Raw genomic sequence first — 56676 nt, 5'->3', positions numbered from 1 at the left:
GCTGTCGATCTTCCGGCCGTCGGACAGGACCGCGAACGCGGACAGACCGAGATCGATACCCGAGGTCCGCCGCCCACACCCCCGTGGCTCAGCCGCCGCTTCTCATCCCACCGACCGCAGAGCCTCGGCCAGGATCTCCGCACCCTCCTCCGCCTCCGGGATGGTCAGCGAGAGCGGTGGTGCGATCCGCAGCACGCTGGTGTTGTGACCGCCGCCCTTGCCGATGAGCAGGCCGCCCTCCCGGGCCGCTTCGAGCACGGCGGCGGCCGCCTGCGGGTTCGCCTCGTCGGTGCCGGGCTTCACAAGTTCGATGCCGATCATCAGTCCCCGGCCGCGTACCTCCCGTACACACTCCGAAGCCGCGCCGATCGCACGCAGCCGCTCGATCAGCAGTCCGCCGACGCGCCGGGCGTTGCCCTGCAGATCGTGTTCGAGGAGGTACGAGAGGTTGGCGAGGCCGGCCGCCACGGTGACCGGGGAGCCACCGAAGGTCGAAATTGAGTTGGCATCGAGGCAGTTCATGACGTCGGCGCGGGCCACGACACCGCCGATCGACATGCCGTTGCCGATGCCCTTGGCGAAGGTGAGGATGTCCGGCGGCCCGTTCTCGCCGTGTGCCTGCCAGCCCCAGAAGTGTTCGCCGGAGCGGCCCCAGCCGGTCTGCACCTCGTCGGAGATCCACAGGATGCCGTGGCGGTCGAGCACCCGGCGGAAGGCCGCGTACAGACCGTCGGGCGGTGAGGTGAACCCGCCTACGCCCTGGATGGGTTCGGCGATCAGGGCGGCGGGCTCGCGGGTGTGGCCGAGCAAGTCCTCCAGGTCGGCGACACAGGCCGCGATGAACTCCGCGTCGCTGAGGTGCGCGTACGGCCCCCGGGTTCGGACACCGCCGTGGACGTACAGCGTCTGCAGCGGTGACAGATTCGTGGGCGACCAGGCGCTGTTGCCGGTGATGGAGACCGCGGAGAAGGATCTGCCGTGGTAGCTGTTGCGCATCGCGAGGATCTGGTTCGACTTGCGGTACGTGGTGGCGAGCAGCAGGGCCGTGTCGTTGGCCTCGGTACCGGAGGTGGTGAAGAAGACCCGGGCGTCCGGGATGCCGGAGAGCGTGGCGATGCGTTCGGCCAGCTCGACCATCGGCCGGTTGAGGTAGAGCGTGGAGGAGTGGATGATCCGCCCGGCCTGCTCGCTGACCGCCTTGGTCACCTCGGGCAGGGCGTGGGCGGTCATGGTGGTGAGGATGCCGCCGAAGAAGTCGAGGTAACGCCTGCCGTCGGCGTCCCAGACATGGCGGCCCTCGCCGTGGGTGATCTCCAGGGGGTTCTTGTAGTAGATCGCCAGCCAGTCGGGGCTGACGGCGAGATGGCGTTGGTGCAGGCTGCTCACGGCTCCACCAGTCCTTCGTACGCGTCGGGGCGGCGGTCTCGGTAGAACGCCCATTGCTGGCGGACCTCGTCGATGAGACCGAAATCGAGGTCGCGGACGAGGAGTTCCTCCTCCTTGTCGCTGGCGACCTCGCCGACGAACTGGCCGCGCGGGTCGACGAAGTAGCTGGTTCCGTAGAAGTCGTTGTCGCCGTACTCCTCCTGGCCGACGCGGTTGATCGCGGCGATGAAGTACTCGTTGGCGACGGCGGACGCGGGCTGTTCCAGCTGCCAGAGATAACCGGAGAGGCCGCGCGAGGTGGCGGACGGGTTGTAGACCAACTGGGCCCCGTTGAGCCCGAGTTGACGCCATCCCTCCGGGAAGTGCCGGTCGTAGCAGATGTAGACACCGACCTTGCCGACGGCGGTGTCGAAGACCGGCCAGCCGACGTTTCCGGGCTTGAAGTAGTACTTCTCCCAGAACCCCTTGACCTGCGGGATGTGATGCTTGCGGTACTTGCCGAGATAGGAACCGTCGGCGTCGATGACGGCGGCGGTGTTGAAGTAGAAGCCGGACTGCTCGACCTCGAACACCGGCACGACGATCACCATGCCGGTCTCGCGGGCGAGTTCCTGCATCCGCCGGACGGTCGGCCCGTCCGGGACTGCCTCGGCCCAGCGATAGTGCTCGGGTTCCTGCACCTGACAGAAGTAGGGGGCGTTGAACACCTCCTGGAAGCCGATGATCTTCGCGCCCCGGCGGGCGGCCTCGCGCGCATGCGCCTCATGCTTGGCAATCATGGATTCGGTGTCGCCGGTCCAGGTCGCCTGGACAAGTGCGGCGCGTACGACTTGGGACATGAGCTGCTCCTTCGACGCGGCGTCAGAGAGCCTCTACGCGTTTCTACGCCCGTAGACACGTGCGTAGAGGAGAACGTAAGCCCCGTCACACACCGGGGCAAGACCATCGCCGCGAACCGGCGGAGTCGATCATGTTTCATACCCGTGCGGTCCACACGTTCCTTCACTTTCCAGCTCGGAGAGCAGATGCCATGTTGGCAGGGAGCGGGACCGTGGAGATCTGCCACGGCCGGCTGGAAGCACCGGGGGTGCGCCACACATGAAAGTGCTCCGTCGCGGCGTGGGGCGACCTGCCCGGTCCGTCACGACTGGTGGACGTGACGCAGGCCGCCGCCGACTCCGCGGCGGAGCGGTGAGGGGCGACCCTCTGCGTCACCGAGCGGACGTCATGGACCGCGCCCATCACGTACGCCGTCAACGCCTGCCGCATTCCTTCCCGTTCGGGTGATGTATGGCGGGCCGGGAGGATCTCGGAGCAGTCTGGGCAGTCTCCACGCGACCGATCCTGAGAGGGGAAGTGGTGGGACTGTCACGCGAGTACGGGCGCGCCATCAGCGAAGGGCCGACGCCGGCCGATGCCGCGGGGGCGCCCGCCCTGCCCTATCCGAGCGGCTGGTCCGCACTGGCCTTCTCCGAAGAGCTACGGCCGGGCGCTGTGCTCACCCGGCCTTTGGCGGGGCAGGACGTGGTGCTGTACCGGCTCGGGACGGGGGCGGTCCGCGCCATCCGTCCGTACTGTCCGCACCTCGGCGCCCATCTCGGTCTGGCGAAGGTCGACGGAGACGATCTCGTATGCCCCTTCCACTTCTTCGCGTTCGGCCCCGACGGCACGTGCGTACGGACGGGATACGACACAAAGCCGCCGAGGTCGCCGTTGGCACAGCTGCCGGTGCACGAGGTCAACGGCGCTGTCTTCGTGTGGCGGCACCACGACGGCCGGGCACCGGACTGGTTCATCCCCGACTGGCATGAGATCGGCCACCGACCTGCCCGCAACGCCGCCTGGGAGCTGGCCGGCAATGTCCAGGAAGTCATCGAGAACTCGGTGGACCTCGGACACTTTGCCACCCTGCACGGCTGGGCCAAGGCCGAAATCGGCGGGCCCGTCGTCTACGACGACGCCGCGTTCCACGTGTCCATGCGTGCCCATGAGTCGGCGCCGTTCCTTGGCAGCTTCGTCGTCGAGGTGGAAGTGGACGGCTATGGACTCGGTTGCCTGCACGCGGATGTGTACACGCCTCGGCTCGGGCTTCGGATGTGCACGATGGTCATGCCGACGGCGATCGCGCCCAACCGGATGCAGTTCCGGCAGAGGAACCGCATCACCTTCGCGGAACCGGCCCGGTTACCGGCCCCTCTCGCACGAGTGGTGAGCCGAACCGCCGCCCGGCTGCTGGACCGCGCCGTCTTCCGTTCCAGTTGCGAATTCACCGCCGCCGACTTTCCGATCTGGCATCACAAGCAGTATCAGCAGCCGCCCCGGCTCGCTCCCGGTGACGGGCCGATCGGCCCGTTCCGGCGCTGGGCCCGGCGGTTCTACCCACCGCCCGGGGAGGTCGGGGGGACACGGCTCGACCACAGCGAGCGAAGCGACGGAGCTGAAGTGCCCTGAGTGTTCCGGAGCCGACCGCCGTCCGGATGTGGCAGTCATTCGGCTCTCACCTCCAGACCGCAGGCATTCGACCTCAGCCGCATTACGCCCTGGCGGGGCGCCGTGCTCGACAGCGCCGGGCGCATCTCACGCTCGGCGGCTGGGCGGGCGATTCGGCGATCAGTTTCACCGTCGGGCGCGCCCGGCCGGCGGACACCCGGCTGATCGACACGGCGTTCGCGGCGCTGGAGGCGGGGATCGCGGCGGCAGTCGTCGGCAATCGGATCGGCGACATCGCGCATGCGATCGGCACGGTGTGCCGCAGCGCCGGTTACGGCATTCCGGAGGGGTTCGGCGGCCATGGCGTGGGCCCGTCGATGCACGAGGACCCGGCCGTCCCCAACGAGGGACGACCGGGTCGCGGCATGCCGTTGCGGCACGGAATGGTGCTGGTGATCGAGCCGATGCTGATCGGCAGCGGCAACGACGCATTCCATCCGGACCGGGACGGCTGGACGCTGCGTACGCTCGACGGCAGCCGGGCGGCGCACGCCGAGCACACGGTGGCGATCACCGACGACGGTCCGCGCATCCTGACCGCGTTGTGATCAACCTCCCGTCTTTTACGTCTAGTTGTTCTGGATGAACTGCTTGGCGAGTGCCTCACCGGCGGTGACTGCAGCGCTGTGACTCTCGATCGGCGACACCTTGGAATTCTTGAACAGGATGTAGGTGACGCCGGATTCGGCGCCGCCGGTCTCCGGGTCGGGGTCGATGCCGAGTGCCTGGGCGGTGGCGTACGAGGCCTCGCCGATGATCTTGTTGGGACCGGTGTCACCGACGACGGCGTACTCGACCTTGTTGTTGTAGATGACGGCTACGACGCCACCGCCCTTGATTCCCGCGTTGCTGTAGTTCCATATGCTGCTGATGCTCGGCACGACGACGTACGGCAGCTTCTCGGCGTTCAGCGGCTTGTCGTCGGAGGTGTGGAACGCCGTGTCGTCCTGGAACCACGGATCGGTGTTCTCGTTGCAGGCGGTGGTGACCTGGCCGTCGCAGTCGATGTCCATGTCGGCCTTCCAGAACACGGCGCCGTTCTTGCCGCAGACCGGCACAGTCGCCGAAGTCTCCTCGTCCGTACGGTACTTGCCGCTGGAGATCTGCGAACACGAAGTGACCTTGGCCAGCAGATCGGCCGCACTGACGGAGCCCTCCTTGATGCCGGCCCCGGCCTGGCCGACAGCGCCGGAATCCGCCCGGGACGCGGCGGCAGTGGTGACGTCGTCCGAGGCCGGTCGGGCCTCGGCGGCGGTCGTCAGCGTGGCGGCCGCGAGCAGGGCGGCGCCGGATGCAGCAGCGAGGGCGAGCGTTCGAGTACGCACAGTGGGGGTGCCCTTCTATCGGGAAACCTTCCTTACCGACGGCGCCAAGGTTGACCCGAAGTCATGTCCCCGTCAAGTCCGCGAGGCTGGTTCCTCGCGGGACAACCACGACGAACCAGCCCTTCACGTAGGCTTATTGATGCAATGTCATGGCCGCCCGCTCGGCTTCACGACCATGGCCGACCCTCCGCCCCGGCGCACCTTCTCCGCAGCCGCCAGCCACCGTCCGTCCGGCAACCGCTGCACACCTGTCGCCGCCCCGATCTCGGGATTCAGCTTGAAGGCATGCCCCAGCGACTCCAGTTCCGTCCGCACGGGACTGTCCCACAGCCCTGGTTCGAGCTCCGTCGTCGCCGAGTTGCGCTGGCTGGCGCGCGGCGCCGCGATGGCGTCGACCAGCGGCAGCCCCCGGTCGACCTTGCCGATGAGCGACTGCAGCACGGTCGTGATGATCGTGGCGCCACCCGGCGAGCCCAGGGCCAGCACCGGCTCACCGTGCTTCAGCACGATCGTCGGCGAGATGGACGAGCGCGGACGCTTGCCCGGACCCGGCAGATTCGGGTCGTGGACCGCCGGATTGGCGGGCGCGAACGAGAAGTCCGTCAACTCGTTGTTGAGCAGATAGCCGCGCCCCGGCACGGTGATGCCACTGCCGCCCGTCTGCTCGATCGTCAGGGTGTACGCGACGACATTGCCCCACTTGTCGGCCGTCGTCAGATGTGTGGTGTTCTCCCCCTCGTACGTCGTCGGGGCAGCCGTGCCACCGGCCTTGCAGTCGGCCGGGTGGCCGGGGTCTCCCGGCGCCAGCGGACTGGTCAGCACCGCGTCGTCCCTGATCAGGCACTCCCGCGAGTCGGCGAACCGCTGGCTGAGCAGCCCCTGCGTCGGTACGTCCTCGAACGCGGGGTCGCCGACCCATCGCCCGCGGTCCGCGAACGCGATCCGGCTCGCCTCGATGTAGCGGTGCAGATACTGTGCCTCGCTCGCCTTCGAAAGGTCGGTGGACTCAAGGATGTTGAGTGCCTCGCCGACGCTCGTACCGCCTGACGAGGATGGTGCCATGCCGTACACATCGAGGCCGCGGTAGCCGACCTTCGTCGGAGCCTGCCGCAGCGCCCGGTAGGACCGCAGGTCCTTGGCCGTGAGGTCGCCCGGACGCACGGCCCGGGCGGCCTTCGGGTCCACGGGCGGGTTGCGTACGGTCCGTACGACGTCGTCGGCCAGCTCACCCCGGTACAGCTCGTCGATGCCCTTGCGGCCCACCTGTTCGTACGTACGCGCCAGATCCGGGTTCTTGAAGACGGATCCGACCACGGGCAGTTGACCGCCCGGCAGGAAGAGCTTCCTCGTCGCCGGGAAGTCGGCGAATCTGGCCTGGTTTGACTCGGTCTGCGAACGGAACGTGCTGTCGACGACGAAGCCGTCCCTGGCGAGCCGCTCGGCCGGTTTCAGCACCTGCCGCAGCGACTTGCTGCCCCAGGTCTCCAGCGCGGTGTCCCAGGTGGCCGGGGTGCCGGGGGTGCCCACGCTCAGTCCGCTGGTGACAGCGTCGGCGAAGGCGAGCGGTTTGCCGTTCTCCAGGAACAGCGAGGAGTCCGCACTGAGGGGTGCGGTCTCCCGGCCGTCGATCGTCTCCACGGTGTGCTTCCTGGCGTCGTAGTAGACGAAGTAGCCGCCACCGCCGAGACCTGCCGAGTAGGGCTCGGTCACACCGAGCGCCGCCGCGGTCGCCACCGCGGCGTCCACCGCGTTGCCGCCCTTGCGGAGCACCTCGATACCGGCGGCCGAGGCATCCGCGTCGACGCTGGCGACCGCCCCCGCGTAACCCACCGCGACAGGCGACTTGGGGGGTGGCTCGGTCCGCGGTGCGGACGAGGACGACGGGGCGGCTGCCCCAACCATGACGACAGCGGCGAGAACAACCGGCAACGACACATTCCGTACGACGGAACGTCGCATGCGCACCTCCAGTGAAGGATTGTCCGCCGCAGGGTAGCGCCGCCCCGCCCACCTCGTCAGGACCGCCGTGAACCGGAGGCCGATCGCCCGCTAACATGCCCGCCCATGACTGACGACGTACGCAACATCGTGCTGGGCGTGATAGCCGCCGGTATCAGCGGCACGCTGGGCTGGATCGCCCGCATCTGTCTCTGGCGCCGCAAGCTCCGCCGCAAGCAGGCCTTCTTCGGGCTGCCGGGCAACTCCGAGTGCCTGCTCGTCGTCAACCGCGACGCGGGCGGCGACGGTGCCGTCCACCGCCACGACGTCTTCGCCCTGCTCGAACTCTCCGCGCTGATCAAGGACTGTTCGGCACACGCGCAGATCCTGTCCCATGACCTCGCGCAGCAGGGCTTCGGCGAGCGCACCGAATTCTGTGTCGGCGGACCGGGGTCCAACCGCCGGATGGCTGCCCATCTGCATTCGCTGCTGCCCGGTGTGAAGGTGAACACCGATCCGGAGCCCGGCCCCGACCGGGCCGCCTTCCAGATCGGCGCGGAGCGCTACCGGGCGGAGAAGGGCGTCGCCGAATACGTGCTGCTCGCTCGCTTGACGCTCAGTCAGGACGCCCGTCCCGTATTTCTGTTCTGCGGCCAGCGGGCGATCACCAACCAGGCGGCCTCCCGCTATCTGGCCCGCAACTACGAGAAGCTGGCCCGCAAGCACGGCACCAACACCTTCTGCCTGCTACTGAAGGTGATCAACTCGCAGGCGTACGGCCCCGATGTGGTGGAGCTCGTCGCCGATGTGACACGGGCCGCGCAGACTCCCGTACCGATACCGCGCAACTCGCACCGGGCGACGGGCTGACCCTCTGCCCTCACGGCGCAGGGGACGAGCCCGGTGGGCCGGCGCCCCTCGCCCCGGTCGAAGACTGCGGGCATTGCGATGGTCAGCCAGGGCTTGCCGTCCTTGACAACCCGTTGGAAGGAGCCGTGCGCGTTGCCGCATGGATCCGAACCGGTGCCCGGACTGGGCCCGGGGGGTTCACGCCCGCCGCAGCCGCCCCCGGCCCGCCGTGATCAGGGCGCTGATCTCCCGCAGCCGGAACGGCCGCGCCAGCAGCGCCACCGTGAGCAGGAGGACGACGGTCCCCGCCCCCACCGCGGCGAAGTCCCCCGATCCCTCGCAGGAGCGAGCGGTCACGTACCCCAGCAGCCCGGCGGGCACACACGCCACCACCAGCCGGAACTGCGCCCACAGCCCGGGCGAACGCACCAGCGAGGGCCGGGCGGCACCGCTGCCGGAGACCCTGCGGTGCAACACATACGCGGTGACACCGAAGCCCGCGAACAGCGCCACCGAGTACGCCCCGGCCATCCCCGTCACGGCCCAGCGGACCGGCAGCAGCAGATACGCGGCAACGGAGAGCCCGGCGTTGAGCGCCGCGATCACCAGATTGAGGAAGAACGGCGTGCGAGTGTCGCTCATCGCGTAGAACGCGCGGGAGAGCACGTACTGCCCGGAGTAGGCGATCAGCCCCGGCGCGAACGCCATCATCATGCCCGCCATCACGGCAATGTCCGCGTCGCCGGTGCGCCCGTACCCGTAGACGGCCCCCATCACCCAGGGTGCCAGCGCGAACAGCACGGCCACCGCGGGCACCACGACCGCGGCCGATGTGCGCAGCGCGTACGAGACATCGCGCCGCACCCCCGTCAGGTCGTTGTCGGCCGCCGCCCGGCTCATCCTGGGCATCAGCGCGGTGACGAGCGAGACGGTCACGATGCCGTGCGGCACCACCCACAGCTGAAAGGCGTAGGTGTACGCGGTGTAGCCCACGCCGCCCGACACATGCTGGTCGACGGCGTTCTGACCCGTGGCGGTGGAGAGCCGGGTCACCACCCAGTAGGCGATCTGGTTGGTCAGCACCAGCATGACGAGCCAGCCGGCCGCGCGCATCGGCCGGGTCAGACCGCTCCCCCGCCAGTCGAACCGCGGCCGCCAGCGGAACTTCGCGGCGCGCAGTGCGGGCACCAGGGCGAGTGTCTGCACCGCGATGCCGGCGGTCGTTCCCCAGCCGAGCCACTGGGCCTGCGCCGAGGTCAACGTACCGTCGGACCCTGCGGCGACGGCCAGGTAGATCCCGAACACCGCAATGATCACCACGTTGTTGAGGACCGGAGTCCACATCATCGCGCCGAACCGGTCGCGGGCGTTGAGTACTTGGCCCAGGAGCGTGAACAGTCCGTAGAAGAGAATCTGCGGCAGACAGTAGCGGGCCAGGGCGACGGTGAGTTCCGCCTGTGCGCCGTGGTAGTCGGAGTAGACCGCGACGATCCACGGGGCGCCGACGACCGTGAGCACGGTGAGGGCGAGGAGGCCGACGGTGCAGAGGGTCAGCAGCCGGTCGGTGTACGCGGCTCCGCCGTCGGCATGGTTCTTGGCGGCCCGCACCAGCTCCGGGACGAAGACGGCGTTGAGCGCGCCGCCGATGAGCAGGATGTAGAGGATGTTGGGCACGGTGTTCGCGACCGTGTACCCGTCGGCCTGGAGCCCGGTGCCGAGCGCGGCGACGACGACTGCCGAGCGTACGAAGCCGGTCGCCCGGGAGACGATGGAGCCGGACGCCATGACGGCGCCGCTGCGCAGCACCGAACCGGACTTGCGCTCTGCGGCCTTCGCGGGGGCCGCTTCGGCGGCCGTCATCGGCGCGCCAGGTACGCCTGAAGCGCCCGGTACAAGGTGTTGTTGGCAGCTCCGCCCACCGATGTCTCCCACTCTCCGAGGTCTCGACGGCCTGACCTCCGGTGCCGAGCTTCCAACGGCGCAGCCCGAAGGGGCGGTCGTCGGGGTCAAGAGTGGAGGGTACCCCGCGCATGTCGTGCACATCGGCACCGAGTTTGTGGGCGTCGAGCATCATCTTCCACTGCAGCGCGTTGCTGGGGCGGACCTCGCGGCGGTGGTCGGCCAAGGCGCCGGTCTGGTACCAGACCCGCCGACCGTCCGGCGAGCGGCACCTGGAAGACGTAGCGCGGCTGCGCGTCGGCGTCCCCTCCCCCGTCGCCGCCGCAGCGGCGCCGGCCGCGGGCCCGGAGCCGTTCGGCGACAGCCGTGCCGAGCGGGGCCACCTCGGCCGCCAGTACGTCGCTGACCTTGCGGCCGGGGCCGGTGGCCGCTTTGAGGCGGATGGTGTCCCAGCGGTGGTCGCCGGCGAGGGGCCGATCCGTACGGCGAAGGCGCCGGACTTCCGCAGGTGCGCCATGAGCGGCCGCAGCCAGCGGTCGATGCCGGGGCCGGCCCAGTCGGCCACCGGCCCCTCGGGGCAAACAGGCGAAGTATTTGCGGGGTCCGGGAAATTGCCGGTAGAGCACCAGCGCGGCCCCGGTCAATTCACCCAAGTCACTGTGCCGGCCGACCATTTCGGAGGTTCATTGGTCCTTCACCGAGGCCCAGGACGGGATACTGCAGAATGCTTGCCTCCGTGTGGGTGGACACGAAGGCCCGGTGCTCGGCGGCGGTCAGGCTGCATATCCGTAGCTCGTGGTCATGGCTGCGGTCTCCGGTCGCGAGCAGCGCTGACGTATTCGTAGCCCTCCCTGGTCCGCCCCGTTGTCGGCTCTGCGGAGCTGCACAGGATGCTCACAGCGGTCCGTGACGGAGCCGAGCGGCGAATGTGACCGGACGACGACCGTTGCGCTGCGACCCATGTCACACAAACGATTTCCCGGTTTTCAGTCTTTTCATGGAACCTATCGCGGGGTGAAACGCCTCTCCATCGACGAGAAGCAATGCCTTGGAGGTATTTCCGTTGTTCTCCGCACGTCGGCGCATACACCGTACTGCCCCGCTCGCCCGCCCGGTCCGGCTCACCTTGATCGCCGGTGCCGCGGTGCTCGGCGCCACGCTCACCGCCTGTTCCGGCGCCTCCGCGTCGGACTCGGGCAAGGGGGCTGCCGGGGGCTCACCGGCACACGACGCCAAGATCTCGGTGAACCTCCAGGGCGCCAAGGCCACCCCCGGGAAGCCGGTGAAGGTGACCCTCGACAGCGGAAAGCTGAAGACGGTCACGGTGAGCGCGGCCGAGGGGGACGCGCTCACCGGCCGGATGTCCGCCGACGGCAGGACCTGGACGTCCAACCGGGTGGCCGCGCCCGGCACCACGTACAGCGTCGAGGCGAAGGACACCGAGGGCGGCAGCGACAAGGCCGGATTCACCACCGCCGGGGCCGACAGGGTCAACAAGCTGACGCTGGCCCCTGGCAAGAACACCACGATCGGCATCGCCCAGCCCCTGTCGATCGTCTTCGACAACCCGGTGAAGGACAGAGCGGCGGTCGAGAAGGCCCTGAAGGTGTCCACCTCGAACAACACCGAGGGCTCCTGGGGCTGGCTGCAGGACTACTCCGGCAAGGACCGTGCCGACTGGCGGCCCAAGGAGTACTGGAAGTCCGGTACGAAGGTCACACTCGACGCCGACCTCAACGGAATCGACTCGGGCCCGTCCGGCGGCTGGTTCGTCCGCGACTACCGGACCACCTTCACGGTCGGCGCCGAGCAGGTGGTCAAGGTCGACCTCGACCGTCACCGGCTGGCGCTGATGCGGGACGGAAAGACCGTCATGGACGTGCCCATGTCGGCCGGCACCCCGGGCGGCGAGAAGGCGTCCTGGCGCGGCACGGCCGTGCTGATGGCCAAGGAGGGCACGATCAACATGCGCTCCGAGACGGTCGGCCTGGGCGACGCCTACGACAAGATGGTCGACTCGTCGATGCGGCTGACCTGGTCGGGGATGTACGCCCACGCGGCGCCGTGGAACGCCGGCTACTTCGGGGTGGCCAACCACAGTTCGGGCTGTGTCGGGATGAGCGACGCCAATGCCGCTGCGCTGTACCAGCAGGTGCGGGTCGGCGACCCGTTCGAGATCACCGGCGCGGATGCCAAGGGCACGGTCGCGGAGGGCAACGGGTACGGGGCATGGAATGTGACGTGGTCCGACTGGCAGGCGAAGAGCGCGCTGAAGTGAGCCGCACGGCCGCGCCGCGCTCTTGACCTGTTCCCAGGGAAGCCCATCGCGACCCACGCCATGACGCAGAAGCTCAACCGACACGGGATTCTCGGCGCTCAGCCACGTACGGGTGAATGTGATCAGTTCTTGAGGTGCTGAGGGGCTACGCCCGACAGTCTGGTGCTTGCCGGTTCGTGAACAGAGTGCAGCTGAGACGGACTTGGACCCGCATCGTTGGCTGGAACTCCGTCGCTTCCGAGCACCGCGGCGCCGAGGGCACCCCCGCGTAATTGACGACGGCGGTCGTCGAGCTGCTTGTTCAGCACGACGCCACCCACGGTGGTTGCGAAGTGAGCTCCCGATTCGACATTCGACTCAAGGAGAACTTGTGATCTCAAAAACGAAGAAGGTCGCGCGTTCCGCGGCCGTGGCGTTCGCCGCAGCCGCCGCGTTCACCATGATCGTGCCGACCGGCAACGCTTTCGCCATCGACCATGTCGAGTGCCGCGGCGGGGAAGACTTCTTGAAGATCTGGTCGCACAACGGCAACAAGCAGAGCGTGGACTGCTACGCGAACGGCGGGAGGACCTCCTTCGGCAGCTGGTGGGTCGACAGGATCTCCACGGGGAACAACGACTTGATCTACTACGACGACAACGGTGATTCGGTGAAGATCGCGCGGTGGACCGATATCTCCTTCCCGAACCGTCCGCCGAAGGTCAAGGACATCGAAATCGTGTGACGGACCGGTTGCCGGGATGGCCATTCTTCACTGATTGTCCATTCCTGGATGCCACCGCTTCCCGGGCGAGCATCGGATTTCCCGTAGCGTGAATCCGCTCGCACCCGGCTCACTGGTGCCGGCCACGCCTTTCCGGGCGTGGCCGGCATCGGCTGCACTGCGCGAGCGGTTGCAACTGCCGACACTCCCGGCAAGCTGTCGGTTTGCCGGGACTGCAACGATCTGCGCCTGGACTGCGCTCTGATGATCAGGGGTGGGGCAGCAGGTGGCCGGCCGGGCGGGCCGCCCGTTGTGGGAGACCGCCCGGCCGGACCATGTGGTTACCGAACGTCGTAGGCGCGGGTGATGGTCTGGGTGACCGCGTTGCCGTTGGCGTCGGTGAGGGCGACCTTCATCGTGACTTGCTTGCCGGCGGCGCCGGTGTTGTCGAGGATGGCCGTCCACTTGCCGTCCCGCTGCTCGGTCGGCGCCTGGGTCCAGGTGGTGCCGCCGTCGTAGGAGTAGGACAGCGAGGCCGTCTTGATCGCGCCCGGGGTGTACCCGGCGTGGCCCTCGACCGACAGACCGACCGTGATGCCGCTCTGCGCGGGCAGGGTGTTCAGGCCGTCCACGGGGGCGTCGTACGCCGGGAAGAGCATCGGCAGGCCGCGCGAGTAGACATCCGGCTCCCGGTGGGAGCGGAAGCTCCAGGTGGTTTTGACAGCGGTGGAGCGGAGCCAGTTCCGGTCCGCGGTGTAGATCTTCTCGAGGTTCTGGGTGAGCTCGTACGCGGAGTCCTCGTCCGGCACCTCGAACGCGGCGTACGGCCAGGCGCTGCTGGCGATCTGCTCACCGTTGCGCTTCAGCACCAGGTTACCGAGGTCGCCGAACGACCCTTCGTAGGCCCAGTGGTCGCCGGAGCTGTCGGCCCAGAGCGCGTTCTGGAATCCGATCAGGTCGCCCTGCCGCTCGGCGGTCAGCATCAGCTTGCCGTCGGCGTCGCGCGGCGCGGCCGGCCGCAGGGGGCCGCCGTACCACTCCTCGGCGCGCCGCTCTCCAGCCTGGTAGGTGCGCTCTTGGTCGTTCATGAACGCGGCAAACGGGAAGCTGGTCATCGCGCCGTGGTACCAGGCGTCGTCGCCGGTCGTGTAGTAGGCGGTGCGGGTAGTGGGCACGTGGACGGAGCCGAACGGGCTCACGGGGACGTAGTCGCCGCTGCTCCCGGAGGGGCGGAGGAACATCGCGTCGAGGTAGTCGGCCTCCTTGCCCATGGCGTTCCACGTTTCGGTGACCTGGGCCAGCTTGGAGTCCTTGGGCTGGTAGACCTGGTCGGACTGCAGGGGACCCTCGGTCGGGAACGACAGGTTGTAGACGTAGGGCGAGCCGTCCTCGGAGCCGGTCGCACGCCAGGTGGGCCGGAACTCGAAGGTGCCGTTCTTGGCACGTCGGTCGACGTCTGCGTAGAACTTCTGGACGGTGTCGCCGGACATGAGCGATCCGGATATCTGCCAAGTGTCGTCCCACGTGCGGGCGTAGCTGAACGTGGTGTTGTTCACCTTCGAGGGGCGGTCGGTGTGCAGGCTCAGCTGGTGGGCCTTGCGGGCGTCGAGGACGACAGTGGTGTCATGGGTGATCCGCAGCTGTGGCTTCGCGAGGTAGCTGACCGATTCGGGCTTTTTGTTCGCGTCGTACGTCGCCACGAAGCTGCTGAGGGCATAGTCGCCCGGGCGCACGCTGTACGTCTGTTCGGTCGCACCCGCATTGCTGCGGCGCTCGCCCTTGTCGGTGTCGAGGCTGACGAGGTCCAGGGAGGAGGGGCCGGTCGCGAGCTTGCCATTACGGTCGATGGCCTTGACCCGGAGCGTGACCGTCTCCGGCTGGACGTAGAGCGTGACGGGCACGGAGACGTGCACATCGCCGCCGGTGGCCAGGATCCGGCCGGTGACAGCGCCGTACTGGGCGTCCTTCAGACGGGCGGTGGGGTCGATCCGCAGCGGCACCTGGGCGGTGGCCCCCGCGGGGACGGTCACCTTGCCCTGTTCGAGCTTGACGATGCCGGAGTTGACGTCGCTGCCGTCGTTGCCGTGCACACCGCTGACCTTCAGGCTCAGGGTCAGGTCGCTGCCGCTGGTGTTGGTGAAGGGCACCTGCACGGTGCTGCGGTCCGAGGCGTCCTGCGGCCAGTTGTAGCTGCCGGCCTGGACAGCCGGTGCGGAGAGCACTTGCTGGTCCACCGCGGTGGCCACGTCGAGGACGCCGCCCCCGGTCTCGTCAGCGCCGGGGACCTTGCCATCAGTGCGGGCGGAGGAGACCAGGGAGGCCTTGACCTGCTGCGCGGTCCAGTCCGGGTGGGCCTGGCGGACGATGGCCGCAGCACCGGCGACATGCGGGGTCGCCATGGAGGTGCCCGACATCGTCTGGTACGCGTAGGTGCCGCGGCCGCCCGCGGCCGCCGCCGAGATGCCGACACCGGGGGCGGCGATCTCGGGCTTGAGGGTGTGGGTGACAGCCACGGGACCGCGGCTGGAGAACCACGCGGTGGTGTCATCGCGGTCGACGGCACCCACGGTCAGCACACCGGGCACACAGCCCGGCGAGGAGACGGTCTCGATGCCCGAACCCAGGTTGCCGGCGGCGACGACGAACAGGGTGTGCGTGTTCTGCGACAGCTCCTTCGTCGCCGCGGCCAGCGGGTCGCCGCAGTCACCGACCGCGGAGTTGCCCAGGCTCATGGAGACGACGTCGGCCTTCTGGTCGACGGCCCACTGCATCCCCTCGATGATCCAGGAGGTCTGCCCGTAGCCGTAGTCGTTGAGGACCTTGCCGATGAGCAAGTCGGTCCCGGGGGCTACGCCCTTCTTGCGGCCGTCGCCGGCCGCTCCGGAGCCGCCGACCGTGGAGGCGGTGTGGGTGCCGTGCCCCTGCCGGTCCTTGACGCTCTGGGAGTCGGTGAAGTTCTTGGACGCGCCGATCCGGCCCGCCAGGTCCGGATGCTCGGCGTCCGCGCCCGTGTCCAGCACGGCGACCTTGGTGCCCTTGCCGTCGTAGCCGGCCGCCCAGGCCTCCGGCGCGTGCACCTGCGCGGTGGACCGGTCCAGGGTGGCCTCGACCTTGCCGTCCAGCCACAGCTTCTTCAGCGTGGAGGCAGAACGTGAGCGGGGGTTGGTGACGTCCTGCCAGAAGGTGGCGGCAGTGTCCTTGCCGGCCTTGAGCGCGACGCCGTCCACAGCCGGGAGGCTCAGGCCCCGCTCGGCCCCGCGAGGGGCCGCCGGCGCGCTGTCGGCAACGTTCACACTGTTCTGGTAAGTGGCGATGAGTGGCAGCGTGTCGGTGTGTGTGTCGTCGTATCCCTGGCGGATGAGCCCAGTGACGTTGAACAGCTGCTCGTCGACCTTGCCCTCGGCGATCGCCTGGGAGGCGTCCTCCGGGTAGACGTAGAGGTCCTTGCCCATCTGATAGGTCTGGACCATCTGCTGCGTGCCGTCCTCGCGGGGCAGCACGGTCGCCGAGCTGTGGCCCGACGTGTCCGTGGTCACCAGCACCTTGTCGCCGGTGACGAGCGTGACCGTCACCTGCTTGCCGCCCGGTGCCGTGGTCCCGCTGCCGATGATGGGCCTCTTCCCCGAGGCACCGTCAGGCGGCGTATCCGCCGCCCCGGATGGCGCGATCGCAGTGACGGCCAGGACGGCGGCGGTTGCCGCGCCCAAGGCTGTACGCGTTATGGGGCGCATGAGTCTCCCTACTTGATGCCGTGAACATGCCATTCCGCAGCCTGGCAGACACACGGATCGTGCAGGGATGCTGCGTGTGACGGGTTTCCCGCATGTCGGTTTTCCGTCACGCCGTCACATCACGTGGTTCGTCGGCCCGGTGAGCCTTCGGGTCTGACAGGTGGAGGTATGCCCGGGCCGACACTCGCCCGGTGATCTCGCCGAAGGGGCCGCGCGGGTCAGGTACTACCAGTCGGCGTGGGTGCGCGCGCCGCCGCTCCGGCAGACGCCTCCAGCCCGGATCACGGGCCCGCCGGCGGTGAAGCAGGAACCCGGCAGGAGTTGGCGGCCACCCTCGCAAGGTGACCACCGACAGACGCGGGACTCCTCGGCTCTCAGACCGAGAAGGAGGAAGTCACAGCCAGCCCGCACGTGCGGCGTGCCACCCGAGTTGCAGGCGCGAATCCACTCCGGCAAGGTCCATCAGACGGCGTATCCGCCGCTCCACGGTGCGTATGGAGAGACCGAGTTGGGAGGCCGCCCGCCGGTCGGAGATCCCTGCCAACAGCAGGGCGAGGACCTCCAGTTCCCCCTCGGTCGGCTGCCAATCGGCTGCCGGCTCCGCGCGCACACCCGTGGTGGTGCTGTACAGCGGCCGGGCCTGGGCCCATTCCTTCTCGAAGAGATGGACCAGCGCCGTCAGCAGGCCGCTGCGGTGCACCACGATTGCGCTCGGCTCACCGCCGGAGTCCGCCATGTCCAGTGGCACCATGGCACGTTCCCGGTCCGACACGACCATCTTCAGCGGCAGCGAGTCGACCAGGCGAAGCTCGATGCCCGCCGTAATGGCTGCCCGCACGTCCTGTGCTACGTCGTGACCGTCGAGATAGTTCCTGGCCGCCACGACCCGGAAGTCGACTCCGCGGTCCAGCGCGGAATTCTCCGACATGTCGGCATCCTCGCGCGGCACCGCGATGGGCTCGCCGACGAGGAAGACAAGCAACTCCCGCTGGGCTCCGCGCTGCAGTTGGTGGAACCGGTGTGCGACCTGCTCCACGCCGACGACCACCTCCACGACGCTGCCCGCGGGGTGGGCGGCGGTACTGCGGTACTGCTCGGTCAGCATCGAGAACGCGGTCTCGGCCCGGTGCAGCGCGTTGCGCTGCTCGACGAGTAGCGGCGCCAGGGCCACCGAGGGCGGTGTGAGCCGGTAGCGGGCGGGCTGAAGGCCGGCCTCGCGGTCGGCCGAGTCAGGTGCCTCGCTCTCTGCCTCGGTGGCGACCGCCACCAGGCCACGTGCCGCCAGGTCGAGCAGGATGCGGGCGGTCTCGGCCTTCTCGATTCCCGTCTGCCGGACGAGGTCCTGCGTGGAGGCCGTCGGGCGGGCCAGCAGTGCCGTGTAGATGGCCTCTTCGGCCGGGCCCAATCCCAGCGCCTGCAGCATCCGGCTCCTCCTCGGGCGGCACCATGTCCGGCCCTGGCGCAGCTCGCGTGGACCGAGCGGATTCTTCTCAGCCGAACCCTATCCCCCGTCAGGATGCCGCCACTGGCTGTTTGCCCGGTCTGCGCCCCACCCGGGACGACCCGGACGCGGCCTCCGCAGGCACTTCCCGCACCCGCGGGCCCGCCGCCGGCGGCCTACGCCGACTGACGCGCCGTACCGCCACACGTCACGACCCGGCGATCAGGCACCGCCTGCCGGGCGTCATCCCTCCCGCCGCGGGCCGGGGCCCATTACCTGACAAGTAATCGATCTTCGGAGTGGACGCGGGCAGGGTTGCCGCCACAGGCCAAGGAGCGCGGGAGGCGGACTCCACCAGGGCCTGAAGTCAAGCTTGTTCCCCCTACGACGGGTGAGAGGTCGAAGATGCGCGGTACGAAGATGCTGGGGCGTGCGGGAGCCGTCACGGTCGCGATGGTGTCCGGGATGGCGTTCGGCACGGCACATTCGAACCCGACCACGGACGCGGGAGCCGTGCTGCACGCGACGGCCGCCGCCGCACCAACCTCGGTCGCGTGCGCGGAGGTCCGTGACAAGGTCGGCACGCTGGAGGGACGCATCACCCCCAACGCCTGCGCGTTCATGAAGCGGCAGATCATATTCGGCGAGACCCCCACCGGGACGCCGCCGCAGACAGGTGAGGTCGGACACCCGCGGGTCGCCGCCTATCTCGACATCTTCGACCCGGAGGCCACCCTCTGGGAGGCCGGGGGCGATCCGCAGCGCGGGCACGCCGTCATCGGGAAGTCCATCGTCGACTCGCTGCGTCTCGTACCGGACCTGCGCTATCGGGGCACCGAAGTCGTCGCGGACGGTGCGGTGGTGATGTTCGGCCAGTGGAACGAGGTCACCGTCAAGGGTCACAAGGTCGGCTATCCGCAGATCGCCCGCAACGTCCTCTCCGAGGACGGCAAGACGATCCAGGCCCGGCGCTACTACGACCGGTACACCGTGTTCCGATCGGCGGCCCCGGAGCTGCGCAATCTGTTCGAGGGTGTCGCGGACGCGGGCCCGGGCCCGGCGGCGGACGCCGGCCGGGGCCCCGCGCCGCGCCCTTTCCGCGCCGGGGACATCACGGCGCGGCTCGCGGCCTGGAACACCGAGAACGTCGACGCTCTCGTCGGCGGCGCCGGACACGGCCGCCTGACCGCGCCCGGCCTCGCCTCGCCCCTCAAGACCGCCGACGGCAAGGCGGCCTATCTCCGCCGGCTCTTCGACCACGCCGACGTCCGGCTGAAGCCGGGCCAGGTCGCGTTCGGCCGCACGCACACCTTCGTGGAGTGGCACGGCACCGTCACCAGTATCAAGGGCGCGAATGTCCCCTTCGGGATCGTGGAGCGCTTCGGTCCGGCGGGCGAGTGGGAGCTGTACTTCGACACGCTGCCCCTGATCGCCGACCAGGACCAGATCACGACCATGTTCCAGCGCCTGGCCCAGCCCTGACCGCGACGCGGTCGGTCGCGGGTGTCCTCAGCCCCCGGGGCGCGCGGGCCTTCCGGCCGCCCCGGGCTCGGGGGCTCCACGGCCCCGCCGCCCGCGGTCAGTCCTTCAGATACTCCAGGATCCGGTGCATCCCGCTGTTCCAGTTCTCCTTGAGCGCCGCGACGGCCCCGTCGAGGTCGCCGCGCTGGAGGCACTCGGCGATCCGCTCGTGCTCCTCGGCCGAACGCTCCAGGATGTCCTGGTCGCCCAGGGCCACCCGCTCGTAGCGGTGCATCGTCACCTTCAGGGAGGTGAGCAGCTTCATCAGGCGGTCGTTCGTGCAGCCGGACAGGAGCAGGTCGTGCCACGCGTCGTCGTAACGCTCTATGACGTCGTGCGGCGCCTGCGGGGCCGAGAACGCGCGCGCCTCCTCGAGCAGCCGGGGAGCCGTCGCCACGAGGTGCTCGGGATCGCTGGACTCCAGGGCAAGCGCCTCCAGCGCCGCGACGATCGCGGACAGGTCACGGAACTCCTGGGCGCTGAGCGGCGTGAAACGGAAGCCCTTGCCGCGCTCACTGGTGATGACGCCCTCGCGCTCCAGCGTGATCAGTGCCTCGCGCAGCGGAGTACGGCTGACGCCGAGCTCGGTGGCGAGCTGCCCCTCGTTGATCGGCTTGCTGGTCGCGATCGTGCCGCGCCCGAGGCGCTTGATCAGTTCCTCCTTGACCTGTTCGCGCAGCGGGCGGTTTTCGATTGGCATGTGAGGCTGCCCTCCCCTTCGGTCCGGTCGATTATCCGCTACCGGCAGGTCACGCGGTACCGCCGCCGTCGACCGGGATGATCGCACCACTCAGGAACGCCGAGGCGTCCGAGGCGAGGAACGCCACCGTCTGGGCGATGTCGCGGGGCCGGCCTATCCGGCCCAGCGGCCGGTCGGCGGCGTCGGCGTAGAACGCGTCGGAGCTCTCGCCGAGCTGGCGGGCCTCCTCGGCGAGCATCCCGGTGGCCGTGTCGCCGGGGCAGACACAGTTGACGCGGATGTTGTCGGGGCCGTGGTCGATGGCCATGGCACGGGTCATGTTGACGACGGCGCCCTTCGATGCGCAGTACGAGACGGCCCGGCCGCCGCCGCGGATGCCCCATCCGGAGCCGGTGTTGACGATGGAACCGCCGCCGCGCGCTGCCATGCCCGGGATCACGAGGCGGCTCATCAGCATCACCGAGCGGATGTTCACGGCCATCACCAGGTCCCAGTCGTCCTCGGTGATCTCGCAGACCGTGGAGCGGCGGATGATTCCCGCGTTGTTGAAGAGGACGTCCACGCCGCCGAGCAGTTCCTGTGCGGCGTCCACGACGGCCTCGCAGTCCTCGCGTCGAGACACATCGCAGCGTACGAACGACCCTCCGGTGTCCTTCGCCGTCCGCTCGCCGCCGTCCGTGTCGATGTCGGCGATCACCACGCGGGCGCCGAGCTCGGCGAGGACCTGGGCGGTGGCGCGGCCGATTCCGGCTCCGCCGCCGGTCACGATGGCACGCTTGCCGTCAAGGGAGATCATCTTGGGCTCCTTCTGGGAGTAATGGGAGGTAAAGGGTCATCCGGCCAGGCGGTACAGCGACGTGCGCCGCCTGCCGGTGATGACGCGGAGGTGGCCGGACAGCTCCCCGTTGAGGGCGTCGTCGCCGGTGTCGAGGAGAAGAGGGCGGCCTCCGAGCGCGGCCAGTTTCTGTTCTGTGCACAGCACGAGCAGGCGCTCGCGGCCGCCCGCCGCGCGCAGGACGCGCGGCGAGATCTGCTGGTTGCCGCGGCCGAGGAGAAAGCCCTGGCCGCCGATCGGGGAGAGGGCGATCCAGGCCGGGCCGATGGCGAGGAGGGCGTCCTCGCCCGCGTCGCGGGCCACGATTCGCGGCCGGTGGCCGGGCCGCAGGCGGAGCACGTCGACCCCCGTGAGGGAGACGTCCGCGCCGAGCGTCGCCGCGACCGCCCGGGTGGTGCTGCCGGGGCCGAGCACGAGCAGCCCGTCCCCGACGCGCTCGGCGACGTCGGTCGCGATGCCGCCGACCTCCTCGGGCGCGGTGGCGGTGCTGCCGGTCTTGCGCTGCTGTACGCGCACCGGCACGTCGGGCACGGGCAGCCACCCGAAGAGCCGTGAGGTGACGCGGCCCTCGCTCAGGGCGTCCTCGTCCCGGTCCATCACCTCGGCGTCCCGCAGCCGGACGGTGCTCCTGCGGGCGAGCCACGCCGCCGCGACCTCACCCGCGGCGCGCGGGCTGATGGCGAAGACGGCCGAGTGCATCTTCACGCCGGTCGGCACGCCGAGGACCGGGCAGGGCACGTCGCCCAGGGCGTCGAGTACGTCCCGCGCGGTGCCGTCGCCGCCGGCGAAGAGCAGGAGGTCGACGCCCTCGGCGACGATCGCCCGCACCGCGGCGGCCGTGTCCGTGGCTGAGGTGTCCCGCCCGGCCCCGGCGGCGTACACGACCCGCCCCTCAAGCCCTGCGGCGGCGACGGAGTCAGCACCCAGGGGACCGGCGGCGGTGACGACGAGGAGTCCGGAGCCCGGCGGGTGACCGACCGGAGCGATGGCCGCCGCCCCGGCCTGCGTGCCGCTGAGCCCGTTCGGCGCAAGATCCCCGGTGGCGTCGGCCCGGCGGCCGGGCACGGGGTGTGGCGTGCGCCTCCGCGTGGTTGCGGGGGCGTGGACCGTGCCCTTCGACGCATCGGGACGCCCGTCTGGCGCGGAGGCCGTCGAAGCGGCGCTCGCTTGTGTGTGCCGGCCGGGCGTGGGGGGCGCCGTCGCTGTCGACTCGCTGTCTCGTCCGTCCCACGCAGGACACACATCTGCTGTCAACTGCCCTGAACGCACCGCCAGTTCACCCAAAGCCGCAGCGGCACGCGCCCCCGCCAAGGGGCGTGCGCCCAGCGAAAGTGCCACGCGGGGCCGGTCCGGGCCGTCGGTGCCGCCCAGGCCCACCCGGCCGCCGAGGCCGGCGACCGGGTTGACCACCAGGCCGATCCTCGTCACCGGCCGGCCTCGCCGAGGACCTTGCGGCGGTAGGCGCGCCAGGAGACCGCCCAGGTCGCCGGGTCGTCCAGGGCCTCGGGGCGCACACGGTGGATGGTAGAGCGATGCGGCGCCGTGCGCACGGTCTCCGGGTCCTCGTAGGCCTCACGGGCGATCTCCGCGAGGATCGCCGCGTATTCGTCGAGGTCGGCGCGGGTGTAGGACTCGGTCGGCTCCAGCGTCATGGGTTCCGGTACGACGTACGGGTGGTGGCTGGTCCAGTAGTGCGTGCCGAAGTCCGCGGCGCGCAGGCCGATGTCCTCGGAGTGCAGGCCGGTGTCCTCGTGGAGCTGCTCCCAGCTGTAGCGGACCTGCTCGACGCGCGGGCGCCCGGCGGCGTAGGGGACGCAGACGCCCGGGATCTGCCGGACCTTGTGGAGCAGGTAGTTGTTGTTGAGGACCGCCGTCTCGGCGGCGGCCCGCAGGCCCTCGGCGCCCAGCGACATGATCCAAGCGTAGGCGCGGACCAGGTTCGGGACGACCCCGTAGAACGGCCGCATCTTGCCGACGGACTCGGGCCTGTCGTCGTCCAGACGGTACGTCGAGCCGTCGAACTCGACCGTGGGGCGCGGAAGATACGGGGCGAGTTCCGCGGTGACCGCGCACGCCCCCGCCGCCGGGCCGCCGCATGCGTGCGGCGTCGAGAACGTCTTGTGCAGGTTGAAGTGGCACAGGTCGAAGCCCGCGTCCCGCGCGCGCGTGATGCCGAGGATGCCGTTCGCGTTGGCCTGGTCGTACGAGCACAGGCCGCCGGCCTCGTGCACGATCCGTACGAACTCCTCGATGCGCGGGTTGTAGATGCCCGTGTCCTCGGGGTTGGTGATGAGGAGCGCCGCGGTGCGCGGGCCGACCGCCGCCTTGAGTGCCTCGATGTCGGGGTAGCCGTCCGCGTCCGGGTGGAGGGTGATGACCTTGAAGCCCGCGGTCTTCGCGCAAGCCGCGTTCGACGGGTGGGAGAAGATCGTCGTGATGACCTCGTCGCGTTGCTCCGGCTCGCCGCGCGCGGCGAAGTAGGCGCGGATCATGGCGACGTTGGTGTAGATCGCGGCGGAGCCCGCACCGGGCTGGAGCGAGACCCGGTCCATGCCGGAGATCTCCTTCAGGAGCTGCTCCAGGCTGTGGATGATCCCGAGGACGCCCTGGACCGTGTCCTCGTCCTGGAGGGGATGCAGCGCCGCGATCCGCGGGTCGCGGACGAACTGGTCGTTGACCTTGGGGCTGTACTTCATGGTGCAGGTGCCCTGGCCCACGTCGATGTTGAGGTCGGCGCCCAGGTTCTCCTGTGACAGGCGCAAGTAGTGGCGCAGTACCTGCTGTTGGGACATCTCCGGCAGGGCGGGCGGTTCGGCGCGGCGCAGGGCGGCGGGTATCGCGACCTTCTCGATCGACGGGTCCGCGGTGGGAACGAGGACTCCTCGCTCGCCCGGCGAACCGAGTTCGAAGATCAGCCTCTCGTCCCAGGAGGCCTGCTGGAAACGGCGCAGGCGCGGCTTGGCGGCGATGCGCGCCTCCTCGGGGGAGACGGACACGGGCGCGTGCGGGGCGGTCACTTGACGATCTCCTCGAGGGTCGCGGCGAGCCGGTCGATGTCGGACTTGGTGTGGACTTCGGTGACGCAGTAAGCGGCCTCGTACGCGCCGGTCGGCACGCCGCCGAAGATGCCGCGCTCCTTGAGGCCGGCACGGATCTCGGCGGCGGCCGGGCCGCCCGTGTAGCGGACGGTGAAGTCGGCGAAGTGCAGGGCATCGCCGTACGGGATCTCGATGCCGGGCACCTCGGCGAGGCGCCGGCGGGCGTACGCGGTGAGCGCGAGGATCGTGTCGCCGATCTCCCGCATGCCCTGCGGTCCCATCAGCGCGAGATAGACCCCGGCGCCGATGCCGTGCAGCGCGGCGGCCGTGCCGACCCACTCCTTGCCCTCCTCACGCAGCGCGAAGGAGGTCCGCTCGTAGGCGACGTCGCCGAAGCCGTACTCACCCTCGACGGTTGTCGGCACAAGACCGAACAGGCGTGACGGGTACTCGGCGACCAGCGCCTCCTCGTCGCGCGTGGCGATGAAGCCCGCGTTGCCACCGCCGAAGCTCTGGTGGAGGCCGAGCGGCTGGATGTCGCCGCACGCGATGTCCGCGCCGTACGCGGAGGGCGGCGCGAGCACCCCGAGCGTGAGCGGATTACAGCCGACGACGTACAACGCTCCGGCGGTGTGAGCGAGTTCGGCGAGGCGGGGCAGCGCATGGTCGACGATGCCGTACGCGGAGGGTGCGTCCGCATACACCGCCGCCGTGTCGCCGGCGGCGAGCGCCGCGCGCACCGCGTCGAGGTCGGCGCAGCCGGTGTCCGGGTCGACCGGGACCACTGTCACGTCGTGGTCGGGGCGCACGTAGTCGCGCAGGCGGGAGAGCTTGTCGGCGTCGATCGCGGTGGCGACGACCACGCGGCGGCGGCCCGTGATCCGGCCGGCCATGCGCAGCGCGGTTCCCGAGGCCTGGAAGCCGTCGTACACCGGGACGTTGACGATCTCCACATCGAGCAGCTCGGCCATCATCGACTGGTACTCCCACAGCGCCTGGAAGCGCCCGTGGTCCTCGTAGGGCTCGCCCGCATACGCGGTGAGGAACTCGCTGCGGTTGACCACCTCGTCCACGACCGCCGGTACGTGGTGCTGGTAGCAGCCGGAGCCGAGGAAGCTGAGTGCCTGCCGCGTCGATGTGTTGCGCCCGAGCAGCTCCTCCATGTGGCGGACGAGTTCGGCCTCCGAACGCAGCGGGGCCGGCAGGTCGAGGGGGCGGTGCAGCCGGACGGCATCCGGGATGTCGGCGTAGAAGTCCTCGATGCTCGCCGCGCCGATCTCCTCGAGCATCGCCTGCCGCACGGCCGGTACCGCGTTCGGGATGTAGGGGTGGACGGAGTCCTGGGGTGACGTCATGCCGCGCCTTTCGCGTGAGCCGACGGAAGCCTGAACCACGGCAACAAAAGTCTTTGTGTGTACACCTCTTGACGGCGGGCTCCGTCATTCAGTGTTCTGAATACAGCATTAGGCATTGAGGCTCCAGGAGGCAAGAGTGTCAACAAGACCCACCCGACGGGTTGTTCTGACCACAGGTCTCGCAGTCGCGGCATCGTCCCTGGTCAGCGGATGTGCCATGGGCGGTGCGGGCGGCACAGGCGCTCGCGACATCAGTGGCGAGGAGGACGGCGAAGCAGACAAGGTCAGCGGAAAGATCGCGGTCTGGTCGTGGGACGTGGCCGCCAAGGCCATGAAGCGCCTCGCCCGCACCTTCGAGCAGCAGCACCCCGGCACCACTGTCGACATCGTCGACATCGGCTACGACAACGCCTACGACAAGATCACCGTCGGCCTGCGCGGCGGCTCGGGCCTCGCCGACGTCCTCACGGTCGAGGGAAGCCATATGCCGCGCTACACGGGCAACTTCCCGAGCGGCTTCTATGACATGACGAGCCTCGGCGGCCGCTACGGCGGCGAATTCGACCGCGCCGCGTGGCGCACCGTCACCGGCAAGGGTGGCGCCGTCTTCGCACTGCCCTGGGACATAGGCCCCTGCGCGCTCTACTACCGCACGGACCACTTCCGCGCCGCCGGAGTCGACCCCAAGTCGCTGCTGACCTGGGACGACTATGTGCGGGCCGGGGTCCGCATCAAGGAGGTCACCGGCCGCAAGCTGCTCATCATGGACTCCACGGACGCCGGGATCCTGCCGATGCTGCTCCAGCAGCAGGGCCAGTCCTACTTCAAAGGCGGCCGCGTCGCCGTCGACACCCCGGAGGCCGTGCGGGCCCTCACGCTGATGAAGACCCTGCACGACAAAGGGCTCGTCGACTACGAGAAGGGCTGGGACGGGCTCGTCACCGGAATCAAGGAGGGCAAGGCCACCACCACGCCCACCGCCGCCTGGTGGTCGGGCACGCTCACCGACGAGATGCCCGAGCTGAGTGGAAGGTTCCAGGTGGTGCCCCTGCCCGGATTCACCGCCGACGCGATCCGCACCTCGAACATCGGCGGCTCCACGCTCTGCGTCCCCGCGCAGAGCAAGAACCCCCGCCTGGCCTGGGCGTTCATCCAGTTCCTGCTGACCGGCAAGGCGAACCAGGTCTCCATGCTCAAGCGGGAGGGCCTGTTCCCCGCCTATCTGCCCGCGCTCGACGACCCGTATCTGAGCGTGAAACAGGAGTACTTCGGCGGCCAGGCGACCCTCGATGTGTTCGCCCGGCTGGCCCGCAATATCCTGCCGGTCGAGAACAACAAGGACGACGCGAAGGCCACCGACATCATGATCTCCGCCGTCAACGGCGTGATGCTGCGGGGCAAGGACCCGCGCGCCGTCCTGAACTCGGCCGCGCGGCAGCTTGCCACGGCCACCGGTCGCGAGAGGGCGAAGTAGTCCGATGGCCGTCCACACCACCTACGACCGGCCGGTCGCCCCCGCCCGGGCTCCCGCCAGGACGCGCCGCAGGCGCCCGGGCCGCACCGCCTGGATCTTCGCCGGGCCCGCGGCGGCCCTCTTCGTCCTCTTCTTCGCCTATCCACTCGGCGCGAGCCTCCTGCAGAGCTTCACCACCGAGGACGCGGGCGCCACCCACTGGGTGGGACTCGGCCAGTACCGGCGCTTGATCCACGACCCTGCGTTCCTGGAGTCCCTGCTCAACACCGGGATCATCCTCGCTGTGCAGGTCCCGGTGATGACCGGCCTCGCCCTCGTCCTCGCCGTACTGCTCAACCAGTCCTGGCTGCGCCTGCGCGGCACCTGGCGCGCCGTCTACTTCCTGCCCGCCGTCACCACACTCGTCGCGTACGCTGTCGTCTTCCAGGTCCTCCTCAAGACCGACGGCGGCCTGGTCAACCAGATACTCGGCGCCGTCGGCATCGGCCAGGTCGACTGGCTCAACAGCCCCACCTGGGCCCGCGTCTCACTGATCGGGTCCCTGACCTGGCGCTGGACCGGTTACAACGCCGTCATTCTGCTCGCGGGGCTCCAGGCCATCGGCAAGGAGCAGTACGAGGCCGCCGCCATCGACGGCGCCGGAAGCCTCTCCACGTACACGCGCGTGATCCTGCCGCAGCTGCGCCCGGTCGTCCTGTTCTGTGTGATCACCTCCACCATCGGCACCCTCCAGCTCTTCGACGAGAACTACGTCCTCACTCGCGGCGGCCCCGACGACGCGACCCTCACCCCGGTCGTCTACCTCTACAAAACCGGCTTCCAGCAGCTCGACTTCGGCTACGCCGCCGCCATCGCGTGGGTCGTCGTGGCCCTCATCGCCGCGATCTCCGCCCTCCAGTACATCGCCTTCGGAAGGGAGCGCCGCCGGTGACCGCCCCCCTCCCACAGGCCCCCGTACGCGTCCGCCCGGCCCGGCGCCTCGGACGCTACGCCGTACGCCTTCTGCTCACGGCCGGCGCCGTCGTCAGCCTCGTGCCGTTCCTGTGGATGGCGATCGCCGCGACGCACTCCACGTCGGACCTGTTCCGCTCGCCGCCGCCGTTCCTGCCCGGCGGCCGCCTGCTCGACAACCTCGTGCGGCTCCAGGACACCATCGGCTTCGGTCGGGTCCTGATCAACAGCGTCGGCATCGCCGTCGTACACACCACGCTCAGCTCGCTGATCTCCGCCATGTGCGGCTACGGACTCGCCAAGTACCGCTTCCGCGGCCGGGGTCTGCTGCTCGGCGCCGTGCTCGCCACGATGATGATCCCGTTCCAGGTGCTGCTCGTGCCGCTGTTCCAGATGATGGCGAGCGTCGGCTGGATCGACTCCTACCAGGCGGTCGTCCTGCCGTTCCTGGCGAACTCCTTCGGCATCCTGCTGATGCGGCAGGGCTTCGTCGACTTCCCCGACGAGCTCCTCGAATCGGCCCGTATCGACGGCTCCGGCGAGCTGCGCACCTTCTACCAGGTCGTGCTGCCATGTGTGCGCCCGCAGCTCGGCGCCCTGGTCATCTTCACGTTCATGGCGCAGTGGAACAGCTTCATCTGGCCGCTGCTCATGCTCAACTCCGAGGAAAAATACACCGTGCCCGTCGCGCTCAACACCCTCACCGGTCTCTCCCACGTCGACTACTCGGGACTCATGCTCGGCTCACTGCTCGCCACGCTTCCGCTGATGGCCCTGTTCCTTCTCTTCCAACGGCAGTTCGTGGCCGGACTTCTCGGCGGGGCGGTGAAGGGATGAGCCGCCTGACCCGCGTCCCGGGTGTCCTCTACGGTGGTGACTACAACCCCGAGCAGTGGCCCGAGGACGTCTGGGCCGAGGACGCCCCATTGATGCGCGAGGCCGGCGTCACCATGGTGACCGTCGGCGTCTTCTCCTGGGCACGGCTCCAACCAGGCCCGGACACATGGGACTTCGCCTGGTTCGACCGGCTCCTCGACCTGTTGCACGCCCACGGCATCGCCGTCGACCTGGCCACCGCGACCGCGTCACCGCCCGCATGGCTGGTCCGCGCCCACCCCGAGATCCTGCCGGTGACCGCGGACGGCGTACGTCTCGAATTCGGCTCGCGGCAACACTATTGTCCGTCCTCGCCCGAGTACCGCGCCGCCGCCCTGCGCCTGACCCTCGCCCTCGCCGAACGCTACGCACACCACCCGGCCCTCGCCCTGTGGCACATCCACAACGAGTACGGCGACCATGTAACCGAGTGCTTCTGCGCCCGCTCCGCCGACCACTTCCGGGCCTGGCTCACCGAGCGTTACGGCACGATCGACGGCCTCAACCACGCCTGGGGCACCGCCTTCTGGTCCCAGCGCTACGGCACGTACGACGAGATCGAACCGCCGCGCACCGCGCCGGGACCCGTCAACCCGACGCAGCTCCTCGACTGGCGGCGCTTCTGCTCCGACGCCCTGCTCGACTGCCACCGCGCCGAGCGCGAGGCACTCAGGGAACTGAGCCCGGACACCCCGGCCACCACCAACTTCATGTCGATGTTCAAGGCCCTCGACTACTGGAAGTGGGCAGCCCACGAGGACCTCGTCTCCGACGACGCCTACCCGGACCCCGCCGACCCGCGCGCCCACGTCAACGCGGCCCTCAACTACGACCTGATGCGCTCCCTCAAGGGCGGCAGACCCTGGCTGCTCCTCGAACAGGCACCGTCCGCGGTCAGCTGGCGGCCGGTCAACGTCCCCAAGAAGCCAGGCCTGCAACGCCTCTGGTCCCTCCAGGCCCTGGCCCGCGGCGCCGACGGCATCATGTACTTCCAATGGCGCGCCTCCCGCGCCGGCGCCGAGAAGTACCACAGCGCGCTGCTCCCGCACCGCGGCACCGCCTCCCGTGGCTGGCGTGAGACCGTGCGCTTCGGCGCCGAACTCGCCCGGCTGGGTGAGGTCACCGGCGCCACCACCCCGGCGGACGTGGCGATCGTCCTCGACTGGGACTCCTGGTGGGCCCTGGAGGCCGACGACCACCCCTCGGCCCGGATGCGCTGGCCCGACCTGCTCCGGCCCTGGTACGCCGTGCTCCACGCCCGCGCCGTCCCGGCCGACTTCGTGTCCCCGGACGCCGACCTCGACGGATACCGGGTGGTCCTCGCGCCCAACCTCCACCTCCTGCGGCCCGAGAACGCCGACCGCATCGCCGCCTACGTCCGCGGCGGCGGCCACCTCGTGTGCGGCCCCTTCAGCGGCGTCGTCGACGGCCACGACCACATCCACGACGGGGGCGCACCAGGACCGCTGAGGGACGTACTCGGCGTGTCGGTCGACGAGTTCTGGCCGATCCCCGACGCCGAGGTGGTGCGGCTCGCCTCCGGAGCCGAGGCCACCTTGTGGAGCGAGTGGATCGAACCCGACGCCCCCGACACCGAGGTCGTCGACTCGTACGCGTCCGGAGAGCTGACCTGCCGCCCCGCCGTCACCCGCCACCCCTACGGCACCGGAACCGCGTGGTACGTGAGCGCCCACCTCGGCGACTGCATCGCAGCCCTGCTCGACGACGCGCTGCGCGCCGCGGGCGTACGCCCCGTGCTCGACGTCCCCGGCGGAGTCGAGGCGACCGTCCGCTGTGGCGAGCGGGCCACGTACCTCTTCGTCCTCAACCACAACGATCACCACACGCGGACGCCACTGAGCGGCCCCTACGCGGCCGGCGGCACCGACCTGCTCACCGGAGCCCGGGTCCGCGACCACGTCGACCTCGGCCCGCTCGGCGCCGCCGTCCTGCGCATCGCCACCACCGACTCCCTGGGAGAGACCCACACGTGACCGGACACCGGCCTCTGAGCATCCTCACCGCCCTCCTCCTCGCCGGCGGCGCCCTCGCCGTGCCGCAGGCCACCGCCCACGCGCGCCCGACGCCACCGCCCTCGTACGCCGACGTCCTCGACCTGCAGGGCACCCCCGCCGCCGCCCTGCCCGGCGACGACGAGGACAACAACCCCGTCACCGTCTTCGCCGACCAGGGCGCCTGGCACGCCTACGCCCTGCCGAAGACCGGCGACAAGGACGCGTACGGAGGCTTCTCCGGGCCGCTCTACATCGCCCAGGAATACCCCTGGTGGCTCAGCAAGTCCTTCAGTCGCATCCACCTCACCGAACACGGCCGCCCCCTGGACCTGGCCGAGGGAGGCGCGCCACGCTTCACCTCGCTCCCAGGTCGGCTCCTCCAGTCGTACGACCTCGGCCGCGGCCTGCGCCTCACCCTCGAACTCCGCTTCGCCACCGACCGCAGCGCCCTGGTGCGGGCGGAGGTCCGCAACACCGGCCCGGTGCCCCGCACGCTGGGCGCCGACTGGACGGGTAGCCTGCTGCGGCCCGCCGACCGGCCGATGCGCGACGCGCCCTCACTGACCGCCACCGGCTCCGGTGTCGGCGTCGACTTCGCGAAGGTCCGCGAGACCTGGGACTACCTCACCGACGGCACGGAACGCTTCGAGGTCACGCACAAGGACGCCGTCCGCACGACGGTGGACGGCGACACGTACCGCACCGAGGCGGCACAACCGGTGACCCTCGCGCCGGGCCGCTCGCACAGCTTCGACTGGACCGAGTCCTACACCTTCACCACCGCCGAGCGCGCGAAGGAGAAGGTGAAGGTCCGTGACGTACTCGCACACCCCGATGCCGTCGTCTCCGCCTCCGACGCGCGCTGGCGGGGCTATGTCGCCGGGGTGACCCAGGGCGTGCCGGCGAACCGGCGACGCACGGCCGTGAAGTCGCTGGAGACGCTCGTCACCAACTGGCGAGGCGCGGCAGGGCAGATCAAACACGACGGGATCACACCGTCGATCTCCTACAAGTGGTTCACCGGTGGCATCTGGGCCTGGGACACCTGGAAGCAGGCCGTGGGCACGGCACGCTTCGCGCCCGACCTGGCCGAGTCGCAGATCCGCGCCATGTTCGACCGGCAGATACGCCCGGACTCCACGACCCGCCCGCAGGACGCCGGGATGATCCCCGATGTCATCTTCTACAACGACCCCTCGCGCGGCGGCGGCAACTGGAACGAACGCAACTCCAAGCCTCCACTGGCCGCCTGGGCAGTCTGGGAGGTGTACGCGAAGAACGGGGACAAGGCCTTCCTGCGGGAGATGTACCCGAAACTCGCCGCGTACCAAGCCTGGTGGTACCGCAACCGCGACCACGACCACAACGGCCTCGCCGAGTACGGCGCCACCGTGGACCCCGCCAACAACTCGCCCGAGGAGCGGCGCCTCGCCGCGGCCTGGGAGAGCGGCATGGACAACGCGCCCCGCTTCGACGCCGCCCTGGGCACCGACATCATCGCCAACCACGCGGCCGACGGAACACTCCTCGGCTACTCCCTCAACCAGGAGTCCGTCGACCTGAACTCCTATCTCGCCGCCGACCAGGGCTACTTGGCGCGCATCGCGGGCGCGCTGGGCCGCGGTGCCGACGCCAAGCGGTGGACGCAGCGGTCCGCCGCCACGTCCGCCGCCGTCCGCGCGACGATGTACGACCCGAAGGACGGCTGGTTCCATGACACCGCGCTCGACACGGGCGCGCCGCTCACGGCCCGCGGGCGCGGCATCGAGGGCGCCGTCCCGCTGTGGACCGGCACGGCGTCCGAGGCGCAGGCCCGTGCTGTGCGCGACAAGCTGACGGATCCCGGAGAGTTCGCCACCACCGTCCCGTTCCCGACCGTGGCGAAGAGCTCCCCCTACTTCTCGCCGACCGCGTACTGGCGCGGCCCCGTCTGGCTCGACCAGGCCTATTTCGCCCTCGGCGGCCTGCGCCGCTACGGCTACGGCAAGGATGCGAACGCCCTGACGGACCAGCTCCTCACCCACGCGTCGGGCCTCTCGGGCAACGGACCGATCATGGAGAACTACGACCCGACCACCGGGGCGCCGCTCAACTCGCCCAACTTCAGCTGGTCCGCGGCGCTGCTGCTGCCGATGCTGACACGAGACAAGTAGGAGGCAGACGACTGCCGTTCGCCGCACACCGGGGCGCCGCTCGGCGCGCCCCGATGTGTGAACTGTCGCCGTCCCGCCCGCCCCGGGACGCTACTGCCTCCTCTCTCACTCACAAGAGGCACAAGGCGTCCGCACCGCATGTCACCGGGGCGGCGGACGGCAGCCACTGGCCGGCGTCGTACCACGACCCACCGGGTATCGCCTGGGACGCGAGTCGGCGGCGCCCCCTGTACCTTCCACGGACAGATGCCGGGCCGGCCATGCCCCGTAGACCTGGAGCGGTTCTCCACCGCCTACGGCGTCCCGGCCGGTCACCGACTCGCCCGGTGATCGACACCGTCGACCCGCTGTGCATCGAGCAACCCGGCCGGCTCGCAGCTGACCTTCTCCTCGCCCCGGCGGACCCGTTGTACGTGTCCGTTCCCTTGCGCGAGAAGTGATCACCGGCTGCTGCCGGGCGGGCACTGCTCCTCGGGGACCGCTTCGCAGCGGATCCCGGCTACTGCACTCCCGGCAGCAGCGTTCCTGGTTCGGCCGGTGCGACTTCCACGGCCTTCGTCTTCGGATTGCGCCGCTCCCGCTTGGCCACCCAGGTCGCGAACCAGGAGAGCAGCATGCACATCCCGATATAGATCGGCGAGATCACCATCACCACAGGGATGAAGGGTAGATCGTAGTCGAGGTTGGACGCGATGAGCTTGCCCGCGTGGAGGAATTCCTCGTAGGTGATCAGATAACCGAGCGAGGTGTCCTTCAGCGCCACCACCAGCTGGCTGATGATCGTGGGCAGCATGGCACGCACCGCCTGCGGAGCCAGTACGAACGTGGTGACCTGCGTCTTGCGCATTCCCAGGGCGAACGCGGCCTCACGCTGGCCGCGCTCCACCGAGTTGATTCCGGTACGGAACACCTCGGCGAGCACCGACCCGTTGTACAGGGTCAGACCGGTGACCAGCGCGGGCAGCGGCTGCACCTTCAGCGCCACGAAGATGAAGAAGATCATCACCAGTACGGGCATGGCCCTGAAGAACTCGACCAGCAGCGTCGAGACCCAGCGCACGACCCGGTGGTCGGAGAGCCGGCCGACGGCGAGGACTGCCCCGAGCACGAGGGAGAGCACCGCGGCATACCCGAACGCCTTGAGGGTGTTGCCCAGTCCGCGCAGCAGCAACTCCTGAATGCCCTTGTACGCGAAGGGTGTCCATTTGACGCTGGTGAACTGTTCGGTGTCGAAGAGCAGATAGATGACCCAGCCGATCAGGGCGAGGATCAGGGCCGTCGAGACGATCCCGTACAAGCGATGGCGTTTACGGGTGACCGGCCCCGGGATGTCATAGAGCGCGGTGGGTGACGGCGCGGTGCGGGTGGTCATCGGGCGACTCCCCAGCGCTTCTCCAGCACATTGAAGAGCGCACTGATGGACAGGGTGATGATCAGGTAGCCGACGGCGATCCAGACGAAGGTCCAGATGATGCTGTAGCCCAGCTCGTTGAGGGTCTTGTAGGTGCCGAGCAGCTCGGTGACGCTGAACGCCCCGGCGATCGCCGAGTTCTTGGCGAGGGCGATCAACGTGGAGCCGATCGGCGGGATCACCGAACGGAACGCCTGCGGCAGCACGATGGTGTTCAGCGTCTGACCGAACGTCATGCCGAGGCTGCGGGCCGCTTCACCCTGCCCCGTCGGCACGGTGTTGATGCCGGAGCGCAGCACCTCGCAGATGAACGCCGAGGTGTAGCAGCCGAGCGCGAGGACCGCGAAGACCTTGAAGGGAAGCACCAGGCCGAAGCGCGGCAGTCCGAGCAGGACCGCGAAGAAGAGCAGCGTCAGCGGGGTGTTGCGCAGCACCGTCACCCAGACCGTGCCGAACACCCGGAGCGAACCAACGGGCGCCACCCGGCAGGAGGCCATGACGAAGCCGAGGAGCAGAGCCAGGATCGAGGAGTAGACGGTCAGCTCGACCGTGCCGAGGAAGCCCTTGCCGTACAGCGAGAAGTTCTCTGTGAGTACGTCCATGGTCGATGCCCGCCCTCTCAGGTCGCCGGGTAGCGGTCGATGGGCGGCGGCGTGGGTGCGGGCACCCCGGACAGGCCGAGTGTGGCCTCGAACGCCTTCTTCCAGTTGCCGTTCTTCTGGTTTGCCTCCAGGGCGTCGTTGAGGGCGAACCGCAACGCGTTGTCGCTGCGCGGTACGCCGATGCCGTACGGCTCCTCGGAGAACGGCTTGCCCACCACCTTCAGCTCCTTGGGCGCCTTGGCGGCGAAGCCCAGCAGGATCGCGTCGTCGGTGGTGACGGCATCGACCTGGTACGTCAACAGGTTGTCGACGCAGATCGAGTACGTGTCGTAGGCGACCAGGATCGCCTTCGGGTAGTCGGCGGCGATGCGCTGGTACGGGGTCGATCCCGCCGCCGAGCAGACCGTCCTGCCGGCCAGGTCCTGCGGGCCGTTGATGTCGTGTTCGTCGGTGCGGACGAGCAGCGACTGCCCGGCCATGAAGTAGGGCCCGGCGAAGCCGACGAGCTTCTTTCGCATGTTGTTGATGGTGTAGGTGCCGACGTAGTAGTCGATCTGGCCGTTCTGAAGCGCCGTCTCGCGGTTGGCGGAGGCGATGGTCTTGAAGCGGATCGTCTTCGGGTCGAAGCCGAGCGAGGCCGACATCATCTTGGCGATCTCGATGTCGAAGCCGGAGTAGACGCCGGTGGCCGGGTCCTTCTCGCCCAGATAGGGCTGGTCCTCCTTGGCCCCGACCCGGAGGTATCCGCGCTTCTTCGCCTTGTTCCAGGTCGGTGATTCGGGCAGCCGGAAGCTGGTGTCGACCTTGTACACGGGCAGCTGCTCGGGCTTCGGGCCCTTCACCGGCGGGCTTCCCTCCTTGCCGCAACCGGCGGCGAGCACGGCCAGCAGGAGACCGGCGCAGACGGCCAGAACTCTTCTCGTACGCAACACGGAGCTCCCGTCAGTGCTTGAGGATCTTGGACAGGAAGTCCTTGGCGCGGTCACTCTCCGGGGCGGTGAAGAACGCCTCGGGAGTGCGGTCCTCGACTACGCGGCCGTCGGCCATGAAGACCACGCGGTTGGCGGCGGAGCGGGCGAAGCCCATCTCGTGCGTGACGACGACCATGGTCATGCCGTCCCGGGCGAGCTGCTGCATGACCTCCAGCACCTCGTTGATCATCTCCGGGTCGAGTGCCGAGGTAGGCTCGTCGAAGAGCAGCGCCTTGGGATCCATCGCGAGGGCGCGCGCGATGGCCACCCGCTGTTGCTGACCGCCGGAGAGCTGGGCAGGGAGCTTGTCGGCCTGCGAGGCGAGCCCGACCCGCTCCAGCAGCTCGCGGGAGCGCCGGTCGGCCTCGTCCTTCTTCCGCTTGCGGACCTTGAGCTGGGCGAGCGAGACGTTGGCCAGCACGGTCTTGTGCGCGAACAGGTTGAACGACTGGAAGACCATGCCCACTTCGGCCCGGAGCTCGGCCAGCCCCTTCCCCTCCTCGGGAAGAGGTCTGCCATCGATCGCGATGTAACCCGATTCGATCGTCTCCAACCGGTTGATGGTCCGGCAGAGGGTTGATTTACCGGAGCCGGAGGGACCGATGATCACCACCACCTCCCCGCGACCCACGGTGAGATTGATGTCCCGCAGTACGTGCAACTGCCCATAGAACTTGTTGACGTCCCGCAGCTCGATCAACGGATCGACGGCCATACGCTGCCCCACCCACTTGTCGCTATGTCGAGGTCAGCGCAAACTATCCAGCGCGAAAACGGCTGTGCCTCCGACACGCATAAATGCGGCATAAGGCTTCTTATCTGGTTTTGGTGAAGGTTCTACCCCTCGGCCGACTCCGAGTACACCTGCGAGAGCTCGGGGCTGCCCGCCATCGCCCAGTCCAGCCCGGCCTCGACCACATCGATCTCCCGCCCCGAGGCCAGCCGCACCACGGGCTGCCCACTCGGCCAGATGCTCCAGACCGCACCGGGGACGTTGCGCACCAGAACCGTGCCCAGATACAGCCCCGCGTCGTTACCCAGCCAGGGCAGCTCCTCGGGATCGTCTCGCCAGCGCGGCGGCAGCTGGTCGAGAGCCGCCAACGAGGCCGGGCTGTCGTCGAGTTCGAGCCCCCGCCGCCCCGCCCGGACACGCAACAGCTCGCACTCGGCGAGGAGCTCGGCCACGCCGTCGGGGTCCGCCACGACGGCGGCGGCGAGCCCGGCCCCTCGCGCACCGTCGTGACGCTTACGCCAGTTGTCCAGGAAAGGGATGTTCATGATCGATTTCCCTGGGGCGCACTGCCGCTGGACAGCGTCCCGGTTCGGGGGGCACCGCCCACGGGCGATGCCGGGCAACGCGTCCCCGTCACCCTCGGTTCACTCACGTCCACCATGATCATCTCCCACTCGACTCCCACCGGGCCCCCCACTCAGTCAACATCGTGAAGCGACCATCAGCCCACCATGACACAGAACCGGCCCCGGATCGCTGCACCTGGGGATGTGGACTGCGACCCGAGACCGGCCAGGCAGCCGACGTCGGAGACCACCGAGCATCGATCAGACGCGCGAGTGAACGGACACGAATACCGCGTACGGACGGAGCCAGAACACCGGCGAGCACTGCGGCGGGGACCGAACCCGCTTCGGCGACCGCCGCTGAGGACGGCCGGCCGGGTAATTCCTCCGGCAGCGGGTGTCTGCGCGAAGGCAGGGAGAGGATCACGAGTCCCCTCGCGCGAGCGAGGCGGACCGTGGCACCGCATGCGTGGCGGCACTTCTGACCAACAGGGATTCTTTCACCGGTGTCCGAGTGGGCTTGAGCGCTCCCCCTCGGACACCGGCTCATGCAGACTGCCGGACCTCGTCCGCCGCCGGTCAGGTCCGGCGGGCAGCGTCGCACGCGCTGCGGCCGGTCGACCGCGTGGCCTCGAGGTCTGCCTCGGAACGCCGATCGTGCCGCGTGCCGGCGATGACCGCACCCTCACGCGGGCTGCACACCCGGCACCCCGTTCTCGATGACATACGTCGCCCGTGTCGAGATGGGCGCATCCGGCCGGCTGACGTACGGCATGACCTGGAAGTCGCTGCGCCACTGGTCCTTCGTGAGGCTGCACCGGACGTACCCACGCTGCGAGTTGAAGAATTTCATGTGCGGGTTCGCGGCGAGGGCTTTCTGCCCCCACTCGTTCATGTCCACGCCGTCACCGGAGCTGGTGATCGACGTGCCGACGAACTCGCTGCCGACGATCGGCGAGTGCTCGTCGTCGTAGTCGAGGAGCAGGTTGCTGGCGTTGTTCTGGTGGCGATCGCCGGTGATGACGACCAGGTTGTCGACGTCGCGTTCGAGAGCGCCGCCGAGGATGCGCCGGCGGTTGGCGGCGTACCCGTCCCAGGGGTCCATGAAGAGCAGTTTCGCCTCGGTGGGGTCCAGGTCGACCTCGGCCATCGGTACCTGGTTGGCGATCACCTGCCAGCGGGCCTTCGAGCGTGCGAAGTTGTCCAGCAGCCACGCCTCCTGCTCGAAGCCCATCATCGTCTTCGACGGGTCGGTGCTCTCCGGTCCAGGGGCGTGGGTGCCGTCACCGTACGGCTGGTCGTCGCGGAACTGCCGAGTGTCGAGGACGTTGAAGTCGACCAGGTTTCCGTAGGCCAACCGGCGGTAGATCCGCATGTCGGCGCCGCCCGGGACCGACCCGGCGCGGAGGGGCAGGTTCTCGTAGTAGGCCTGGAACGCCGCCGCACGGCGCGGCAGCCACAGCTCGCCCTTGCTCTGGCTCGACGCCTCGGGAAACTCGTCGGCCCAATTGTTCTCGACCTCGTGGTCGTCGAGGGTCGCCACAAAGGGGTGCGCGGCGTGCACGGCCATCAGGTCGGGGTCGCTCTTGTAGAGCCCGTACTGCAGCCGGTACCGCGCCAAGTCCGTTGCCTCGGGCCGGAACTCGTCGCCCATCGGCTGTTTACGGGCGCCGCCGGTAGCGTTGATGCCGTACTCGTAGATGTAGTCACCGAGGTGGACGACGAGGTCGATGTCCTCGTTCGCGAGGTGGCGGAAGCCCGTGAAGAAGCCATCGCCCCAGTTGACGCAGCTGACGAACGCGAAGGACAGCGACGAGACCCTGGCGTCGTACGACGGAGCGGTCCTGGTGCGGCCCACTTGGCTGATGTGGCCACCGACACGAAAGCGGTACCAGTACACGCGGCCGGGACGCAGGCCCCACACCTCCGGGTGAACGGAGTGACCTAGTTCGGGTGTCGCCGTGACGGTGCCACGCTTCACCACGCGACGGAACCGCTCGTCCTCGGCGACCTCCCACCGGACAGCGACCGGACGGGGCGGCATTCCGCCGGAGCCGTCGGGGGCGAGCGGGTCGGTCGCCAGACGGGTCCACAACACCACGGAGTCGGGCAGCGGGTCACCGGATCCGACACCTGTGCGAAACGGGAAGTCCCGTTCCGCGGACCGGGGTTGGGCAACTGCCGAGCTCGCGACGGCTCCAGTACCGAGGAGTACGGAGGCAGCGCCGACTGCGCCGATGAAGCCACGACGGGTGACGAACGGGGAATCGGTTCGGGGCATCTTCATCCTTTGCAGAGCGGTAAAGGGCTCTCGCGCCGCTGACCGCGCGAGAGAGGATCAGATCCACCACACATGACAGCTTGATACCCTGGCGCAACTACAACACGGGGCGACCGTGAACACCCGGCCTCGCAAGCATGCCTTGTCCGTATCGGGTGCGTGAAGCTTCTATTCCGACAGTCGGAGTCCCGTTCGCAGTCGGCCTCCTGGTCCCTGCGCGTCGTACGAGCACGGGCACCCCCGGCACCAGGCCCACGGGCTCCTGTTCTCCTCGCCCCGACCGGCGAAGGGGGCACGTGCGGTGGATCTCCGCTGCCCGGCCGGGGCTCTCGTCGCAGATCATCACCGCCCGCTGTGACCGGCCGCTGCCCGTATGACCGGGGCTGCGCCGCGTTGCGGGGGGCCGATCCGGTGCGCCGACCGAGGCATACCCGGGCTCCGGTGTCCTGGCGCAAAAAGTGCTGGAGGAGAGCGGGTCCCTGCTGGTAGCTTCGCGACCATGTCCAGCCCCGAGTCCGACAGAGACTAGCCACCGGTCCACCGGTGGCTGATCCGCTGTCGAATTGATCCCGCACGGCCGTGTCCAGGCTGTGGGGTCGCTGCGTCGGCTGCCACCGCAGGACCACAGCAGTGTGGGCTGCGCTTTCCCCGTATGCGCTCATGCGCAGATTCTCCGACCTGGACGCCTGCCGCGTTGTCGAGTCCCGTCCATGAACACCCGGGACATTCTTCCGCGTTGCCGCCCGTCATGTCGGGCGGGCGCGGCCCACACCCCCTGCCTGGTCCATCCATCAGCCGTCCATGGGGTTCCTTCATGCCATTTGCTGTCTACTCACTCGGGCTCGCCGTATTCGCCCAGGGCACATCCGAGTTCATGCTGTCCGGTCTGGTCTCGGACATCGCAGCCGATCTCCACGTATCCATTCCGGCCGCGGGGCTGCTCACCTCGGCCTTCGCGATCGGGATGGTCGTCGGGGCGCCGTTGATGGCGCTCTTCAGCCGGAACTGGCCGCGCCGCCGTGCCCTGTTGTTCTTCCTCGGCGTCTTCGGCGCCGTCCATGTCATCGGTGCAATCACCCCCAGCTACGGGGTGCTTCTCGCGACGCGGGTCGTCGGGGCGCTGGCGAATGCCGGTTTCTGGGCCGTGGCCCTGGTGACCGCGGTCTCCATGGTCGGCCCCGAGGCCCGGGCACGCGCCACGTCCGTGGTGGTCGGGGGCGTCACCATCGCCTGTGTGGCCGGGGTGCCCGCCGGCGCCGCGCTGGGCGGGCACTGGGGATGGAGGTCGGCCTTCTGGGCGGTGGCCCTCGTCTCCGTACCGGCCGTCGTCGTGATCGCGAGGACGATTCCGGGGACACGGCCGGAGTCCGCCCCCGCACCCGCACGCGACGAGTTGCGGTCTCTGACCCGTCCGCGGCTGCTGCTGACCCTGCTGACGAGCGCCCTCGTGCAAGGGGCGACGTTCTGCGCGTTCTCCTACTTCGAACCGCTCGCCACCCATGTCACCGGACTCGCTGCAGCCTGGGTGCCCATCCTGCTCGCGCTGTTCGGCCTGGGTTCGTTCGTCGGGGTCACCGTCGCCGGGCGGATCATCGACACTCGGCCGGTCGCCCTCACCACGGCCGGTCTGGTCTCGCTCGCCGTCGGCTGGACCGGGTTCGCGCTGACCGCGGGGAGCCCGTTCGCGACGGTCGCGCTCGTCTTCCTCCAGGGAATGCTCGCCTTCGGCACCGGGACCGCGCTGATCTCGTGGGTGTTCCGGCTGGCGGCCGACGCACCGACTCTGTCCGGCTCGTTCGCCACGTCCGCGTTCAATGTGGGCGGGGCGCTCGGCCCCTGGTTCGGCGGACTGGCGATCGGTGCGGGGTTCGGCTTCCGGTCGCCACTGTGGGTGAGCGCACTGCTGATGGTCCTGGCGCTGTGCGCCGCCGGGGCGTCACTGGGGATGCGCCGGGCCACCGATCGGAGTCGGGACGGAGTTCCTGCGGTCTGACGGGCAAGGGAAGAAGCCCCGCCCGGCGCTGAACGGGCGGGGCTGTCCTGGTCACAGCAAGCAGCCAGCAAGCGGTACAAGGACATCAACCACCGTATCGGCGACCACTGACAACGACGGCTCGGCCGAGGCGTCAGGTGCTGGAGGCCGTCCGCGCCGGGGCTCCGCGTCCAAAGGCGGGAGCCCGGCGGCGGAACGGACCGTCAGAGTTCGAGATCCACGACCACCGGGGCGTGGTCGGACGCGCCCTTGCCCTTGCGCTCCTCGCGGTCCACATAGCTGTCCCTGACCGCGGCGACGAAAGGTGCGTTGCCGTAGACCAGGTCGATCCGCATGCCCTTGTTCTTCGGGAAGCGCAGCTCCCGGTAGTCCCAGAAGGTGTACGGGCGGTCGTACTTGAGCGGGCGCGGCATGACGTCCGACAGCCCCTCCTCGCGCAGTGCGGCGAGGGCGGCGCGCTCGGCGGGGGTGACGTGAGTGGCGCCCTCGAACAGCGCCGGATCCCAGACGTCCTCGTCGGTCGGGGCCACATTGAAGTCGCCCAGGACCGCGAACGGCTGCGAGCCCGCGGCGCCCGCGGCGACGGCCTTCTGCAGGGCCTCGAACCAGCGCAGCTTGTACGCATAGTGCTCGTGCGCGATCTCGCGGCCGTTGGGCACGTACACCGACCAGACCCGGACCGGGCCACAGGTCGCGGAGATCGCCCGGGGCTCCTGCACGCCCGCGTACTCGGGGCCGTCAAGCAGTCCCTCGACGACGTCGGACAGGCCGACCCGGGAGAGCAGCGCGACCCCGTTCCACCGGCCGGTGGCGTTGACCGCGGACTCGTAGCCGAGCTCTCGGAGCTCGTCCGCCGGGAACTGCTCGGCTGTGCACTTGGTCTCCTGGATGCACAGCACATCCGTGCCGGTGCTCTCCAGCCAGGCCAGCAGCCGTGGGAGCCGGGCGGTGATCGAATTGACGTTCCAGGTGGCGATGCGCATGTACGTAAACCTAGCGGCTCCCACTGACAGTCGCCGGACCGGTGGCGGTCACAGGCCGGTCGAGTCCCCCGGGGTCAGCCGGCCGTGGTCGGTGCCGCCGAGGCTGCCGATCTGGGTGTCGTAGATCGGGCGGGCGAGATCGGTGAGCAGCGCGTCGTGGATGTCGATGGCGCGGCGCGGTTTGACCTCGCGTACGTAGTCGATGACCTCGGAGATCTTGTTCCAGGGGGCCATCACAGGCAGCAGCAGCGTGTCGACCGGCTGGTCGGGGACGGTGAGCGCGTCGCCCGGGTGGAAGACCGAACCGTCCACCAGGAAGCCGATGTTGGTGATCCGCGGAATGTCCGGGTGGATCACCGCGTGCAGCTCGCCGTGCACCTGTACGTCGAAGCCCGCCGCGGAGAAGGTGTCGCCGTGGCCGACGGTGTGGACACGGCCCGGGAAGGCCGCGGAGAGCTGGTCGGCGACGCTGCGCAAGGTCCAGATCTCGGCGGCCGGGTTGGCCTCCATACCGGCACGCAGCCGCTCCTCGTTGAAGTGGTCGAGATGCTCGTGCGTCACCAGCATCGCGTCGGCGCCGACGGCCGCGTCCTGCTCCGAGAAGCCGCCCGGGTCGACGACGAGTGTCCGCCCGTCCTTCTTCAGACAGATGCAGGAGTGCGTCTTCTTGGTCAGTGTCAGGTGCATGGGGTTCACAGCGTTCATGGGCCCATCCTGCTACGGGCGGGGGGTGGTTTCTTCCTGAATCACGGTCTGGGCGATCGAGAAGGCGGCGCTCGCGGCCGGCACGCCGCAGTACACGGCGGTCTGCATCAGCACCTCCTTGATCTCGGCCGGGGTGAGGCCGCCTCGCAGCGCGGCCCTGACATGCGCGGCAAGGCTCTCCAGATGGCCGGAGGTGACCAGCGCGGTGAGCGTGACGCAGCTGCGGATGCGGCGGTCCAGGCCCTCCCGGGTCCAGACCTCGCCCCAGGCGTAGCGCGTGACCAGCTCCTGGAAGTCGCCGGTGAAATCGTCCGAGGCGGCCATGGTCCGGTCCACATGGGCATCGCCCAGCACCTCGCGGCGCACCTTCATGCCGGGCTCGTACGGGTCGGCGCGTCCGGTGGTCCCGGTCTCGGGCTGCGGTGTGGCCGTGGTGATCTCCGCGACGGGCAGCACGGGGGTGGACTGCTGCGGGGCGGAGGGCGGGAGGGGGATGGCGGCGACGGTTTCCTGCCAGGCCGTGGAGAAGTGGGTGAGGAGCAGATCGGTGACGGCTCCGGGCTGCTCGACCGGGGCGAGGTGGGAGGCGCCGGGGACGAGGGCGAGCCGGGCGTCCGGTATGCCCGCGACCAGGGTGCGGGCGTCACCCGGTCCGGTGACCCGGTCCTCGGCGCCGACCAGGACGAGGGTCGGGACGGTGATGCGGCCGAGTTCGCCGCGGATGTCGAAGGTGGCGAGGGCTTCGCAGGCTGCGATGTAGCAGCCGGGGTCGGTGGTGCGGACCATCTGGACGGCCCACTCGACGATGGCCGGCTGGGCGGCGGCGAAACCAGGGGTGAACCAGTGTTCCGGTGCGGTGCGGGCCATCGGCTCCAAGCCGTTGGTGCGGACGACCACCCCGCGCTGGCGGAACTCGTCGGCGCTGGCGAACCGGGGCGAGGCGGCGACCAGGGCCAGCGAGGCGACCCTGTGTGGGTGGCGCAGCGCGAGGTCGGCACCGATCGCGCCGCCGATCGAGCAGCCCGCGTACCCGAAGCGCTGGACGCCGAGCCCGTCGAGGGTGGCGAGCAGCCGGTCGGAGAGTTCGGTGACGGCGGTCACGGGGTGGGCAGGGGCGCCGCCGTGGCCGGGGAGGTCGAAGCGGAAGACTCTCCAGTGCTGGGTGAGCTCCGGTATCTGCCGGTCCCACATGTGCCATGTGGTACCGAGGGAGGGGCCGATGACCAGGACGGGGGCGTCTTCTGGCCCGTCAAAGCGATATTGCAGGGTGTTCGGTGGTGTCTCGCTCACCCGTCTGACCCTCTCATGTATCACGAAATCTCACATCGCCGGGGCGAACCCAGCGGGTCTTGTCCCTCTCGCGACGACAGGTCCGGCACTGCCGGAACCCTCGAGAGTCCAGGTACGTGTTCTCCGGCGTGTACTCGTGACCGTGTCGACAGTGGGTCCTCCGGGCGCGCGCCCTCTCCCGGTCCCTACGAGCGAGAGCTTCCTCCTTGGTCACGGCTTCCAGGTGGTTCGGGTTGCAGCATCGATTGTGGTGGCGCGGACGAGGCTCGGCGTGACTCACACGGCGCGCACTCAGCTGGTCGGCCCGCACGAGCCGGTCACCTTGAGGTGGCCTGCGGACGGCGGGCGATACGACATCACCATCACTGATGACAGTGACCCGGGCTTCGCCCAGCGATACGCGGGGACAGTGCACGCGGCGCCGAACGCGAGCACGGCTATGTGAGTCAGCACGGTCTCGGCCCGGGTCCGCCCAGGACTCGCTGCGGAGAAGCCCGTCGGGTCGGCTGTGTCACGGGATACGGATCAGTGGCTGCGGCCATGAACCGGGCAGCTGTGGCCGGGCCGGTTTCCGGCGGATCACCAACAGGTCCCAGTGACCGGTCGTGCGGGAGGGCAGCAGGAGTTTGTGGGGGTGGGCACGGCATGAACTCCGTCCCGACGAGGGACCGATGTTCAGGTGTTGTAACTTCATGTGAACTGTTGATGAAGTTACTGCCCAGCGCTCGTGAAGCAATAGTGGAGGGATCAGCCGGAGGAGCGTGGAATCGACGCTCCGGCTGCGGCGCGCTGGCTTGAACCTGTCGCTGTGACGTGCGGGATGACGTGCTCGACGGCTTCTCACAGCGCGAAGAGTGGCCATCAAGTCTGCAATCGAGCCACCGTCACCCATCAAAGATTCACCACAAACCATGAAATAGACGACCTACGGCCGGAGCGCCGGACACTGCTACAGTCCCATCAGTCCTTCGGGACAACAGGTTTGAGAACACAGCCTGTCGTGCGTCCCGCTGCCGAAGGCCGGGTGCTCCTGACCAGAGCATCACGCCGCCGGCACAGCTCAGTAGCGGAAGGAGTCGGGGCGGGCCCGAGGGCACGGGAAATTTTAATTACAGGGGAGCGCACTTTCTTCAGTCCCGGATATCCGTGGATTAATCGAATTTGCGCAGAGTGTGCGAGGCACTTTCGCCACCCCCGGAAAGTCTTTATCGGGGGAAGGAGTTCACGCAGGTGTTGGTGGAGCGCGACGAGGACATGGCTCGGCTCACCCGGCTCTTCGCCCGGGAAGTCGGCGAAGCAGGCGGGCTCGGCGTCATCAGCGGTACCGTTGCCTCGGGCAAGACGGAACTACTCAACCAGGTCTCCGACAACGCTGTCGCGAAAGGCGTCCGATTGCTGAGCGCCATTGCGTGCGCATCGGAACAGGAATTCCCTTACGCGGTGCTGGAACAACTACTGCGCGGGGCGTCCTCACAACTGCTCGGACCGGAACTCGCGGGCGCCGGGGACGGAGAGCCGGGGCAGGTACCGCTGGGCGTGCTCCAGGGCTTTCACCGCGCGCTCACCGAACTGGCCGAATCCGGCCCACTGTTGATCGCCATCGACGACGTGCATTTCGCCGATCCGCAGTCGCTCCAGTGCCTGGCGTACGCTGTCCGCCGGTGCCGCGACGTCGCGCTGACCACGATGGTCACCCACCGCCCGCGGATCGGACACGCAACCTCCACCACGCTGTACGAGCTGTTGCAGCAGCGATGGGCCTGCCATGTGCGGCTGGGCCCGCTCACCGTCGCGGGCGTCACCCGGCTGCTGACCGAGGAGCTCGGCGCCGCGGACGCGCGGCGGCACGCCGCCGCCTTCCACGCCGCCACCAGCGGCAACCCACTGCTGCTGCGCGGCCTGCTGGAGGACCATCTCTCCCGGCTCGCCCGCGGTCAGCACCGGGGCTCGTCCGAGGACGACACGGACGACGGCCCGGCGATCGGGGAACTGTTCCGCCAGGCGGCTCTGTCGTGTGTGCACCGCTGCGGCGGCGCGGACCGGCTGCGGGTCGCCCAGGGCATCGCGCTGCTGGGCGACGCCACCTCCCCCCAACTGCTGAGCAGCCTGGTCGAGGTGGAGGAGCGTGCCGTACGGCAGTCCGTGGCCGCCCTCGGCGAGCTGGGCATCCTCCAAGGCACCGGGTTCCGGTGCGAGGAGGTCCGGACCGTACTGTTGGACGACCTGCCCGGCGAGGAGCTCGGCCGGCTGCACCGCCGGGCGGCGCAGCTGCTGCACAAGGAGGGCGCCGACCCCACCGAGGTGGCTGAGCAGCTGCTGAGCCACGAGGCGGCGGCGCCGAACGAGGAGTGGGTGCCGCAGGCGTTGCGGGAGGCGGCCCGGCTGGCGCTCGCCGGCGACCGCCCCGAGCTCGCCGTCCGCTGTCTGCAACTGGCCAAGCGGCGCTGCACGGATGAGCAGGAGTCACTCATCATCCAGGCGACGCTGGCCGATGCGCTGTGGCGGGTCAAACCGCTGATGCAGGGGCGGCGGCTCCAGTCGCTGGCCGCGCCGGCCCGCGAGGGGCTGCTGCCGCCGCCGCACACCCTGCGAGTGGCTGCCGGGCTGCTGCGCATCGGCTCGTTGGACGACGCGGCCGCCGCCATCGGGCAGGTCACCCAGGCGCTGACGGAAGCCCCAGGACCGGACCTGGACGCGGAACTGCGCGCCCTCGGGCTGAATCTGTCCTGCGCCTTCCCCGGCGCCCCCGAGCTGCGGGAGTTCCAGGAGCTGCGGAGTATCTCCGAGGGCGAGAGACAGCGCCAGGGCCTCGGCCGGGCCCCGGCCCTGGACGCCGCCGATACCCCCGAGATCACCGCTTTGACCGCCCTGCGACGGGTGATGAAGGACGCCGCTGACGACTCCGCCGTACGGGCCGCCGAGCGGGTACTGGAGAGCACCCGGCTGAGCGAGCGGACGACATACGCGCTCCGTGCCGCGCTGCACACACTGATCTACGCGGATCGCCTCACCGCCGCAGCCACCTGGTGCGACCGGGTGCTGGCGGAGGCCGGACGCTGCTCCGCCCAGGCGTGGCTGGCCGACTTCAGCGCCATCCGCGGCCAGATCGCGCTGCGCAGCGGCCGGCTCCACGACGCGGCGCGGTACGCGGAAGGCGCCCTGGAGCAGCTGCCGGCGCGCGGTTGGGGGGTGGACGTGGGCATGCCGCTGGCGGTGCTGGTCGAGGCGCGCACCGCCATGGGCCAGCACGACGCGGCCGGCAAGCTGCTGGCCCGCCCGGTGCCCGAGGCGCTGTTCCAGACCCGGTTCGGGCTGCACTATCTGTATGCCCGCGGTATGCACCAGCTGGCCACCGGCCGCCACCACGCGGCCCTCACCGACCTGTGCGCCTGCGGGGAGAAGATGACCGCCTGGGGCCTGGATTCCCCCTCCCTGGTGCCCTGGCGACTGGGCATCGCCGAGACCTGGCTGGCGCTGGGCCACAAGGAGAAGGCGGCGCGGCTGGCGCAGGAGCAGCTCGACCTGGCGCACCCCTCGCTGCCCCGCACCCGGGGTTCGGCGCTGCACGTGCTCGCCGCGACCCGCCCGGTCGCCGAGCAGCCCGCGCTGCTCCAGCAGGCGCTCGACCTGCTGCAGAGCGGCGACAGCTGGTACGGGATGGCGCGCACGATGGCGCAGCTCGCCGAGGCGCACAAGCAGCTCGAGGACACGGACAAGAGCCGGCTGATGACCCGCCGGGCCTTGTGGCTGGCGGACAGCTGCGGCGCCGAGGAGCTCTCCCGCTCGCTCCAGCGCACCCCCGGCCGGGGGGCGGCCGAGGGTGTGGCGGCGGGGCCGGTGGGCGGGTTCTCCAGCCTCTCCGACGCCGAGCGGCGGGTCGCGGCGCTGGCCGCCTCCGGGTACACGAACCGTGAGATCGCGGCCAAGCTGTTCATCACGATCAGCACGGTGGAGCAGCACCTCACCCGCGTCTACCGGAAGATCAACATCAGTCAGCGGCGCAATCTGCCGACCAGCCTGGGCTCCGATGTGGCGCATACGGCCTAACGACCTCCCCCACGATAGGGAGCGGATCAGCGAGCGGCGTCATGCGGCTTCGATTGCAAGGCGGAGGAAGGAGGCGACGCGGAGCGTCGTTGACTGACGACAACGCCGCAAGCGGAGTCGCAGGGCGTCGGGAGCCCGCTCCCTATCGTGGGGGAGGTCGTAACCGTTCAGGGCCCGTCACCAAGGGGTGCATAGGGGTTGTTTTCCCAACCACCGCACAAATAGCGTGAGATCGTCTTCGGCACGCCCCCGAGAGGTTCTCCCCATGACGTCAGCCATTTCGGCTCCGACGACAATGCTCGTGCCGGATTTTCCTTTCTCGTACGATAGTTGGCTGCGTCATCCGGCTGGTCTCGGTGCTCTTCCGCCTGCTGCGGCGGGCACCGAGGTCGCCGTGATAGGCGGTGGGATGGCCGGATTGACGGCCGCGTATGAACTGATGCGGCTGGGAATGCATCCGGTGCTCTACGAGGCCGAGCAACTGGGCGGGCGGATGCGTTCGGTTCCCTTTGCCGGGAATCCGGAATACGTGGCGGAGATGGGGGCCATGCGCTTCCCCGTCTCCGCACGCTCGCTGTTCCACTACATCGAGCTGCTGGGGCTGGGCACCCGCCCCTTCCCCAACCCGCTGTCGCCGTCCACCCCGAGCACGCTGATCAATCTGAACGGCATCCGGCACCGGGCATCCACCGCGGCCGAACTGCCGGACATCTACCAGGAGGTCGCCGACGCCTGGGAGAAGGCCCTCCAGGAGCGCGCCGAGCTCTCCACGGTGCGCGACGCCATCCAGCGGCGGGACGTGGAGATGCTCAAGGCGGTCTGGAACCGGCTGGTCCGGGACTACGACGACCAGTCCTTCTACGGTTTCCTGGCCACCTCCGGCGCCTTCCAGTCCTTTCGCCAGCGGGAGATCTTCGGTCAGGTCGGCTTCGGCACCGGCGGCTGGGACACCGACTTCCCCAACTCGGTGCTGGAGATCCTGCGCGTCGTCTTCACCGAGGCGGACGACAACCAGCTGATCATCGAAGGCGGCTCCCAGCAGGTGCCGCTCGGACTGTGGAAGCACCGGCCGCACCGGCTCGCGCACTGGCCGCAGGGCACCTCGATCGCCTCGCTCCATCCGGGCGGCCGTCCCCTGCCCGCGGTCACCCGGCTGCGGCGCACCGCCGAGGGCATACGTGTCACCGACGAAAGCGGCCGGGCCCGCAACTTCCCCGCGGTCGTCTTCAGCCCGCATGTGTGGGCGCTGCTCAACCGCGTCGACTGCGACCCCGCGCTGCTGCCCACCGGGCACTGGACGGCGGTGGAGCGCACCCACTACATGGGGGCGTCCAAGCTGTTCGTGCTGGTCGACCGGCCGTTCTGGCGGGACCGCGACCCGGCCACCGGCGCCGACGTGATGAGCATGACGCTCACCGACCGCATGCCACGCGGGGTCTATCTCTTCGACGACGGCCCGGACCGGCCGGGCGTGATGTGCCTGTCGTACACCTGGAACGACGACTCCCTGAAGGTCGCCACGCTCTCCGCCGAGGAGCGGCTGGAGGTACTGCTGTCCCGGCTGGCCGAGGTCTACCCGGCCGTCGACATCCGCTCCCATGTCATCGCCGAGCCGCTGACCGTCACCTGGGAGACCGAGCCGCGCTTCATGGGTGCGTTCAAGTCCAACCTTCCCGGTCAGTACCGCTATCAGCGGCGGCTGTTCACCCAGTTCATGCAGGAGGACATGGATGCGGCGCAGCACGGTTTCTTCCTGTGCGGCGACGACGTGTCCTGGACCGCGGGCTTCGCCGAGGGCGCGGTGACCACTGCCCTCAACGCGGTGTGGGGTGTACTGAACCACCTCGGTGGGGCCACGCATCCGGACAACCCTGGCCCCGGTGACCTGTTCCACGAGCTGGCGCCGGTGGAGCTGCCGTACGACTGAGAGCCTGTCCGGTGGCCTTCGATCGGATAGCGGACGCGGTCTGGTGCGTGCGATTCCAAGGCGCCGGGATGTCCTCGGATGGGGTCTCCCCTGCTCGAACGAAGTTGAGAGCTCAGGGAAGGAGCCACTAGGACATTTCGGCAACATGGGAAGCGCGCGTGCCAGGGCGTGGCCGCCCTATCAGAGGCCACCCGACAGACTCTGAGGCACCGGGAGCACGTACGAAGGGGAGCCGGTGGCGGAGTGATCCGCCACCGGCTCCCTTTTTCGGCTGTTCAGGGCCGCTGGCTACGGCTGCTCCTGGGCCAGCTTCTCCAGCGCCTTCTTGTCCGGCTTGCCGTTGCGGTTGAGCGGGAACGACTCCAGCACCACGACCCGGTTGGGCTGCTCGTAGGCGGGCAGCACCTCACACAGCCGGTCACGCCAGTGGGATGCCTCCCGCAGCTCCTCGTCCTCGACGAAGAAGACGAGCTGCGCGCCGCGCCGCTCGTCGGGCAGCGGCACGATGCGGGTGGATATGTGCGAGACGGCGGCCTTGCGCTCGATGAGCTCGGGGTAGAGCGTGTATCCCATACGGTGCACGGCGAACTTGCGGCCCAGGACGTAAAGGTTGTCCTCCGCGTCGAGGTATCCGAGGTCGCCGGTGGGCTGCCAGCCGGTTGGGAAGTAGTCGATGCCGCCGTCCTCGGCCAGGTGGCCCTCCAGCGCGTCCGGGGTGTCGACCTCTATCTCTCCGGCCTCCCCGGGGGCCACCGGAATCCCGTCCTCGTCCACGATCCGCAGCTTGATGCCTTCCATGGCCCGGCCGCAGGAGACCGGGTTGTCCAAGGTGGCGAAGGCGATGTTGCCGAGCTCGGTGGAACCGTAACTGTCCAGCAGCGACAGTCCGAACTCGTCGAGATAGCGGTCGGAGAGCGTCCCGTCCAGCGGTGCGCCGCCGGAACAGAACATCCGCACCGGCTCCAGGTGGGCGCGCAGCGCGGGCTTGCGGTTGACCAGGTTGAGGATGGAGCGGTAGCTGGAGGGGGTGGCGTCGATGACGGTGGCGCCGGTCCGCCCGGCAATCTGTACCGCGCGGTCGAGCCGCTTGTACGGGGCGATGACCAGCGAGCACTGCCGTATCCAGGCGATCAGCACCATGGACAGCCCGTACTGGTGGGCGAAGGGCAGCAGCGGCAGCAGTACGTCGTCCGCCCGGTGGCCCACCTGGTCCGCGTTGCGCTCCAGGTTCTTCAGGAACTTGGCGCCCGACTTGACGGCGCCCTTGGGCTGGCCGGTGGAGCCGGAGGTCCACATGATGAAGCCGTCGGGCCGGTCGCCCCATGCGGTGAAGTCCAGCCGCTGCCCGGGGTTGAGCGGGCGGCCGGCGGCGGGGGCGATCAGCTCGTAGAGGTGCACGGCATGGGTCTCTTCGTCGATCGGCGCGTCGTCGTCGACGAGCGCCAGACCGGCGCCGGTCCGCAGCGCGATGCGGCGGGTCTCGGCGACGTGCTCCTGCTGGTCGACCAGGACGATGGAGGCGCCCACGTGCATCAGCGCGAACAGTACGCTGACATAGGCGGCGGAGTTACCGGCCTTGAGAATGACGCGGTCGCCTTCGGCTACCCCGTGCTCCCGGATCACATCGGCGACACGCAGTGCGTCCTGCTCGAAATCTGCGAGGGTCTGCGCCGAGTCGACTGCAAAGATCTTCGCGGTCATCGGTCGTACTCTTCCTCTTCCTCTGTCTGGAGTACAGGCAGCCGCAGGACCCTTTCCGGCCCCTAGGCGCCCTTGTCGTCGGCGCCGAATTCCCACTCGGCATCGAGGTTTGACTGGGAGAGCAGCTGGTCGTGCACCAGATTGACGACCTCTCTCCGACTCGCGTCGAGATAGCCGCGGGACCCGGGGAACACCTCCAGGTCGAACCGTCCGCGGGTACACCGCCGCCAGGCCCGTACAGCGTGCAGCGGGGTCTTCGGGTCGTGCTCGCCGGCGAGCGCGACGATGCGGCAGGCGAGCACCGGCGGGCCCAGCGGCGTGTCCCGTCGGCCGGAGTCCCGTTGCGCAGTGCTCCCGGAGACGAACAGGGTGAGCACCGCCGACTCCGATTCCCGTTCCAGGCGTTCGGCGACGCGGTAGGCCAGGGCGGCGCCGGCCCGATGGCCGAAGAGCGCGACGGGCCGACCGGTCCACTCCCTCAGGGCGTCAAGGACTCGATCCACCAGCTCCGGGGAGTCGGTGACGTGTTCACCCTGTCCACCGTCGATGGCGGGCGGGTACTGGACCACGAGCACCTCCACGGTGGGCAGGAGCAGCTCCGAGAGGGAGAGGTAATACGCGGTGGAGCCGGCGCATTCGGGGAAACAGATCAGCCGGAAGCTACTGGGAGTCTCTGGTTGCACAATCCGAATGAGGTTGACACCCTCGGGCTCGACCTGGCTCAACAAATACATCCCTGATGCCGGTTGACCTCATCGGCGCTTGTGGCGCCGGTCGTCCCGGTGGTCGATGCCTTCATGAAGTGATCTACACCTTGCCGTCATCGCCGCGAAGCCTCGACGCGTTACCCGCCCCCCCTCCTCATTATTACTCTCGGTAGAGGGCTGCTTGATAAAGAGCTATTCGAAGTGCTCACGCCACAAGGCTACGAGCCCATATCCAGCCGCCACAACCCCTAGCAACCGCTATCCCGGTACACGGTTGCACCGGTATATCGCGGGGTAGTCCATAGCCATCGCGGGGGTGCCAGAGGTGCAAATTACTGAATTCATCACCCATACCCGACACTCCCCTAAGAACCCCTAGTCACACCAGATCCCCCTAAACATCGAAGCCACCCCTGCCGTTGGGTTCACAGTGCGTGCTAGAACTGGGTAAGTACGTTTCCGTAATCCCATAATCGGTGCGCGACAGCGCAGCAGGTCGCCTTTGGTCTGTTCTGGCACAACACCGCGCTGCCGTCTCGTGTTCCGTCCGATACACAGGCATCGATGGATACATCACACACCATGGATTTCGCTGTCATTGTCGACGGCCTCAAAAAGCAGTACTCCGGCCGCCCCGCACCCGCGGTGGACGATCTGAGTTTCACCGTCAACCACGGCGAGGTCTTCGGCTTTCTCGGGCCCAACGGGGCCGGCAAGACCACCACCATCGGCATTCTCACCACCCGGGTCGCACCGACCGGCGGGCGAGCGTTCGTGCAGGGGGTCGACGTGGTGGCAAAACCGGCCGTGGCCCGTCAGTCCTTTGCCGTCGTGCCGCAGCGCAACAACCTCGACCGATCATTGACCATCCGTCAGAATCTCACCTTTCACGCTGGTTACCACGGTCTGTCGCGTGTGGAGCGCAACAAGCTGGCCGACGAGAGCCTGGAGTGGGTGGGCCTGACCGACCATGCCCATGCACGGGCGGACCAGGTCTCCGGCGGTCAGGCGCAACGGGTGATGATCGCCCGTGCCCTGATGCACCGTCCGAGGGTGCTGTTCCTGGACGAGCCCGCCACCGGTCTGGACCCGCAGTCGCAGATCTTCGTCCACGAGCGGGTGGCCGAGCTCAGGGAGCGCGGCGTCACGGTGGTCATCACCACCCACAACATGGACGAGGCGGCCAAGCTGTGTGACCGGGTCGGGATCGTCGACCACGGCAAGCTGCTGGCGCTCGACACCCCACAGGCGCTGATCGACACCATCAGCGACACCGCACTGACCGTCACGGTGCAGCCGCCGTCCAACGGACTCAACTACGCGCTCTCGCTGATACGCAGCATCCAGGGCGTGGAGCGGGTCGAAACGTTCCAGCAGGACGACGACGCCCTGGTGGACAGCCTGTTGGAAGGCGGAGCCAGCGTCGACAACACCGTACGGCTGAAGGTCTACAGCGATGCGCCGTCCTCGGCCATCCTGCCCACGTCCATCAAGGCCCTGACCGACGCCGGTTGTGGGATCAGGGACCTGAGTGTCAGCCAGGCGACATTGGAAGACGTCTTCGTCGAGCTGACCGGAAGAGAGCTGCGATGACCACCTCCGCATCCCCTTCCACGCCCGCCGGGGGCGCCAAGCCCCCTGGCGGCGGGGCCGCCAGGGCCGCGACGTCCGCCAAGGGCGGGCCGCCGGGTCAGGGTGCCACGCCCGCCCCGGCGGCACAGTCCAACAAGGGCGGCAGACCGGCCGGGTCGGACACCCTCGTCATCCCTGCCATCCCCGTCGTCAGCAAAACCGCGTCCGCGCCCGCTCCCGGCCACGTCATCGGCACGGCGATGACCACCGATTCGGCCCGTTCCTCGGGCGCCAAGGGCGGCCGGCACCGGCGCCGGGCGGGCCGCTGGCGGACGTTCTGCTTCATCCTGTGGCGGGACGTCTTCGTCACCGGCCGGGAGATCGCGCCCTTCCTGGGCCAGGTGCTGGTCGAGCCGTTCTTCATCCTCTTCGTCTTCGGCAAGGTGCTGGGCGAGCTCGGCTACACCACGCCCGGCTTCGAACAGGTGCTGCTGCCCGGCGTCGTCGCGCTCAACAGCTTCCTCGTCTCGCTGCAGAACACCGCGCTGCCGCTGGCCATCGACTTCTCCTGGACCAAGGAGATCGAGGACCGGCTGCTGGCGCCGATCCCCACCGCGCTGGTGGCGGTGGAGAAGGCGATCTTCGGCGCGATCCGCGGCCTCATCGGCTCGCTGATCATGATCCCGATCGGTCTGCTGCTGCTGGACAACGTCTCCTGGCCGCTGCACACCCTCCCCCAGACGCTGGGCATCCTGAGCCTCGGCGGTCTGGTCGGCGGTTGTGTCGGACTGACGCTGGGCACCCTGGCGCCTCCGCGCCACATCAGCATCGTCTTCGCCATGACGCTGACCCCGATCATGTTCACCGGTGCCACCCAGTTCCCGTGGCAGAGCCTGTCGGAAATCCGGTGGTTCCAGATCCTGTGTGCCTTCAACCCGCTGACGTACGTCAGTGAGGCGATGCGCGGGCTGCTGCTGCCCCCCGAGGGTCCGGACTCGATCCCGCTGTGGATCTGTATCTCCGCCATCGGTGTCGCCTGCCTGATCTACGGCTTCATCGGCATCAGGGGATTCAACAAGCGGGCCCAGGACTGACCCCGGGCCAACTGTGTGCGACATCCGAGGGGCCTGCCCGCGCAGGCCCCTCGGACGCGTTTTCTCCAACCGTCCAGTAGTGAGGACACACCGACCATGACGGCAACCGAGCAGACCGCGGCCGGGCAGCCCAAGACCGCCATCGTCTTCCCCGGCATGGGGCCGTCCGGCTTCGCCGAGGTGGGCAGGTTCCTGATACTCGACCCCTTCGCCCGCAAACGGCTGGCCGAGGCCGACGAGGCACTGGGCCACTCCGTCTTCGACCGTCTCCGCGAATCCGAGGACGACTACTCCGAGGCCACTCAGATCGCCTTCCTCATCAACTCGATGGCCTCGGCCGACCGGGCGGTCGAGGAGCTGGGCATCACCCCGGAGATCTGCGTGGGTCCCAGCTTCGGCCAGAAGGCGGCCACCGCCTTCGTGGGATCGCTGCCCTTCCCCGAACTGGTCCGACTGACCGCCGAGATGGCCCGCTGCGAGATCGCGTACTTCTCCGAGGAGTACCAGGACGCGGTCACCCACACCTTCTTCCGGACTCCGCAGGACGAACTCACGGAAATCCTCGCCGAGTTCGACGAGCGCGGCGAGTGGTACGACTACTCCGGCCACCTCGACGAGGGCTTCTGCATGATCTCCCTGCGGGAGAAGGAGCTGGCAGGGCTCAAGCGCCGGGTCAGCGCGATCGGCGGCTACTCGATGTACACCATGGCGCCGGCGGTGCACGCGCCCGCCTTCAAGGAGCTGCGGCGCCGCGTCGAGGAGGACGTCCTCCCCAAGTACGAGCTGGCCGACCCGAAGCTGCCGGTCGTCACCGATCAGGACGGCACGGTCATCCGGACCGCCGACGAGCTGCGCACCATGCTGCTGGACACCTTCGACCTGCCTATCCACTGGCCCAAGGTGGTCGCCACCCTCAAGGCGGCCGACGTGACGAAGGTCTGCATCACCGGCCCCGACAACCTCTTCCACCGTCTGGACCGCACCAAGTCCAGTTTCGAGGTGGTCAGGGTGGGTCCGGGCAAGCGGTCACGGCCGCCGCGCAGGCGCTGAGGCGCGGCCTATCGGAATAGAACACTTATAAAAACAAGTAACCAACATTTGAATAGCGTTTTCCGTAATTTAATTTAAAAAAGTT

The 56676-nt window shown here is 69.0% G+C and carries 39 protein-coding genes and 3 pseudogenes; 18 read left to right on the top strand and 24 right to left on the bottom strand.

The window, feature by feature from the left end:
• Positions 1-102 precede the first annotated feature (102 nt).
• Both ABTZ94_RS09250 and ABTZ94_RS09245 read right to left on the bottom strand, forming a co-directional pair.
• On the bottom strand, positions 103-1386 hold the full coding sequence (locus ABTZ94_RS09250) for an aspartate aminotransferase family protein (RefSeq protein WP_351199052.1): 1284 nt from the start codon (positions 1384-1386) through the stop codon (positions 103-105).
• Complete coding sequence (locus ABTZ94_RS09245) at positions 1383-2225, bottom strand: nitrilase-related carbon-nitrogen hydrolase (RefSeq protein WP_351199050.1); 843 nt, start codon at positions 2223-2225, stop codon at positions 1383-1385. The genes ABTZ94_RS09250 and ABTZ94_RS09245 overlap by 4 nt, the downstream gene beginning before the upstream one ends.
• 520 nt (positions 2226-2745) lie before the next feature.
• Between ABTZ94_RS09245 and ABTZ94_RS09240 the strand changes: the two genes are divergently transcribed.
• Positions 2746-3837 (top strand): Rieske 2Fe-2S domain-containing protein, encoded by a 1092-nt coding sequence (locus ABTZ94_RS09240; protein ID WP_351199048.1) that lies wholly within the window; start codon positions 2746-2748, stop codon positions 3835-3837.
• A gap of 131 nt (positions 3838-3968) precedes the next feature.
• Positions 3969-4424, top strand: a pseudogene (locus tag ABTZ94_RS09235) (M24 family metallopeptidase); the annotation flags it as partial.
• 21 nt (positions 4425-4445) lie between these two features.
• Here the strand turns inward: ABTZ94_RS09235 and ABTZ94_RS09230 are convergent.
• Both ABTZ94_RS09230 and ggt read right to left on the bottom strand, forming a co-directional pair.
• A complete protein-coding gene (locus tag ABTZ94_RS09230) occupies positions 4446-5201 on the bottom strand; it encodes a glycoside hydrolase family 75 protein (RefSeq protein WP_351199046.1) in 756 nt (251 codons plus the stop codon).
• Positions 5202-5348: 147 nt separating this feature from the next.
• A complete protein-coding gene (gene ggt / locus ABTZ94_RS09225; RefSeq protein WP_351199044.1) occupies positions 5349-7160 on the bottom strand; it encodes a gamma-glutamyltransferase in 1812 nt (603 codons plus the stop codon).
• Between the two features lie 105 nt (positions 7161-7265).
• On the opposite strand from ggt, the gene ABTZ94_RS09220 reads away from it, so the two are divergent.
• Complete coding sequence (locus ABTZ94_RS09220) at positions 7266-8009, top strand: hypothetical protein (protein ID WP_351199042.1); 744 nt, start codon at positions 7266-7268, stop codon at positions 8007-8009.
• A 177-nt stretch (positions 8010-8186) separates the two neighbouring features.
• On the opposite strand, the gene murJ is transcribed toward ABTZ94_RS09220, so the two are convergent.
• Positions 8187-9848: a murein biosynthesis integral membrane protein MurJ gene (murJ, locus tag ABTZ94_RS09215; protein ID WP_351199040.1), complete on the bottom strand. Its 1662-nt coding sequence runs from the start codon at positions 9846-9848 to the stop codon at positions 8187-8189.
• A pseudogene (locus tag ABTZ94_RS09210) lies at positions 9845-10673 on the bottom strand (lipid II:glycine glycyltransferase FemX). Before ABTZ94_RS09210 ends, murJ begins: the two are co-directional and overlap by 4 nt.
• Before the next feature lie 277 nt (positions 10674-10950).
• Here ABTZ94_RS09210 and ABTZ94_RS09205 point away from each other — a divergent pair.
• Positions 10951-12165: a L,D-transpeptidase gene (locus ABTZ94_RS09205; protein WP_351199039.1), complete on the top strand. Its 1215-nt coding sequence runs from the start codon at positions 10951-10953 to the stop codon at positions 12163-12165.
• A 370-nt stretch (positions 12166-12535) separates the two neighbouring features.
• Positions 12536-12889 carry a beta/gamma crystallin domain-containing protein gene (locus tag ABTZ94_RS09200; protein WP_351199037.1) on the top strand — a complete coding sequence of 118 codons (354 nt, stop codon included), beginning with the start codon at positions 12536-12538 and terminating at the stop codon, positions 12887-12889.
• A 320-nt stretch (positions 12890-13209) separates the two neighbouring features.
• Here the strand turns inward: ABTZ94_RS09200 and ABTZ94_RS09195 are convergent, their stop codons facing one another.
• Positions 13210-16599 carry a S8 family peptidase gene (locus ABTZ94_RS09195; RefSeq protein WP_351199035.1) on the bottom strand — a complete coding sequence of 1130 codons (3390 nt, stop codon included), beginning with the start codon at positions 16597-16599 and terminating at the stop codon, positions 13210-13212.
• Positions 16600-16993: 394 nt separating this feature from the next.
• Complete coding sequence (locus ABTZ94_RS09190) at positions 16994-18022, bottom strand: helix-turn-helix domain-containing protein (RefSeq protein WP_351199034.1); 1029 nt, start codon at positions 18020-18022, stop codon at positions 16994-16996.
• Positions 18023-18445: 423 nt separating this feature from the next.
• Between ABTZ94_RS09190 and ABTZ94_RS09185 the strand changes: the two genes are divergently transcribed.
• Complete coding sequence (locus tag ABTZ94_RS09185; protein WP_351199033.1) at positions 18446-19522, top strand: hypothetical protein; 1077 nt, start codon at positions 18446-18448, stop codon at positions 19520-19522.
• A 97-nt stretch (positions 19523-19619) separates the two neighbouring features.
• Here ABTZ94_RS09185 and ABTZ94_RS09180 read toward each other — a convergent pair whose 3' ends face one another.
• The 5 genes from ABTZ94_RS09180 to gcvPA form a co-directional block, all read right to left on the bottom strand.
• Positions 19620-20261, bottom strand: a complete 642-nt coding sequence (locus ABTZ94_RS09180; RefSeq protein ID WP_351199032.1) for a GntR family transcriptional regulator — start codon at positions 20259-20261, stop codon at positions 19620-19622.
• Positions 20262-20310: 49 nt separating this feature from the next.
• Positions 20311-21057, bottom strand: coding sequence for an SDR family NAD(P)-dependent oxidoreductase (locus tag ABTZ94_RS09175; RefSeq protein ID WP_351199031.1), 747 nt, complete (start codon positions 21055-21057; stop codon positions 20311-20313).
• 36 nt (positions 21058-21093) lie between these two features.
• Positions 21094-22161, bottom strand: a complete 1068-nt coding sequence (locus ABTZ94_RS09170; RefSeq protein ID WP_351199029.1) for an ATP-NAD kinase family protein — start codon at positions 22159-22161, stop codon at positions 21094-21096.
• A gap of 359 nt (positions 22162-22520) precedes the next feature.
• Positions 22521-24113, bottom strand: coding sequence for an aminomethyl-transferring glycine dehydrogenase subunit GcvPB (gene gcvPB / locus ABTZ94_RS09165; protein ID WP_351199028.1), 1593 nt, complete (start codon positions 24111-24113; stop codon positions 22521-22523).
• Positions 24110-25489, bottom strand: coding sequence for an aminomethyl-transferring glycine dehydrogenase subunit GcvPA (gcvPA, locus tag ABTZ94_RS09160; protein WP_351199026.1), 1380 nt, complete (start codon positions 25487-25489; stop codon positions 24110-24112). The genes gcvPB and gcvPA overlap by 4 nt, the downstream gene beginning before the upstream one ends.
• Positions 25490-25625: 136 nt before the next feature.
• Between gcvPA and ABTZ94_RS09155 the strand changes: the two genes are divergently transcribed.
• From ABTZ94_RS09155 to ABTZ94_RS09130, 6 genes and pseudogenes are all read left to right on the top strand, one after another.
• Complete coding sequence (locus ABTZ94_RS09155; protein WP_351199024.1) at positions 25626-26963, top strand: ABC transporter substrate-binding protein; 1338 nt, start codon at positions 25626-25628, stop codon at positions 26961-26963.
• A gap of 4 nt (positions 26964-26967) precedes the next feature.
• Positions 26968-27894: a carbohydrate ABC transporter permease gene (locus ABTZ94_RS09150; protein ID WP_351199022.1), complete on the top strand. Its 927-nt coding sequence runs from the start codon at positions 26968-26970 to the stop codon at positions 27892-27894.
• A complete protein-coding gene (locus ABTZ94_RS09145) occupies positions 27891-28751 on the top strand; it encodes a carbohydrate ABC transporter permease (RefSeq protein ID WP_351199021.1) in 861 nt (286 codons plus the stop codon). The genes ABTZ94_RS09150 and ABTZ94_RS09145 overlap by 4 nt, the downstream gene beginning before the upstream one ends.
• Complete coding sequence (locus ABTZ94_RS09140; RefSeq protein WP_351199020.1) at positions 28748-30784, top strand: beta-galactosidase; 2037 nt, start codon at positions 28748-28750, stop codon at positions 30782-30784. Before ABTZ94_RS09145 ends, ABTZ94_RS09140 begins: the two co-directional genes overlap by 4 nt.
• A complete protein-coding gene (locus ABTZ94_RS09135) occupies positions 30781-32958 on the top strand; it encodes an MGH1-like glycoside hydrolase domain-containing protein (RefSeq protein ID WP_351199019.1) in 2178 nt (725 codons plus the stop codon). The genes ABTZ94_RS09140 and ABTZ94_RS09135 overlap by 4 nt, the downstream gene beginning before the upstream one ends.
• A 213-nt stretch (positions 32959-33171) precedes the next feature.
• Positions 33172-33398, top strand: a pseudogene (locus ABTZ94_RS09130) (CocE/NonD family hydrolase C-terminal non-catalytic domain-containing protein); the annotation flags it as partial.
• 59 nt (positions 33399-33457) lie between these two features.
• On the opposite strand, the gene ABTZ94_RS09125 reads toward ABTZ94_RS09130, so the two are convergent.
• From ABTZ94_RS09125 to ABTZ94_RS09100, 6 genes are all read right to left on the bottom strand, one after another.
• Positions 33458-34330: an amino acid ABC transporter permease gene (locus ABTZ94_RS09125; protein WP_351199018.1), complete on the bottom strand. Its 873-nt coding sequence runs from the start codon at positions 34328-34330 to the stop codon at positions 33458-33460.
• A complete protein-coding gene (locus ABTZ94_RS09120; protein ID WP_351199016.1) occupies positions 34327-34971 on the bottom strand; it encodes an amino acid ABC transporter permease in 645 nt (214 codons plus the stop codon). The genes ABTZ94_RS09125 and ABTZ94_RS09120 overlap by 4 nt, the downstream gene beginning before the upstream one ends.
• Before the next feature lie 17 nt (positions 34972-34988).
• Positions 34989-35903 carry a glutamate ABC transporter substrate-binding protein gene (locus tag ABTZ94_RS09115; RefSeq protein ID WP_502967210.1) on the bottom strand — a complete coding sequence of 305 codons (915 nt, stop codon included), beginning with the start codon at positions 35901-35903 and terminating at the stop codon, positions 34989-34991.
• Between the two features lie 10 nt (positions 35904-35913).
• Positions 35914-36657, bottom strand: a complete 744-nt coding sequence (locus tag ABTZ94_RS09110; protein WP_351199054.1) for an amino acid ABC transporter ATP-binding protein — start codon at positions 36655-36657, stop codon at positions 35914-35916.
• 122 nt (positions 36658-36779) lie between these two features.
• Positions 36780-37220: a DUF6278 family protein gene (locus tag ABTZ94_RS09105; RefSeq protein WP_351199012.1), complete on the bottom strand. Its 441-nt coding sequence runs from the start codon at positions 37218-37220 to the stop codon at positions 36780-36782.
• A gap of 706 nt (positions 37221-37926) precedes the next feature.
• Positions 37927-39522, bottom strand: a complete 1596-nt coding sequence (locus ABTZ94_RS09100; RefSeq protein ID WP_351199010.1) for an alkaline phosphatase D family protein — start codon at positions 39520-39522, stop codon at positions 37927-37929.
• 814 nt (positions 39523-40336) lie between these two features.
• Between ABTZ94_RS09100 and ABTZ94_RS09095 the strand changes: the two genes are divergently transcribed.
• Positions 40337-41515 (top strand): Cmx/CmrA family chloramphenicol efflux MFS transporter, encoded by a 1179-nt coding sequence (locus ABTZ94_RS09095; RefSeq protein ID WP_351199008.1) that lies wholly within the window; start codon positions 40337-40339, stop codon positions 41513-41515.
• Between the two features lie 203 nt (positions 41516-41718).
• On the opposite strand, the gene ABTZ94_RS09090 is transcribed toward ABTZ94_RS09095, so the two are convergent.
• Genes ABTZ94_RS09090 through pcaDC form a run of 3 tightly spaced genes read right to left on the bottom strand, consistent with a single transcriptional unit; the run spans position 41719 to position 44493 of the window.
• Positions 41719-42498, bottom strand: coding sequence for an exodeoxyribonuclease III (locus ABTZ94_RS09090; protein ID WP_351199006.1), 780 nt, complete (start codon positions 42496-42498; stop codon positions 41719-41721).
• Positions 42499-42546: 48 nt separating this feature from the next.
• Positions 42547-43203 carry an MBL fold metallo-hydrolase gene (locus tag ABTZ94_RS09085; RefSeq protein WP_351199004.1) on the bottom strand — a complete coding sequence of 219 codons (657 nt, stop codon included), beginning with the start codon at positions 43201-43203 and terminating at the stop codon, positions 42547-42549.
• Positions 43204-43215: 12 nt separating this feature from the next.
• Positions 43216-44493 (bottom strand): bifunctional 3-oxoadipate enol-lactonase/4-carboxymuconolactone decarboxylase PcaDC, encoded by a 1278-nt coding sequence (gene pcaDC, locus ABTZ94_RS09080; protein ID WP_351199002.1) that lies wholly within the window; start codon positions 44491-44493, stop codon positions 43216-43218.
• A gap of 1230 nt (positions 44494-45723) precedes the next feature.
• On the opposite strand from pcaDC, the gene ABTZ94_RS09075 reads away from it, so the two are divergent.
• A complete protein-coding gene (locus ABTZ94_RS09075) occupies positions 45724-48540 on the top strand; it encodes a helix-turn-helix transcriptional regulator (protein WP_351199000.1) in 2817 nt (938 codons plus the stop codon).
• Between the two features lie 265 nt (positions 48541-48805).
• Complete coding sequence (locus ABTZ94_RS09070; RefSeq protein ID WP_351198998.1) at positions 48806-50467, top strand: flavin monoamine oxidase family protein; 1662 nt, start codon at positions 48806-48808, stop codon at positions 50465-50467.
• Between the two features lie 288 nt (positions 50468-50755).
• Here the strand turns inward: ABTZ94_RS09070 and ABTZ94_RS09065 are convergent, their stop codons facing one another.
• Both ABTZ94_RS09065 and ABTZ94_RS09060 read right to left on the bottom strand, forming a co-directional pair.
• Positions 50756-52168, bottom strand: a complete 1413-nt coding sequence (locus ABTZ94_RS09065; RefSeq protein ID WP_351198996.1) for a class I adenylate-forming enzyme family protein — start codon at positions 52166-52168, stop codon at positions 50756-50758.
• A 62-nt stretch (positions 52169-52230) separates the two neighbouring features.
• On the bottom strand, positions 52231-52851 hold the full coding sequence (locus ABTZ94_RS09060; protein WP_351198994.1) for a thioesterase II family protein: 621 nt from the start codon (positions 52849-52851) through the stop codon (positions 52231-52233).
• A 588-nt stretch (positions 52852-53439) separates the two neighbouring features.
• On the opposite strand from ABTZ94_RS09060, the gene ABTZ94_RS09055 reads away from it, so the two are divergent.
• The 3 genes from ABTZ94_RS09055 (at position 53440) to ABTZ94_RS09045 (ending at position 56591) form a co-directional block, all read left to right on the top strand.
• A complete protein-coding gene (locus ABTZ94_RS09055; protein ID WP_351198992.1) occupies positions 53440-54468 on the top strand; it encodes an ABC transporter ATP-binding protein in 1029 nt (342 codons plus the stop codon).
• Positions 54465-55541, top strand: a complete 1077-nt coding sequence (locus ABTZ94_RS09050; RefSeq protein ID WP_351198990.1) for an ABC transporter permease — start codon at positions 54465-54467, stop codon at positions 55539-55541. The genes ABTZ94_RS09055 and ABTZ94_RS09050 overlap by 4 nt, the downstream gene beginning before the upstream one ends.
• A 96-nt stretch (positions 55542-55637) precedes the next feature.
• The gene (locus ABTZ94_RS09045; protein WP_351198988.1) at positions 55638-56591 is read left to right on the top strand and encodes an ACP S-malonyltransferase; all 954 of its coding nucleotides are present in this window, start codon (positions 55638-55640) and stop codon (positions 56589-56591) included.
• Positions 56592-56676: the final 85 nt, after the last annotated feature.

The organism is Streptomyces sp. NPDC002785, assembly GCF_040295565.1.
Classification (GTDB): domain Bacteria; phylum Actinomycetota; class Actinomycetes; order Streptomycetales; family Streptomycetaceae; genus Streptomyces.
The sequence above is the reverse complement of the archived record's forward strand: the minus strand, read 5'-3'. Positions and strand labels throughout refer to the sequence as shown.

What these genes read in the sequence shown, in the direction of transcription:
- ABTZ94_RS09150 (WP_351199022.1), top strand. Translation starts at nt 26,968, where the DNA reads ATGGCCGTCCACACCACCTACGACCGGCCGGTCGCCCCCGCCCGGGCT.
- gcvPA (WP_351199026.1), bottom strand. Translation starts at nt 25,489, where the DNA reads ATGACGTCACCCCAGGACTCCGTCCACCCCTACATCCCGAACGCGGTA.
- ABTZ94_RS09070 (WP_351198998.1), top strand. Translation starts at nt 48,806, where the DNA reads ATGACGTCAGCCATTTCGGCTCCGACGACAATGCTCGTGCCGGATTTT.
- ABTZ94_RS09055 (WP_351198992.1), top strand. Translation starts at nt 53,440, where the DNA reads ATGGATACATCACACACCATGGATTTCGCTGTCATTGTCGACGGCCTC.
- ABTZ94_RS09245 (WP_351199050.1), bottom strand. Translation starts at nt 2,225, where the DNA reads ATGTCCCAAGTCGTACGCGCCGCACTTGTCCAGGCGACCTGGACCGGC.
- ABTZ94_RS09190 (WP_351199034.1), bottom strand. Translation starts at nt 18,022, where the DNA reads ATGCTGCAGGCGCTGGGATTGGGCCCGGCCGAAGAGGCCATCTACACG.
- ggt (WP_351199044.1), bottom strand. Translation starts at nt 7,160, where the DNA reads ATGCGACGTTCCGTCGTACGGAATGTGTCGTTGCCGGTTGTTCTCGCC.
- ABTZ94_RS09185 (WP_351199033.1), top strand. Translation starts at nt 18,446, where the DNA reads ATGCGCGGTACGAAGATGCTGGGGCGTGCGGGAGCCGTCACGGTCGCG.
- ABTZ94_RS09180 (WP_351199032.1), bottom strand. Translation starts at nt 20,261, where the DNA reads ATGCCAATCGAAAACCGCCCGCTGCGCGAACAGGTCAAGGAGGAACTG.
- ABTZ94_RS09110 (WP_351199054.1), bottom strand. Translation starts at nt 36,657, where the DNA reads ATGGCCGTCGATCCGTTGATCGAGCTGCGGGACGTCAACAAGTTCTAT.
- ABTZ94_RS09105 (WP_351199012.1), bottom strand. Translation starts at nt 37,220, where the DNA reads ATGAACATCCCTTTCCTGGACAACTGGCGTAAGCGTCACGACGGTGCG.
- ABTZ94_RS09100 (WP_351199010.1), bottom strand. Translation starts at nt 39,522, where the DNA reads ATGCCCCGAACCGATTCCCCGTTCGTCACCCGTCGTGGCTTCATCGGC.
- ABTZ94_RS09085 (WP_351199004.1), bottom strand. Translation starts at nt 43,203, where the DNA reads ATGAACGCTGTGAACCCCATGCACCTGACACTGACCAAGAAGACGCAC.
- ABTZ94_RS09045 (WP_351198988.1), top strand. Translation starts at nt 55,638, where the DNA reads ATGACGGCAACCGAGCAGACCGCGGCCGGGCAGCCCAAGACCGCCATC.
- murJ (WP_351199040.1), bottom strand. Translation starts at nt 9,848, where the DNA reads ATGACGGCCGCCGAAGCGGCCCCCGCGAAGGCCGCAGAGCGCAAGTCC.
- ABTZ94_RS09175 (WP_351199031.1), bottom strand. Translation starts at nt 21,057, where the DNA reads ATGATCTCCCTTGACGGCAAGCGTGCCATCGTGACCGGCGGCGGAGCC.
- ABTZ94_RS09120 (WP_351199016.1), bottom strand. Translation starts at nt 34,971, where the DNA reads ATGGACGTACTCACAGAGAACTTCTCGCTGTACGGCAAGGGCTTCCTC.
- ABTZ94_RS09090 (WP_351199006.1), bottom strand. Translation starts at nt 42,498, where the DNA reads ATGCGCATCGCCACCTGGAACGTCAATTCGATCACCGCCCGGCTCCCA.
- ABTZ94_RS09095 (WP_351199008.1), top strand. Translation starts at nt 40,337, where the DNA reads ATGCCATTTGCTGTCTACTCACTCGGGCTCGCCGTATTCGCCCAGGGC.
- ABTZ94_RS09220 (WP_351199042.1), top strand. Translation starts at nt 7,266, where the DNA reads ATGACTGACGACGTACGCAACATCGTGCTGGGCGTGATAGCCGCCGGT.
- ABTZ94_RS09140 (WP_351199020.1), top strand. Translation starts at nt 28,748, where the DNA reads ATGAGCCGCCTGACCCGCGTCCCGGGTGTCCTCTACGGTGGTGACTAC.
- ABTZ94_RS09050 (WP_351198990.1), top strand. Translation starts at nt 54,465, where the DNA reads ATGACCACCTCCGCATCCCCTTCCACGCCCGCCGGGGGCGCCAAGCCC.
- ABTZ94_RS09195 (WP_351199035.1), bottom strand. Translation starts at nt 16,599, where the DNA reads ATGCGCCCCATAACGCGTACAGCCTTGGGCGCGGCAACCGCCGCCGTC.
- ABTZ94_RS09125 (WP_351199018.1), bottom strand. Translation starts at nt 34,330, where the DNA reads ATGACCACCCGCACCGCGCCGTCACCCACCGCGCTCTATGACATCCCG.
- ABTZ94_RS09065 (WP_351198996.1), bottom strand. Translation starts at nt 52,168, where the DNA reads ATGACCGCGAAGATCTTTGCAGTCGACTCGGCGCAGACCCTCGCAGAT.